General features: G+C 55.8%; 55 protein-coding genes and 7 pseudogenes (2 of these 62 running past the window's edge). 44 read left to right on the top strand and 18 right to left on the bottom strand.

Annotation, left to right across the window (positions count from 1 at the left end; all coding sequences use genetic code 11):
- From JCM17844_RS07810 to JCM17844_RS07800, 3 genes are all read right to left on the bottom strand, one after another.
- On the bottom strand, positions 1-156 hold the beginning of the coding sequence (locus tag JCM17844_RS07810) for a DedA family protein (RefSeq protein ID WP_210431615.1). It extends 381 nt beyond the left edge of the window; the window shows 156 of its 537 coding nt (coding positions 1-156); it begins with the start codon at positions 154-156; the stop codon falls past the left edge of the window.
- 170 nt (positions 157-326) lie between these two features.
- Entirely contained in the window at positions 327-1,472 is a 1,146-nt protein-coding gene (locus JCM17844_RS07805) for a M14 family metallopeptidase (RefSeq protein ID WP_210431614.1), read from the bottom strand.
- Positions 1,473-1,523: 51 nt separating this feature from the next.
- Positions 1,524-2,108, bottom strand: coding sequence for a DUF4136 domain-containing protein (locus tag JCM17844_RS07800; protein WP_210431613.1), 585 nt, complete (start codon positions 2,106-2,108; stop codon positions 1,524-1,526).
- Between the two features lie 385 nt (positions 2,109-2,493).
- On the opposite strand from JCM17844_RS07800, the gene JCM17844_RS16570 reads away from it, so the two are divergent.
- The 4 genes from JCM17844_RS16570 to JCM17844_RS07785 all read left to right on the top strand — a co-directional run bounded on the left by JCM17844_RS16570 (position 2,494) and on the right by JCM17844_RS07785 (position 4,961).
- Positions 2,494-2,622 carry a hypothetical protein gene (locus JCM17844_RS16570; protein ID WP_268885098.1) on the top strand — a complete coding sequence of 43 codons (129 nt, stop codon included), beginning with the start codon at positions 2,494-2,496 and terminating at the stop codon, positions 2,620-2,622.
- Complete coding sequence (ykgO, locus tag JCM17844_RS07795; protein WP_150000420.1) at positions 2,576-2,701, top strand: type B 50S ribosomal protein L36; 126 nt, start codon at positions 2,576-2,578, stop codon at positions 2,699-2,701. Before JCM17844_RS16570 ends, ykgO begins: the two co-directional genes overlap by 47 nt.
- Positions 2,702-2,865: 164 nt before the next feature.
- A complete protein-coding gene (locus JCM17844_RS07790; RefSeq protein WP_150000419.1) occupies positions 2,866-3,504 on the top strand; it encodes an HAD family hydrolase in 639 nt (212 codons plus the stop codon).
- A gap of 2 nt (positions 3,505-3,506) precedes the next feature.
- The gene (locus JCM17844_RS07785; protein ID WP_150000418.1) at positions 3,507-4,961 is read left to right on the top strand and encodes a TrkH family potassium uptake protein; all 1,455 of its coding nucleotides are present in this window, start codon (positions 3,507-3,509) and stop codon (positions 4,959-4,961) included.
- Between the two features lie 15 nt (positions 4,962-4,976).
- Here JCM17844_RS07785 and JCM17844_RS07780 read toward each other — a convergent pair whose 3' ends face one another.
- The 3 genes from JCM17844_RS07780 to JCM17844_RS07775 are packed head-to-tail and all read right to left on the bottom strand — an operon-like array spanning position 4,977 to position 7,353.
- Complete coding sequence (locus JCM17844_RS07780) at positions 4,977-5,726, bottom strand: 2OG-Fe(II) oxygenase (RefSeq protein WP_210431612.1); 750 nt, start codon at positions 5,724-5,726, stop codon at positions 4,977-4,979.
- 8 nt (positions 5,727-5,734) lie between these two features.
- Positions 5,735-6,376 carry a hypothetical protein gene (locus JCM17844_RS14825; RefSeq protein WP_210431611.1) on the bottom strand — a complete coding sequence of 214 codons (642 nt, stop codon included), beginning with the start codon at positions 6,374-6,376 and terminating at the stop codon, positions 5,735-5,737.
- On the bottom strand, positions 6,373-7,353 hold the full coding sequence (locus tag JCM17844_RS07775) for an L-threonylcarbamoyladenylate synthase (RefSeq protein WP_210431610.1): 981 nt from the start codon (positions 7,351-7,353) through the stop codon (positions 6,373-6,375). Before JCM17844_RS07775 ends, JCM17844_RS14825 begins: the two co-directional genes overlap by 4 nt.
- 165 nt (positions 7,354-7,518) lie before the next feature.
- On the opposite strand from JCM17844_RS07775, the pseudogene JCM17844_RS07770 reads away from it, so the two are divergent.
- The 12 genes and pseudogenes from JCM17844_RS07770 (at position 7,519) to JCM17844_RS07715 (ending at position 21,031) form a co-directional block, all read left to right on the top strand.
- Positions 7,519-9,317: pseudogene (locus JCM17844_RS07770) on the top strand (acyl-CoA dehydrogenase).
- A 124-nt stretch (positions 9,318-9,441) separates the two neighbouring features.
- Positions 9,442-10,644 (top strand): MBL fold metallo-hydrolase, encoded by a 1,203-nt coding sequence (locus tag JCM17844_RS07765; RefSeq protein WP_150000415.1) that lies wholly within the window; start codon positions 9,442-9,444, stop codon positions 10,642-10,644.
- Positions 10,632-11,452 (top strand): annotated as a pseudogene (locus JCM17844_RS07760) (SDR family oxidoreductase). Before JCM17844_RS07765 ends, JCM17844_RS07760 begins: the two are co-directional and overlap by 13 nt.
- A gap of 109 nt (positions 11,453-11,561) precedes the next feature.
- Complete coding sequence (locus tag JCM17844_RS07755) at positions 11,562-13,241, top strand: long-chain-fatty-acid--CoA ligase (protein WP_210431607.1); 1,680 nt, start codon at positions 11,562-11,564, stop codon at positions 13,239-13,241.
- 42 nt (positions 13,242-13,283) lie between these two features.
- Positions 13,284-13,541, top strand: coding sequence for an exodeoxyribonuclease VII small subunit (locus tag JCM17844_RS07750; protein WP_150000414.1), 258 nt, complete (start codon positions 13,284-13,286; stop codon positions 13,539-13,541).
- Positions 13,541-14,447: pseudogene (locus JCM17844_RS17235) on the top strand (polyprenyl synthetase family protein). The gene JCM17844_RS07750 and the pseudogene JCM17844_RS17235 overlap by 1 nt, the downstream one beginning before the upstream one ends.
- 123 nt (positions 14,448-14,570) lie before the next feature.
- Positions 14,571-16,497 (top strand): annotated as a pseudogene (dxs, locus tag JCM17844_RS07740) (1-deoxy-D-xylulose-5-phosphate synthase).
- 38 nt (positions 16,498-16,535) lie between these two features.
- On the top strand, positions 16,536-17,255 hold the full coding sequence (locus JCM17844_RS07735) for a TlyA family RNA methyltransferase (protein ID WP_150000413.1): 720 nt from the start codon (positions 16,536-16,538) through the stop codon (positions 17,253-17,255).
- Positions 17,233-18,528: a class I SAM-dependent RNA methyltransferase gene (locus JCM17844_RS07730; RefSeq protein WP_150000412.1), complete on the top strand. Its 1,296-nt coding sequence runs from the start codon at positions 17,233-17,235 to the stop codon at positions 18,526-18,528. The genes JCM17844_RS07735 and JCM17844_RS07730 overlap by 23 nt, the downstream gene beginning before the upstream one ends.
- Before the next feature lie 32 nt (positions 18,529-18,560).
- A complete protein-coding gene (locus tag JCM17844_RS07725; protein WP_210431603.1) occupies positions 18,561-19,058 on the top strand; it encodes an NUDIX domain-containing protein in 498 nt (165 codons plus the stop codon).
- A gap of 15 nt (positions 19,059-19,073) precedes the next feature.
- Entirely contained in the window at positions 19,074-19,526 is a 453-nt protein-coding gene (locus JCM17844_RS07720; protein ID WP_150000410.1) for a protein tyrosine phosphatase family protein, read from the top strand.
- Between the two features lie 68 nt (positions 19,527-19,594).
- Complete coding sequence (locus JCM17844_RS07715) at positions 19,595-21,031, top strand: phospholipase D-like domain-containing protein (RefSeq protein ID WP_150000409.1); 1,437 nt, start codon at positions 19,595-19,597, stop codon at positions 21,029-21,031.
- On the opposite strand, the gene JCM17844_RS07710 is transcribed toward JCM17844_RS07715, so the two are convergent.
- Positions 21,028-22,305, bottom strand: coding sequence for a kynureninase (locus JCM17844_RS07710; protein ID WP_210431602.1), 1,278 nt, complete (start codon positions 22,303-22,305; stop codon positions 21,028-21,030). The two genes, JCM17844_RS07715 and JCM17844_RS07710, sit on opposite strands and share 4 nt — an antisense overlap.
- Positions 22,306-22,612: 307 nt before the next feature.
- Between JCM17844_RS07710 and pgi the strand changes: the two genes are divergently transcribed.
- The 6 genes from pgi to JCM17844_RS07680 all read left to right on the top strand — a co-directional run bounded on the left by pgi (position 22,613) and on the right by JCM17844_RS07680 (position 27,776).
- Entirely contained in the window at positions 22,613-24,280 is a 1,668-nt protein-coding gene (gene pgi / locus JCM17844_RS07705) for a glucose-6-phosphate isomerase (RefSeq protein WP_150000408.1), read from the top strand.
- An 81-nt stretch (positions 24,281-24,361) separates the two neighbouring features.
- Positions 24,362-24,673 carry a hypothetical protein gene (locus JCM17844_RS07700; RefSeq protein WP_150000407.1) on the top strand — a complete coding sequence of 104 codons (312 nt, stop codon included), beginning with the start codon at positions 24,362-24,364 and terminating at the stop codon, positions 24,671-24,673.
- Positions 24,649-25,818, top strand: coding sequence for a DNA recombination protein RmuC (locus tag JCM17844_RS07695; protein ID WP_150000406.1), 1,170 nt, complete (start codon positions 24,649-24,651; stop codon positions 25,816-25,818). Before JCM17844_RS07700 ends, JCM17844_RS07695 begins: the two co-directional genes overlap by 25 nt.
- A gap of 330 nt (positions 25,819-26,148) precedes the next feature.
- On the top strand, positions 26,149-26,613 hold the full coding sequence (locus tag JCM17844_RS07690) for a YceI family protein (protein ID WP_210431601.1): 465 nt from the start codon (positions 26,149-26,151) through the stop codon (positions 26,611-26,613).
- Positions 26,614-26,643: 30 nt separating this feature from the next.
- Positions 26,644-27,225, top strand: a complete 582-nt coding sequence (locus JCM17844_RS07685; RefSeq protein ID WP_150000405.1) for a cytochrome b — start codon at positions 26,644-26,646, stop codon at positions 27,223-27,225.
- A complete protein-coding gene (locus JCM17844_RS07680; protein WP_150000404.1) occupies positions 27,222-27,776 on the top strand; it encodes a YceI family protein in 555 nt (184 codons plus the stop codon). The genes JCM17844_RS07685 and JCM17844_RS07680 overlap by 4 nt, the downstream gene beginning before the upstream one ends.
- Positions 27,777-27,877: 101 nt before the next feature.
- Here JCM17844_RS07680 and JCM17844_RS16565 read toward each other — a convergent pair.
- The 3 genes and pseudogenes from JCM17844_RS16565 to JCM17844_RS16550 form a co-directional block, all read right to left on the bottom strand.
- A pseudogene (locus tag JCM17844_RS16565) lies at positions 27,878-29,501 on the bottom strand (SulP family inorganic anion transporter).
- 36 nt (positions 29,502-29,537) lie between these two features.
- Complete coding sequence (locus tag JCM17844_RS16555; RefSeq protein WP_210431597.1) at positions 29,538-29,747, bottom strand: carbonic anhydrase; 210 nt, start codon at positions 29,745-29,747, stop codon at positions 29,538-29,540.
- Positions 29,748-29,764: 17 nt separating this feature from the next.
- Complete coding sequence (locus tag JCM17844_RS16550; RefSeq protein ID WP_210431596.1) at positions 29,765-30,211, bottom strand: carbonic anhydrase; 447 nt, start codon at positions 30,209-30,211, stop codon at positions 29,765-29,767.
- A 112-nt stretch (positions 30,212-30,323) separates the two neighbouring features.
- Between JCM17844_RS16550 and JCM17844_RS07665 the strand changes: the two genes are divergently transcribed.
- Both JCM17844_RS07665 and JCM17844_RS16545 read left to right on the top strand, forming a co-directional pair.
- The gene (locus JCM17844_RS07665) at positions 30,324-31,055 is read left to right on the top strand and encodes a LysR family transcriptional regulator (RefSeq protein WP_150000403.1); all 732 of its coding nucleotides are present in this window, start codon (positions 30,324-30,326) and stop codon (positions 31,053-31,055) included.
- A gap of 2 nt (positions 31,056-31,057) precedes the next feature.
- Positions 31,058-31,294: a type 2 periplasmic-binding domain-containing protein gene (locus tag JCM17844_RS16545; RefSeq protein WP_210431595.1), complete on the top strand. Its 237-nt coding sequence runs from the start codon at positions 31,058-31,060 to the stop codon at positions 31,292-31,294.
- Between the two features lie 14 nt (positions 31,295-31,308).
- Here the strand turns inward: JCM17844_RS16545 and aroC are convergent, their stop codons facing one another.
- From aroC to JCM17844_RS07640, 4 genes and pseudogenes are all read right to left on the bottom strand, one after another.
- Positions 31,309-32,382, bottom strand: a complete 1,074-nt coding sequence (gene aroC / locus JCM17844_RS07655) for a chorismate synthase (protein ID WP_150000401.1) — start codon at positions 32,380-32,382, stop codon at positions 31,309-31,311.
- 71 nt (positions 32,383-32,453) lie between these two features.
- Positions 32,454-33,265: pseudogene (fabI, locus tag JCM17844_RS07650) on the bottom strand (enoyl-ACP reductase FabI).
- Between the two features lie 48 nt (positions 33,266-33,313).
- Positions 33,314-34,195, bottom strand: coding sequence for a YihY/virulence factor BrkB family protein (locus JCM17844_RS07645; RefSeq protein ID WP_210431594.1), 882 nt, complete (start codon positions 34,193-34,195; stop codon positions 33,314-33,316).
- Between the two features lie 8 nt (positions 34,196-34,203).
- Positions 34,204-35,151, bottom strand: a complete 948-nt coding sequence (locus tag JCM17844_RS07640; protein ID WP_210431593.1) for a DnaJ C-terminal domain-containing protein — start codon at positions 35,149-35,151, stop codon at positions 34,204-34,206.
- An 84-nt stretch (positions 35,152-35,235) separates the two neighbouring features.
- On the opposite strand from JCM17844_RS07640, the gene pdxH reads away from it, so the two are divergent.
- The 6 genes and pseudogenes from pdxH to JCM17844_RS07610 form a co-directional block, all read left to right on the top strand.
- A complete protein-coding gene (gene pdxH, locus JCM17844_RS07635; RefSeq protein WP_150000399.1) occupies positions 35,236-35,823 on the top strand; it encodes a pyridoxamine 5'-phosphate oxidase in 588 nt (195 codons plus the stop codon).
- Between the two features lie 51 nt (positions 35,824-35,874).
- Positions 35,875-36,792 carry a cation diffusion facilitator family transporter gene (locus JCM17844_RS07630; protein ID WP_150000398.1) on the top strand — a complete coding sequence of 306 codons (918 nt, stop codon included), beginning with the start codon at positions 35,875-35,877 and terminating at the stop codon, positions 36,790-36,792.
- Between the two features lie 84 nt (positions 36,793-36,876).
- Positions 36,877-37,236, top strand: a complete 360-nt coding sequence (locus tag JCM17844_RS07625) for an ArsC family reductase (protein ID WP_150000397.1) — start codon at positions 36,877-36,879, stop codon at positions 37,234-37,236.
- Positions 37,233-38,051, top strand: a complete 819-nt coding sequence (locus JCM17844_RS07620) for a PhzF family phenazine biosynthesis protein (RefSeq protein ID WP_150000396.1) — start codon at positions 37,233-37,235, stop codon at positions 38,049-38,051. Before JCM17844_RS07625 ends, JCM17844_RS07620 begins: the two co-directional genes overlap by 4 nt.
- 6 nt (positions 38,052-38,057) lie before the next feature.
- Positions 38,058-39,032, top strand: coding sequence for an ABC transporter ATP-binding protein (locus JCM17844_RS07615; protein WP_150000395.1), 975 nt, complete (start codon positions 38,058-38,060; stop codon positions 39,030-39,032).
- A pseudogene (locus JCM17844_RS07610) lies at positions 39,029-39,709 on the top strand (ABC transporter permease); the annotation flags it as partial. The gene JCM17844_RS07615 and the pseudogene JCM17844_RS07610, both read left to right, overlap by 4 nt.
- Before the next feature lie 93 nt (positions 39,710-39,802).
- On the opposite strand, the gene JCM17844_RS17230 reads toward JCM17844_RS07610, so the two are convergent.
- Complete coding sequence (locus tag JCM17844_RS17230; protein WP_371864752.1) at positions 39,803-40,144, bottom strand: DUF423 domain-containing protein; 342 nt, start codon at positions 40,142-40,144, stop codon at positions 39,803-39,805.
- A 38-nt stretch (positions 40,145-40,182) separates the two neighbouring features.
- A complete protein-coding gene (nadC, locus tag JCM17844_RS07600) occupies positions 40,183-41,034 on the bottom strand; it encodes a carboxylating nicotinate-nucleotide diphosphorylase (RefSeq protein ID WP_150000392.1) in 852 nt (283 codons plus the stop codon).
- Positions 41,035-41,111: 77 nt separating this feature from the next.
- On the opposite strand from nadC, the gene JCM17844_RS07595 reads away from it, so the two are divergent.
- The 4 genes from JCM17844_RS07595 to JCM17844_RS07585 all read left to right on the top strand — a co-directional run bounded on the left by JCM17844_RS07595 (position 41,112) and on the right by JCM17844_RS07585 (position 44,582).
- Entirely contained in the window at positions 41,112-41,882 is a 771-nt protein-coding gene (locus JCM17844_RS07595) for a cyclic nucleotide-binding domain-containing protein (RefSeq protein WP_210431592.1), read from the top strand.
- A 77-nt stretch (positions 41,883-41,959) separates the two neighbouring features.
- On the top strand, positions 41,960-42,838 hold the full coding sequence (locus tag JCM17844_RS07590; RefSeq protein ID WP_150000390.1) for a bile acid:sodium symporter family protein: 879 nt from the start codon (positions 41,960-41,962) through the stop codon (positions 42,836-42,838).
- Between the two features lie 8 nt (positions 42,839-42,846).
- A complete protein-coding gene (locus tag JCM17844_RS16540) occupies positions 42,847-43,314 on the top strand; it encodes an amidohydrolase family protein (protein WP_210431591.1) in 468 nt (155 codons plus the stop codon).
- On the top strand, positions 43,299-44,582 hold the full coding sequence (locus JCM17844_RS07585) for an amidohydrolase family protein (RefSeq protein ID WP_210431590.1): 1,284 nt from the start codon (positions 43,299-43,301) through the stop codon (positions 44,580-44,582). Before JCM17844_RS16540 ends, JCM17844_RS07585 begins: the two co-directional genes overlap by 16 nt.
- A gap of 25 nt (positions 44,583-44,607) precedes the next feature.
- On the opposite strand, the gene JCM17844_RS07580 is transcribed toward JCM17844_RS07585, so the two are convergent.
- Together JCM17844_RS07580 and JCM17844_RS07575 are read right to left on the bottom strand one after the other, a co-directional pair.
- On the bottom strand, positions 44,608-45,606 hold the full coding sequence (locus tag JCM17844_RS07580) for a TIGR00341 family protein (protein ID WP_150000389.1): 999 nt from the start codon (positions 45,604-45,606) through the stop codon (positions 44,608-44,610).
- Positions 45,607-45,708: 102 nt separating this feature from the next.
- Positions 45,709-46,347, bottom strand: a complete 639-nt coding sequence (locus JCM17844_RS07575; RefSeq protein ID WP_150000388.1) for a response regulator transcription factor — start codon at positions 46,345-46,347, stop codon at positions 45,709-45,711.
- Between the two features lie 220 nt (positions 46,348-46,567).
- On the opposite strand from JCM17844_RS07575, the gene JCM17844_RS07570 reads away from it, so the two are divergent.
- The 10 genes from JCM17844_RS07570 to JCM17844_RS15950 all read left to right on the top strand — a co-directional run.
- Complete coding sequence (locus tag JCM17844_RS07570; RefSeq protein WP_150000387.1) at positions 46,568-47,824, top strand: hydrolase; 1,257 nt, start codon at positions 46,568-46,570, stop codon at positions 47,822-47,824.
- A gap of 3 nt (positions 47,825-47,827) precedes the next feature.
- Positions 47,828-48,637 (top strand): arginine N-succinyltransferase, encoded by an 810-nt coding sequence (locus tag JCM17844_RS07565; protein ID WP_150000386.1) that lies wholly within the window; start codon positions 47,828-47,830, stop codon positions 48,635-48,637.
- Positions 48,638-48,720: 83 nt separating this feature from the next.
- The gene (locus tag JCM17844_RS17515; RefSeq protein WP_503826460.1) at positions 48,721-48,900 is read left to right on the top strand and encodes a hypothetical protein; all 180 of its coding nucleotides are present in this window, start codon (positions 48,721-48,723) and stop codon (positions 48,898-48,900) included.
- A gap of 16 nt (positions 48,901-48,916) precedes the next feature.
- Complete coding sequence (gene astD / locus JCM17844_RS07555) at positions 48,917-50,398, top strand: succinylglutamate-semialdehyde dehydrogenase (RefSeq protein ID WP_150000384.1); 1,482 nt, start codon at positions 48,917-48,919, stop codon at positions 50,396-50,398.
- 2 nt (positions 50,399-50,400) lie between these two features.
- Complete coding sequence (astB, locus tag JCM17844_RS07550) at positions 50,401-51,732, top strand: N-succinylarginine dihydrolase (protein WP_210431588.1); 1,332 nt, start codon at positions 50,401-50,403, stop codon at positions 51,730-51,732.
- 429 nt (positions 51,733-52,161) lie between these two features.
- Positions 52,162-52,740, top strand: a complete 579-nt coding sequence (locus tag JCM17844_RS07545; RefSeq protein ID WP_150000382.1) for a hypothetical protein — start codon at positions 52,162-52,164, stop codon at positions 52,738-52,740.
- A 32-nt stretch (positions 52,741-52,772) separates the two neighbouring features.
- A complete protein-coding gene (locus tag JCM17844_RS07540; RefSeq protein WP_150000381.1) occupies positions 52,773-54,635 on the top strand; it encodes a TonB-dependent receptor plug domain-containing protein in 1,863 nt (620 codons plus the stop codon).
- Between the two features lie 11 nt (positions 54,636-54,646).
- Positions 54,647-54,808 (top strand): hypothetical protein, encoded by a 162-nt coding sequence (locus JCM17844_RS14780; RefSeq protein WP_210431587.1) that lies wholly within the window; start codon positions 54,647-54,649, stop codon positions 54,806-54,808.
- Positions 54,809-54,841: 33 nt separating this feature from the next.
- Positions 54,842-55,453, top strand: coding sequence for a hypothetical protein (locus JCM17844_RS07535; protein WP_150000380.1), 612 nt, complete (start codon positions 54,842-54,844; stop codon positions 55,451-55,453).
- A protein-coding gene (locus JCM17844_RS15950; protein WP_150000379.1) for a methyl-accepting chemotaxis protein crosses the window boundary here: on the top strand, positions 55,336-56,041 show its 5' portion. Its footprint extends 593 nt past the window's final position; only the first 706 of its 1,299 coding nucleotides appear in the window; its start codon is at positions 55,336-55,338; its stop codon lies off the right edge, out of view. Before JCM17844_RS07535 ends, JCM17844_RS15950 begins: the two co-directional genes overlap by 118 nt.

The raw sequence follows: 56,041 nt of genomic DNA, 5'->3' as shown, positions 1-56,041 counted from the left end.
GTTCCGCGCGGCCAATGCGCCGGCCCCATAAAGTGCGCCATCCCCCACGATAATGGCGATATTCACGGCAAGGAATGCCAAGGGCAGGCCAAGCAAATTCTGGGAAACCAGCAGTGCAGAGCCCACCGTTACGGCATCTTCGGAAAGAAAGCTCAAAACAATGGCCGCACCAATCAAAAAGAGAGGCTGAGACGCAGCATTTGCAGGGTTTCAAGAACCCATGTTACGTCCATTTTTTCGCAAACTTTCGATCATTGGCAAAGGCCGCGTCATCTCTTGCTGCATGGGATGCCATGCTTTGAGAGCGGCGAACGCGGCCCAGACTTTTATAGCAGACAGGCCTTCTTACAGGTCGTCGATAATTGCTGACAAGGCATCAAGCAATGGCGGGCCAGATGTTTGCAGCGGTCGGGCGACCAGCCAAAGGTTGGCTCCGGTGCATTGGCATTGTCTTTGAACGGCATTTCAAGGGTCAGTGCCGGGCATCCAAAGCGTTCGGCCACCCAATCCGTACATTTTTTCAAATCGGCGGTGCCCGGTGCATCCTTGGGATAACCATGTTCGGTCTGGAAATCGGGACTTAAGGCAGCCAATGTGATTTTGAACCGCTTGAAAAGCTGTGTTTGCTTTTCGTTGATGGAGGGGATGCCTTCAAAGCCCGCGACGAAATTATAGGGCAGGGCTTCATCGCCATGCACATCCATGTGAAAATCCACGCCCAGCCGTTCCATATTGCGGCGCGCCCAATAGACTTCGGGGCTGGTTTCTTCGCTGGGATTATCCCACACGCGGTTGAGATTGACACCCGCTGCATTGGTGCGCAAATGCCCGCGCCGCGATCCATCGGGGTTCATATTGGGAATGATATAGAACCGGGCTTTGGCCAGCAGCTTGCGGGCCACGGGATCGTCGAAATCCAGCAATCTGTCCAAAAGGCCTTCCATCCACCATTCGGCCATGGTTTCGCCGGGATGCTGACGGCCAATAAACCAGATTTTCTTGCCGTTGGGGCCACCACCGCTGCCCAGTTCGATCATGTCGATATCCTGACCGTCAATGGTTTGGCCCAAAGACCGAAGGCGGACCAGCGGATTGGTGGCTGCCGTGGCGATCAGATCTCCGTGGCGCTCCATGGAATAGGGCGCGAAATAAGCATACCAAACCACATCGGTTTCCGGCCGATGATTGATGGTCAGTTTTTTGCCATCATAGTCTGTGGGAATGCGGAACCAGTTTTGACGATCATAAGAGGCGACAACGGAATAATTATGCCAGCCTTCCGGATAGGCGCTTTCCGATGCATTTTCTATGATGATGCGACAATTGACATTTTGTCCGCCCGTGGCGCGGAAATAGAACCACTGGAAAAAATCGGAGTTATTGTCTTTGCGGATGGCAAGCCGCACCGTGTGGGGGCCAGCAGGGCCCAGAACTTCGATATTGCCGCCGTCAAAGCTGCTGGTGATATCCATAAGGGTCGTCTTTCGTATTGTCTGGAAAAAGGCGAAGGGAAAGAAAAAGGGTTATTGATCGGGGGAGAGTGTCACCTCGATCGTGCGGCCGGAAACGCCGGGGAAGTCTTGCAAAAGCGCTTCGGCAAGAAGGGGCAGGATGATGGCCGGATCTCCCACTTTTCCGGTGGAAATAGCGCGGCCTTCCCATAAATGCTTTCCGGTTTCAGCGTTGATTAAAACAAGGTCGATGCGGCGGCGGAAAACCGTGTCGCGCGATGTCTCCCCCACGGGGAAGCTGACGCCGCTGCTAATGCCCCCATGCCGTCCAAAGCTGCCACCGCCAATGCTCAGGCGCCCGCTTTCCTTTTCGGCGCTGGCAATGGGGGTGATCAGATAGTCCAGCTGGGCGATCAAATCCGGTGTCGCCTCTCCGGCTGCCGTGAAGCCGACAGCTCCCAGCTTTTCCCCCACAAGAGCGGCATATTGCGCAAATTCCAACCCATCAAGGGCTTCTCGCGCCGGGCGAATGGTGACGCTTTGTCCCGATTGGCCGTCAAAGGCATTGTCATGAAAGCGGGTAACATCCGCTTCAAAGCCGCGTGACGCGCAGGCTGTTGTCAGCGCGACAAGAAAGAGTAGAGGAAACATTCTCATTTTACGTGTATTCATGACCATGCCTACAAATTAATAGGGAATTGTTTTCGATTGCAAGCATGCCGGTTGGGCGGCCATCCATTTGCCTGCTGTTTTATCCTATCATGGGATGCGTCTGGCTTTCCAACAGACTGTTTCTTGAAATGCACCGTGCATCTCGCAGTGTTTTGGTGTAGAATAGGGTTGCTGGCAATACAGGCTGAACCGGTCAGTTTGAATTGCCAGATTATCACCGCACTTTACAAAGCGCGGGAAAGGGAAGGCGACCCGGTTTGGCCAAAAATCCAAGCCAAGGCCGCCTTCTCTGTTTGTGGCTTCTTTTTTACCTTCCGGTGTTTGGGCCATAGAGCCCACAGCCCACTTGACAGCACAAAGCCTCCCCCATATGGTCGCGCGCTCGAAACAGATTTTTCAATCAGGCGGCGGCACGATCATGCTTGTCCCTGTGGCGGTGACGGATAAACGTTATGAAAGTCAGAAATTCGCTCAAGTCCTTGAAAACGCGGCATCGTGATTGCCGGGTGATTCGCCGTAAAGGCCGCACCTATGTAATCAATAAAACGAACCGTCGTTTTAAGGCACGTCAGGGCTGACGCTCGACCGAGCTTTAAAATGTACCAATAGATGCCGTGCCGGGCTTTGCCCGGCGCGGTTTCTTTCATGGAAAACGCTGATGGGAACGACTCTGGCCTGAAAAGGCTGGACCGATGAGGGGCATCCATGAAGACGGTTTCCTGTCATGGAAAGGCGTGAGTCGATGTCTGGCATTTCTGCGGTTATTTTCGATATCGGAAATGTGCTGGTGCGCTGGGACCCGCGCACTTTATATCAGGAACTGATTGCCGATCCCGAGGAACTGGACTGGTTTTTGGACACGGTTGTGCCTTTATCGTGGCACACAGAGCATGATCGCGGGCGTCCCTTTGCCGAAAGCATTGCCAAACGCCAGCGCGCCTTTCCCAAATATGCGGATCTGATCGCACAATTCTTTCTCCGCTGGGAAGATACCATCGGCCCGCCGATTGCCGGATCGGTGGCCATTCTAGAAGCGTTGGATGATGCAGGCGTGCCGGTTTTTGCCCTGACCAATTATTCTCAGGAAACCTTTCCCGCCTTTCAAAAACGCTTTTCCTTTTCCAAACGCTTCCGCAATGTGGTGGTGTCTGGTGCGGAAAAGATGGTCAAGCCCGATCCCCGCATATACGATCTGGCAATCGACCGATTTGGCATTGTGCCCGAACAAACGGCATTTATCGATGACAGGCAGGACAATGTTGAGGCCGCGATCGACCGGGGATTGCATGGGATTTTGTTTGAAAACCCCGTCAAACTTGCACAGGACTTGCGCAGCCTTGGTTTGCCGCTTGCCCTTCAGGATTCGCAGTTGCGCGTTTGATCATGATTGATTTTCGCCCCATCCTGAATATCTGCGGCTTGCTTATGGTGATCATGGCTGTGGCGATGATCTTTCCGGCGCTGGCCGATATTGCGAGCGACAATCCCGATTTCAATGTGTTCATCACCACGGCGGCGCTTACGGCCTTTATCGGCGGGGCGCTCTATCTGGCGACGCGTACCGATAAACCCACCGAATTGTCCCGCCGTCAGGCTTTTGCGCTCACCACCGGCGCTTGGGTTTCGGTGTCTTTTGTGGGGGCATTGCCCTTCGTGTTCTATGGCGGCTCTATGTCCTGGGCCGATGCGATCTTTGAATCGGTGTCGGGTATCACCACAACCGGGGCCACAGTGATTTCCGGGCTGGAAGCGCAACCACCGGGGATTTTGCTATGGCGGCATGTGCTGCAATGGATCGGCGGGGTGGGCGTTATCTTGATGGCCATCATCATGCTGCCCTTCCTTGGCGTGGGGGGGATGCAGCTTTTTGAAACAGAAAATTCCGAGCGATCGGGCCGGATTGTTCCGCGCGCCCGGCAGTTCGTGGTTTATATCAGTGCTATTTATTCGGCCCTGACCATTGTGTGCATGGCTGTTTATATGGTGTTGGGCATGGGGGCTTTTGATGCTTTGTGCCATGCCATGTCCACCATCGCCACCGGCGGCTTTTCCACCCATGATGCGTCTTTCGGTTATTTTGAAAGCGCCCCTTTGCAGTGGGCCGGGACATTTTTCATGGTAGCGGGGGGGATCCCCTTTGTTGCTTATATCCGCTTTGTGCGCGGCCGCGGCGATGCGCTGTTTGGCGATGTGCAGATTCGCGCCTTTCTGATCTTTTTGGCCGTTGTCTCGATTTTGCTGGGGCTTTGGTTGTCTACCACCATGCACGCCAATTCCATCGAGGAAGGGCTGCGCATGGCCGCGTTCAATGTGGTGTCGATCGTCACCACCACGGGCTTTGCCACATCGGATTATTCCATGTGGGGGACCACCTCTGCCGGACTATTCTTTGCTCTGTTGTTTGTGGGCGGCTGTACCGGTTCCACATCGGGCGGTATCAAAATCTATCGCCATCAGATTTTGTGGACGGCGGTACGTTCCTATGTGCGGCAATTGACCAGTCCGCACCGGGTGGATGTGCTGAGCTATGGCGACCTGCATGTGACCCGCGAGGTTCAGGCCTCGGTTCTGGCTTTTCTGGCGGTGTTTGTTGGCGCTTTTTCGGTGACAGCCGTGTTGTTGGCGGCGATGGGGCTGGATCTGGTGACAGCCATATCGGCATCAGCCACAGCCTTTTCCAATGTTGGCCCCGGCATTGGTGACATCATCGGCCCATCGGGAAATTTCGGGCCTTTGGTGGATGAAGCGAAATGGGTGCTGTCCGGCGCTATGCTTTTGGGACGGCTGGAATTGTTCACCGTTTTGGTGCTGCTCGACCCCGATTATTGGCGCGGCTAAGGCTTTCGGGACAATTTATTGGCCTCGATACCAGCCCGATATGGCATAGCGATAGGCCCCTGCAAAGGGGGTGACGAAGCTTACCGCATGGGCTTGTGGCACGGTGAACAGATTAAGCGTGTTGAAATCCGGAGCAAAGGCTTCGGTTCCATTTTTGTTATCGTCGAAAAACTGTAGATAACCGCCCCAATCGGGAAGCCATTGGCGGGTATAATTGAACACATAGGCACAGCGGCGATTGCTGCCGGGCACATGATCATTGTGATAGGTAAGAAATTGCGATGGGCCAAAACGGGTGGCTTGGGCATCGGCTTCGGCCACGTGCGGATCGTTTAGAATATCACGGATCAGGCCCAGCATTTCCGGGCCATTCAGAAATGCGAAGAAATCAAGGAGGAACAAGCCTTTGTCGCGGTGTAGCCGGACCGATTCCTGCACCGGATAAAAGCCATAGGCATAGCTGAAGCCGGTGCGCGCATCGGCAAACAGCTTGCGCTGCAGGGCGGTCCAGCGCTCGCGCGATATAGTGGCCAGATCCTGATGATCCACAATACAGGCCGCCTCGCCGTCAAAATAGGTGAAAGACCACGGCGTTTCCTGTTCCAAACAATGGGCCAGTCGTTCGGCGCTTTTTGGAGCCAGAATATTGTGGATTTGCACGCGGCCCCGTTCAGCCAGTCGAGCTGCGATGGCGGTCCGGTCAAGCGCCGGATTAAGAGCGATTGAAGGGGGCGTGCGGGCATCATCCGGACGGGTTTCTGGCATAGGCGGGATTATCCTTCTTCGCGGCGTTGAGGCGATGTTTTCATAAAAACCGTCCAAAGACGATGCGACAAATACTGCATGGCAATGGCCAGCAGGAAGAAAAACATGCCGCGCAAAAATACAAAGATATGGATAGGGGACAATATCGCCAAATCCAGATCGCCGCCCAAAATGGGAATGCCGGCAAAGCGCGGCATCAGCGCGTGTAAAAGCGCCGCAAGGCTGACAAATCCCGTAAAGACCATCAGCATTGACCCTTTCAAGCGAAGGCCAAGGGCAAAGCCGAATGCCGGGATCAGCACAGACAAGGCGCGCATGCTGCCTTGCATCATGGCCGGGTCGCGCCATCCCAGTTCCGCCAGATAATAAGGGTCAAGCCCATAGCCCAGCGCCAGCCCGAATATGATGGCAAGGGGGTGTATCCTGTTTTTGTCGGCAAGGCGTAAAAGGCATCCAACACCGCCGCCAATGGCCAGCGCGCCGCCCACGCCCACAAAGAGAAGCAGCAGCCAGGCATTGGTGCCAACCAGCCATTGGGGCTGGACCAGATATCGCAGGCTGTTAAAGCCGATTTGCAGGCCAGCGGCGACGGTACTTCCCAAAAGAAGGCCAAGAAGGCCAAAGCCAACCAGTTTATAAGGGCGGATCATGTGCTGGTTTCCATATTGTTTTTTGGTGCGGCGGCGCGACGAAGGCGGTCATTGATGGCCAGTCCCAAACCATGTGGAGGAACAGGGGCAACGGCAATCTTCTTTTTCCCCATGGTATCGGCAGACCGCAGGCAGGAAAACAGCCGGGCGGCCGCCTCGATCAGGTCACCGTCTTCGCTCAAGCTCAGATCCCCCTTGATGGGGCCAAAGCCGATCAGCACTTCATCATGCTTGGCTGTTTTGGCCTCTAGGCGCACAGCGGCATCGGGGGCATAATGGCTGAGCATTTGTCCCGGCGCCGTGATCGTTCCGCTTTGGTCGCCCACGGGGCGTACGCCGCACGCATCGGTGATTTGATCGGCCGTGATGGCCCCGGGGCGCAACAGCACAAGCGCCTCCCCTTTTACGGCGACAATGGTGCTTTCAAGGCCCACATTGCACGGCCCGCCATCTAAAATCAGTCCCACATCCTTCCCCAGTTCATCGGCCAGATCTTGCGCCACATGGCTGGCCTCGGTGGGGCTGATGCGGCCGGATCTGTTGGCGCTGGGGGCCGCAAGGGGGCAGCCCACGGCTTTCAATAAGGCGCGGGCCAGATCATGGGAGGGCATGCGAATGGCAAGGCTGGGCAAGCCGGCGCTCACCAGATCGCACACCGGCGCATCAGGCCGCTTTTCCAAAACCAATGTCAAAGGACCGGGCCAGAAGGCTGCCATAAGCTTTTGGGCAAGGGGCGTGACATTCACCAGTGCCTCGGCGTCTTTCGGGCTTGCCACATGGCAGATCAGCGGATTGAAAGAGGGCCGCCCCTTCACTTTGAAAATGCGGGCCACCGCTTGGGCATTGCCCGCATCGGCGGCGAGGCCATAAACGGTTTCCGTGGGCATCACCACAAGGCGGCCTTGTTTGAGGATGCGGGCCGCCTTTTCAATGGCGTCCGGGTGCGCTTTTTGAGGATTGGGGGCGGATGCGATCACAAAAGGATGCCTTATTGTTTCAAGGCCAGTCATTTGGCCAGATGTTGGCTTGCTCTTCACAGTCGGACTTGCTTATGCTGTCGCCGATTTAACAGACAGGCAGCCCGTTCCTGTTCCCGTGTCTTAATCCAAACGCCGTGGGCTGTCTATTTCATGGAGTTTTCGATGACCAGCTATACCGCACCGGCAAAAGACATTCAGTTCACCTTGGAAACCGTGTGCGATTGGTCCTCGATCAATGCGTTGCCCGCCTTTGAAGAAGCAACCCACGATCTGATGACGGCGGTGATCGAAGAAGCGGCAAAATTGTCGGCCAATGTGATCGCGCCCCTTAATCGTATCGGTGATCTGGAAGGCTCGAAACTGGTGGACGGCACGGTGAAAACCCCTGCCGGTTTCAAGGAAGCCTATCGCCAATATGTGGATGGCGGCTGGAACGGCTTGTCGTTCAATCCCGAATGGGGCGGGCAGGGCTTGCCCTTTTCCTTGGCTTTGGCGGTTCAGGAAACATGGACAGCGGCCAATATGGCCTTTTCCCTGTGCCCGATGCTTACGCAAGGTGCCATCGAGGCGCTGGACCATCATGGCTCCGACGATCTGAAGGCGATCTATCTGGAAAAACTGGTGAGCGGCGAATGGACCGGCACCATGAACCTGACCGAGCCGCAGGCGGGCTCTGATGTGGGGGCGCTCAAGACCCGCGCCGAACCCAATGGGGATGGAAGCTGGAAAATTTCCGGGCAGAAGATTTTCATCACCTGGGGCGATCACGAAATGACCGAGAATATCGTGCATCTGGTTCTGGCCCGTACTCCCGGCGCCCCATCTGGCTCGAAAGGCATTTCCATGTTCGTGGTGCCGAAATTTCTGGTCAATGAAGATGGTAGTTTGGGGAAACGCAATGATGTGAAATGCGTCAGCCTTGAACATAAACTGGGTATTCATGCCAGCCCCACCTGTGTGTTGCAATTTGGCGATGAAGGCGGGGCCATTGGCTGGATGGTGGGCGATGAAAATCGCGGCATGCGCAATATGTTCACCATGATGAATCACGCCCGCGTCAATGTGGGCTTGCAAGGGGTGGCTATTGCCGAGAGAGCCTATCAACAGGCGCTTTCTTATGCTCGCGAACGGGTGCAATCGGCGGATCTGATGCAGCCTAATAAGGGCGGTGTTCCGATCATTCGCCATGCGGATGTACGGCGCATGTTGATGACCATGAAAGCCTCCACCGAAGCGGTACGCGCTCTTGCCTATTATAATGCGGCGGCGGTGGATCGCGCCCATGGCTGTGAAAGCGATGAAGACCGGGCCGCCGCGCAGGGCTTGGCCGATTTGCTTACCCCCGTCACCAAAGCCTATGCCACCGATCTGGGGGTAGAGGTGACGTCTTTGGCCATTCAGGTCCATGGCGGCATGGGATATATCGAAGAAACCGGCGTTGCCCAGCATTTCCGCGCGATGCCCGCATCGCTCCCATTTATGAAGGCACCAACGGTATTCAGGCGATGGATCTGGTGGGCCGCAAGCTGTCTATGGCCGGTGGTGCCCATTGGCGCAATTTGTTCCAGAATATCCGTGATTTTGTTGCCGATTTGCCCGGTTCGGGCGATTTGGGGGCGATCGCACCTTATCTGGAAGATGGCATTGAAGCCTTGCAAAATGCCGCTGTGTGGCTTTCGGGCAATGATGCATCCGAAGCGCGCGATACCGCCGGTGGGGCGGCTCCGTTCCTGCGTATGTTCGGTGCTGTGACAGGGGCGTGGCTGTTGGCTGTGGAAGCGGTGGCGGCCAGCAAACGGCTAGAGGACGACGCAGAAGATGCAGCCTTTTTGACTGCGAAAATCAAAACGGCACGGTTCTTTGCGGAACAGATTTTGCCGCCTGCAACGGCACTTCTTGGTCCCATCACCCGCGGGTCTGAGATGCTATATGCGCTGGATGAAGAGGATTTCTCTGCGTGACACAGACGCCAACAACGCCTCTTGGCGCCTGACATTTTTCTGGCGCTCATGCCTTATGATCCTGCCGGATATGTGAGTGCGCCCCTCTTGCCATGTTGTTGTGCAACACGTAGCGTCTCCAGCCATGAGTGATCCTGAAATTTTGACAGAGAATGACACGGCTTCAGAACGGCCGCCTGATCCCGATCACCGGCTTGGCGTTCCCGATGACGGAGACGGATTGCGTTATCCCATGGAGGCGGTGCCGGAGCCCGGCACCATGCTGGAAGTGGCGGACGGCCTTTATTGGGTGCGTATGCCGTTGCCTTGGTCATTGGATCATATCAATCTTTATCTGATCGATGATGGCGTAGCGGATCAAGGGGGCTGGGCGCTGGTGGACAGTGGCGTGCGCTCCGATGAAGCGATGGATCACTGGCGCACGATTTTTACTGAACGTCTTGGGGGGCGCCCCATCAGCCATATGATCGTGACCCACCATCATCCTGACCATCTGGGGCTGGCCGGATGGATTGCCGACGAATTTTCTGCGCCCATCCATGCCACCCGCAGCGCTTATTTTCTGGCACGCAGCCTTTTGCTCGATGTGCGTGAAGAAGCCCCTCAAGAAGCATTGGACTTTTCACGCCGAGCGGGTTTTACGCCCGAGATGGTGGAAAAAGTGCGTGTCGGTGGTTGGGGCAATTTTTCGCGTATCGTGTGGCCATTGCCGGTTGGCTATCGCAGCATGGCGGGTGGCGATGTGATCCGGCTTGGCGACACCGATTGGCACATCATTGAAACGGCGGGCCATGCGCCGGGCCATGCCTGTCTCTATTCACCAGAACGGGGCATTTTGCTGTCCGGCGATCAGGTTTTGCCGCGTATCAGTTCCAATGTGTCGGTTTATCCTACCGAACCTTATGGCAATCCTTTGGAGGAATGGCTGGTGGGATTGGCGCGTTTGCGGGCCTTGCCGAAGGACATATTGGTGCTGCCTTCGCATAATGAACCGTTTTACGGGCTGGTGGCGCGGCTTGATGCCTTGATTGGCAAGCATGTGTCGCGGCTTAATGGCGTTGTGGATTTATGCGCCACGCCCCGTTCGGCGGTGGAGGTGTTCCCGGCCTTGTTCCGGCGGCGGGTGCGCGGGATGGAATTTGCCATGGCCACCGGCGAAGCCATTGCCCATTTGCATTTCCTTGAAGCGCTGGGCGTGGTTGCACGTCGGGAGCGCGATGGCGTTACACGTTTTGAGAGAATCGCTGATTATGATGAAGCCGGGCTGCGCGCACGGCTTGCAGCAATAACCGAAGAAGAAAGGGAGCGGGCACCATGGAAAGCCTGAAAGGAAAAACTCTGTTTATTACGGGCGCCAGTCGCGGCATCGGGCTTGCCATAGCCAAACGCGCCGCAAAAGATGGGGCCAATGTGGTGATTGCGGCAAAATCCAAAGAACCGCATCCCAAACTTGAAGGAACCATTTTCACAGCCGCCGCAGAAATCGAAGCCGCAGGCGGGCAGGCCTTGCCGGTGGTTGTGGATGTGCGCGACGAAGAAGCCATTGCCGCAGCCGTGGACACCGCAGTGGAGCGCTTTGGCGGGATCGATATTTTGGTGAACAATGCCAGCGCCATTCAGCTGACGCCCACCTTGCAAACCGATATGAAGCGCTATGATCTGATGCATCAGGTCAATACGCGCGGCACGTTTTTATGTTCGAAATTGTGCTTGCCGCATCTGTTGAAAGCGGACAATCCCCATGTGCTGAATCTCTCGCCGCCGCTTAATATGGAAGAGCGTTGGTTTGCGCCGCATGTGGCCTATACCATGGCAAAATTCGGCATGAGCATGTGTGTTCTGGGGATGGCGGGCGAATTCCGCTCCAAGGGTGTGGCGTTCAATGCCTTGTGGCCGCGCACCGCCATTGCCACGCTGCGGTGGCCAATCTGCTTGGGGGCGATAAAATGGTGCAGGCTTCTCGCAAGCCCGAAATCATGGCCGATGCCGCCCATTGGGTGCTGACACAGCCCGCGCGGGAAGTGACGGGCAATTTCTTCATTGATGATGAGGTTCTGGCCAAGATGGGTATAACGGATCTTGATCATTATGCCGTAGACCCCACACAGAAACTGGTGCCCGATTTCTTTATTTGACTGTGATCCGGCTTTCGTGGAGACCTTTGTTTGCTTGGTTTCCGGTCAGGACGTGCTTAGATTTTTCGGAGCCAGATTTTTCGGAGTAAGTGATGGCGGACAAGCTTGGTTGAAAAACTATCCGCAGCAGCTCGATTGGGCGCGTGAATTCAAGGCACGCCCGCTGTTTGAATTGCTGGAGGATTCGGCAAAACGCTGGCCGGATAATTCCCATATGGCCTTTATGGGGCGCGAGATCTGCTATCGGGAAAGTGCCGATCTGGTGCGCCGCGCCGCCAAAGGGTTTCAGGCGCTGGGCGTGAAGAAAGGCGTGCGCGTGGGGCTGTTCTTGCCCAATTGCCCGCAATTCATCATCGCCTATTACGGCATTTTGCGTGCTGGCGGGACGGTGGTGAATTTTTCGCCGCTTTATTCCGTGCCAGAGCTTTTGGCGCAGGTGGAAGATAGTGAAACCGATATCATGGTGACGCTGGATCTGGCGGCGCTTTACCCCCAGATTTCCGAAGTCTTCACCCAAAGCCGTCTGAAAAAGCTGGTGGTGGCCGGATTTGGCGACATGTTGCCTTTCTGGAAAGGGCTGGCCTTCAAGCTTTTGAAGAAAGATTTGCGCGCCGATATCCCCAAGGATGGCGATCATGTTTCGTTTGAATGGTTGGTGGGACAGGGCAGCGATCCCGCGCCGGTAGAGATTGATCCTTATAATGATGTGGCGGTTTTGCAATATACCGGCGGGACCACCGGCGTGCCGAAAGGCGCGATGCTGACCCATGCCAATCTGTCCATAAATTGCGCGCAAACACTTTATTGGGACCCTTCTTTGAATCAGGGCGAAGGTGTGATGCTTGGGGCTTTGCCCTTGTTCCACGTCTTTGCCATGACATTGGTGATGAACGCATCCACCTTGAACGGGGCAAAAATCGTTTTGATGCCGAAGTTCGAGCTGGAAGATGCCTTGCGCCTGGCGGCGGAGCATAAAGTCACCATGATGCCCGGCGTGCCCACCATGTTCACCGCCATTCTCAATCATGACGATCTGGCGAAATACGACCTTTCGGCGCTTCGGAGCTGTTTTTCCGGCGGGGCGCCTTTGCCTGCCGAAGTGAAAAAACGGTTCGAGGCCGCCATTCCTGGTGTGGTTGTCAATGAAGGCTATGGGCTGACGGAAAGCTCCCCCACGGTGAGCGCCAATCCGATCATAGGGAAACAAAAAGCAGGCTCCATCGGTTTGCCTGTTCCGGGCACCGAGATCGTTATCCTTGATCGGGATGATCCTGAAAAAGTGCTGGGCCTTGGTGACGTGGGCGAGATTTGCGTGCGCGGCCCACAGGTGATGAAAGGCTATTGGAACAAGCCCGAAGCCACGGCGGAGGTGATGCAGGGCGATTTGCTCCGCACCGGTGATATTGGCTATATGGATGAAGAAGGCTATACCTTCATCATCGATCGCTCAAAGGATCTGATTTTGGTGGGGGGCTTTAATGTTTTCCCCCGCAATGTGGAAGAAGCCATCTACAAGCACCCTTCCGTGGCGGAAACCACTGTGATCGGTGTGCCCGATGCCTATCGCGGGGAAGCGCCCAAGGCTTTTGTCGTTCTGAAAAAGGATCATGAGCTTTCCGCGGAAAAACTGAAAACCTTCTTGCGTGAGCATTTGGGGAAGCATGAATTGCCCCGCGAAATCGAGTTTCGGGATGCATTGCCCAAAACGATGGTGGGGAAATTGTCCAAGAAAGAGCTTGTCGCCGAAGAGCGGGCAAAGTACGAGGCTGAAATGCGCGCTGGCGAATAAGACTGGTGCTTGATTTCAATTCGATGACCCGGGCAGTGGATAATGGCGGAAAATAACGATCAAATTCCTGATGATATCAAGGCTTTGACCTTTGAAGATGCTTTGAAGGCGTTAGAAGACATTGTCGGCCAACTGGAATCAGGCGCGGTCAGTCTTGAAGACTCCATCAATATTTATACCCGTGGAACCTGGCTGAAGCGGCATTGCGAAGCGAAATTGAAGCGTGCGGAAGCGCGGATTGAAAAAATAACGTTAGATGTGTCCGGCGATGCTGGGCTGGAGGCTTTCGACGTAAAATGATGCTGAAAAAAGTATATGATTTCTCGGCGCTGGAAACAGCGCTGACCGATATTTCCGGTGAGTTGGAAGAAACTTTCGATGCCTTGTTGCCGGTGCCCGATGGTGGCGACGCCAAGGTGGTGGAGGCCATGCGCTATGCCCTGTTCGCAGGTGGCAAGCGCTTGCGGCCTTTTCTTGTGCGGGCCACGGCAGATCTGTTCGGGGTCAGCCGCACTTCCAGTTTGCGGGCCGGGGCGGCCTTGGAATGTATCCACACCTATTCTTTGGTGCATGATGACCTGCCTGCCATGGATGATGACGATCTGCGGCGCGGCAAGCCCACGGTGCATAAAGCCTTTGATGAGGCCACAGCCATTCTGGCTGGCGACGCTCTTTTGACCTTTGCCTTTGAAATTCTGGCAGATGAAAGCACCCATGCAGATCCGCGCGTGCGTGCGGCGCTGGTGTCACTGATCGCGCGGGCCTCCGGCCATCATGCATGGTCGGTGGGCAGATGCTGGATCTGGATGCGGAAGACAAAACCCTTGGCGAGCAAGAAATCATCCGTCTTCAGCAGATGAAAACCGGGGCTTTGATCGTGTCTTCGGTGGAAGCCGGTGCGGTTCTTGGAAAAGCCTCTCCCCATGCGCGACATGCTTGGTGGCCTATGCCCGCGCTGTGGGACTGGCCTTTCAAATCGCCGATGATCTTCTGGATCATACGGCCTCGGAAGCCGAAATGGGCAAAGCTACTGGCAAGGATGCCGATGCGGGCAAAGAAACGCTGTTGTCCCTTTGGGGGGAAGACCGTGCCCGTGAACAGGCCCGGATTCTCACGGAACAGGCGCTTGGCTATCTGGAAGAATTTGGGGATAAAGCGGAACTTTTGCGTGATGTGGCGCAGTTTGCTATTCATCGTCGGCGGTAAGTTCTTTAGTCTCTCTTTGTAAAATCTGCGATATGCCATCGCTTTAACATTTTCTTGTTTCAGGACTATGCCTGAACAATGGGGCGCCATGATCGCGCCGAATAAGCTAACAGGTGAAGTGAAGTGTCCAAAAAGCCCGAAACGCCGCTGCTCGATCAGGTCACCTTTCCTGCAGATATGCGGGATATGAAGCCGACACAATTGAAACAATTGGCGGATGAATTGCGCGCCGAAATGATTTCTGCCGTGTCGTCAACGGGTGGCCATTTTGGTTCTGGATTGGGCGTGGTAGAATTGACCGTGGCCATCCATTATGTGTTCAACACGCCCGATGACAAGCTGATCTGGGATGTGGGGCATCAGTGCTATCCTCATAAAATTCTGACCGGTCGGCGCGATCGCATCCGTACCTTGCGGCAGGGTGGCGGGCTTTCAGGCTTCACCAAGCGCACGGAAAGTGAATATGATCCCTTCGGCGCGGCCCATAGTTCCACCTCTATTTCGGCAGCCATTGGCATGGCGATGGCCAATAAATTCGCCGGCAAGCCCGATAAAGCCATTGCCGTGATCGGCGATGGCGCCATGAGCGCAGGCATGGCCTATGAAGCATGAACAATGCGGTACAGGCGGGCAATCAGCTTGTGGTGATCTTGAACGACAATGATATGTCCATCGCCCCGCCGGTGGGCGCCATGAGCGCCTATCTCAGCCGTGTTCTGTCATCGCGGGAATATTTGTCGATTCGCGATATCGGCCGCTCTCTTATGAAGCGCCTGCCCAAGCAGCTTGTGACCACCGCCCGTCGGGCCGAAGAATATGCCCGCGGTCTGGCCACCGGCGGGACGCTGTTTGAAGAATTGGGCTTTTATTATGTGGGCCCCATCGACGGGCATAATTTCGACCATCTTTTGCCGGTTCTGGAAAATGTGCGCGATGCAAAAGAAGGCCCGATCCTTGTGCATGTGGTAACGGAAAAAGGCCGCGGCCATCCCTTTGGCAAGGCGGCAGCCGATAAATACCATGCGGTGCCGAAATTTGATGTGGTGACGGGCGAATTGAAAAAGTCCACGCCCAAAGCCCCGCAATATACGAAAGTATTCGCCAATTCCTTGGTTCAGGAAGCGGAAAAAGACGACAAGATCGTTGCCATTTCCGCGGCCATGCCATCAGGCACCGGGCTGGATGTTTTCGGCAAGCGCTTTCCTGATCGCACCTTTGATGTGGGCATTGCCGAACAGCATGGGGTGACCTTTGCCGCTGGCATGGCCACGCAGGGCATGAAGCCATTTGCGGCCATTTATTCCACATTCTTGCAACGCGCCTATGATCAGGTGGTGCATGATGTGGCCATCCAGAAATTGCCTGTGCGCTTTGCCATCGATCGTGCCGGACTTGTTGGCGCCGATGGGCAAACCCATGCCGGCTCGTTCGACATTACCTATTTGGCCAGCTTGCCCAATATGATCGTGATGGCCGCGGGCGATGAAGCGGAATTGAAGCATATGGTGGCCACCGCGGTGGCTGTGGATGATCGCCCCACGGCCTTCCGCTATCCGCGCGGTGAAGGCTTGGGCGTGGAACTGCCCGCCCTTGGCTCGCCTTTGGAAATTGGCCGGGGTCGTATTGTGCGTGAAGGCTCGAAAGTGGCGATCCTGTCCTTGGGTGGTCGCTTGGTGAAGCGTTGAAGGCTGCCGATATTCTGGATAGCCGTGGTCTTTCCACCACTGTGGCCGATGCGCGTTTTGCCAAACCGCTGGATCAGGCAATGATCCGCGATCTGGCTGCCAACCATGAAGTGGTGATCACCATCGAAGAAGGCGCCATTGGCGGCTTTGGGTCGCATGTTCTGGAATTCATGTCCGGCGAAGGGCTTTTGGACAGTGCCAGCTTCAAGCTGCGCACCATGAAATTACCGGATATTTTCCAGGATCAGGATTCTCCTGAAAAACAATATGAACAAGCGCATCTAACGGCCCCTTATATCGTTGAGACGGCTTTGCGTGCCCTTGGCCATAATGATTTTGAAGCCAGCCGCGGCGCTCTTGCCTGACGGAGAGCATCTATGAAGCCAAAGCGCTACGCGCTGATCTGGCCCTTGTGGAACGTGGTTTGGTGGAAAGCCGTGCCAAGGCGCAGGCGCTGCTTTTGGCAGGAAAGGTATTTTCTGGCGAAACCCGCATCAACAAGGCTGGTCAGCCCATCAAGGCGGACCAACCTTTGGAGGTGCGGGGCCAGGATCATCCCTGGGTGTCGCGCGGGGGGCAAAAACTGGCCCACGCCATTGAGCGGTTCGATATCGATGTGACGGGCAAAACCGCCATCGATGTGGGGGCGTCCACCGGCGGCTTCACGGATGTGTTGCTGCAAAAAGGGGCCGCACATGTCTATGCGGTGGATGTGGGCCATGGCCAATTGGCGTGGAAACTGCGCAATGATTCCCGTGTGCGTGTGCTGGAGCGCACCAATGCCCGCCATCTCAGTGCCGAGCATATCCCCGAACCGGTGGATATGGTGGTGTGCGATGCCAGCTTTATCGGCCTTGAAACCGTTTTACCGGCCAGTCTTGCGCTGGTGCGGCCCGGTGCATGGCTGGTGGCCTTGATCAAACCGCAATTCGAGGTGGGAAAAGGCCGCGTAGGTGCAAAGGGTGTGGTGCGTGATCCGGCCCTGCATACCGAGGTTTGCGAACGCATTGAAGCGTGGCTCTCCCAATGTGCCGGTTGGCAGGTTTTGGGGATCAGCGAAAGTCCGATCACCGGCCCCGAAGGAAATAAGGAATTTTTGATTGCCGCGCAGTACCACGCCTAAGAAAAAAGGTGCGCCAAAGCGCCTTGAGATTAGCCGCATCGGCGCCCAGGGCGATGGAATATCGCACGGGGCGGATGGGGATATCTATGTGCCCTTCACCGCAGCGGGCGATGTGGTGGATGTGTGGCTGGAACCGGGGCTGCGGGGAACCATGCGGGCCAGTCTGGAAGCCATTGTCGCCCCCGGTGCAGATCGGGCGGAGCCGTCATGCCGTCATTTTGGCTCGTGCGGCGGGTGTAGTTTGCAACATCTGACGGCGGACGCTTATGCCGGTTTTGTGCGGGACCGCGTGAAAACGGCATTGTCACAGCACGGTTTGGGGGATGTGCCTATCGAGGCCCCGCATATCAGCCCGCCCGGCAGCAGACGGCGTTTGGCTTTGAAGGCCCTGCGCACCAGCCGGGGGGTGCTGTTGGGCTTCAACCAACGCCAATCCCATCATTTGGTGGATGTGAAAGAATGTCCCATTGCCCGTCCGGCACTGGTGGCTTTGCTGAAGCCCTTGCGGGCTGTGCTTGGCGATCTTTTGACGTTACGTGCGGGGCTGGACATAACGCTTACGGACAGTGACAGCGGCATTGATTTGCTGATCTCCGGGCGCGTGTCATTGGATTTGGCAAGGCGCGAGGCGTTGGCGACATTCGCCGAATCCCATGATCTGGCCAGCGTGCATGTGTTGGACGATGGGTTTCTCGACCCTGTTTCGGTGCGTCGCGCCCCCAAAATGCGCTTTGGCGAGGTGGAGGCGCCTTTGCCGCCCGGCGGTTTTGTTCAGGCCACCAAAGAAGGCGAGATGGCCTTGCTTGAAGCGATTTTGGAATGGACGGCGGGTGTGACGCACTGTGCCGACCTGTTTGCGGGCATCGGAACCTTCAGTCTTCCCTTGGCCCGACACAGCACCGTCCATGCGGTGGAAGGAGCGCGTTCGGCGGTGGAGGCCCTGCGCAAGGCGGTTCATGGCACGCAGAGCTTGAAACAGGTAACACTGGATCACCGTGATCTGTTTCGCAGGCCACTGGCCGCGCATGAGCTTAATCGTTTCGGTTCCGTTATTATTGATCCACCACGTGCCGGTGCCGCCGCGCAGATGACAGAACTGGCGCGCAGTGCGGTGCCAGCTGTGATTGCGGTCTCGTGCAATCCCAACACCTTTGCCCGCGATGCCCGGCTTTTGGTGGATGGCGGTTATGATCTTGTTTGCGTTCGCCCTGTTGATCAATTCCTTTGGTCGCCTCATGTGGAATTGGTGGCCCGCTTTTTGAAAACGGCCTAGCGTAGGGCGGCGTGGGAATGGAGAAAACGTACATGACACAGGCACCGTTCGACGATCTGTCCGAGGCGCGGATAAACGGCTTGTTGGAACAGGCGCAAGGCTTGCCGGTTTCCGTGAAGGCGGTGCTGTTATGTGGTGAAAAAGCGCTGGTCTTGCGCCAGCCCAATGGCATTTGGGAATTGCCCGGTGGGCGGCTGGACCCGGGAGAGCCGCCGCTTGATTGCCTGACCCGTGAAATATGGGAAGAAACCGGGCTGGAAAGCCGTGTGGCGGGATTTTTGCACTATTGGGAACGGCTCAAGGCGGATGGCACCCGCCGCTTTGTGCTGATTTTTCTGTCTTATGCCGATTGTCCGCCCGAAATGGAGCATGTGACCTTGTCTTCAGAGCATGTCGATGCCTGTTTTGTGGCCTGTGATGCGCTGCCTCCGGCTCCGATTTTCGATGATTATATGGTGGCCATGCGCATGGCAGGAAACGTTCTGGAAAAACGCTCGGCAACGCTTCTTCCCCAGGATATGACCCCTTAAAAGGACGGCAAGCATATGACACCGCTAAAACCCGTTTCCGATCGCCTTTATGTGGCCGGACAAATCGCGCCGGAAAATTTCTCCGTGGCCGTGGAAAAGGGTGTGCATATGGTGATCTGCAACCGGCCCGACGGGGAAAGCCCCGGCCAGCCCACGGCCCAGCAGATGGCCCATTTGGCGAAAGAGCATGGCCTTTCTTTTGCGCATATTCCGGTCGCGGGCGGTCAGATTACCCCCGATGCCATTGCACGAATGGAACGGGCTTTGGAGGAGGGCTGGCGCGACAACGGACGGGTATTGGCCTATTGCTTGTCGGGGATGCGCTCTACGGCTTTATGGGCGGCGGCCATGGTGGCGTCAAAGCGTCAGGGCGTGGCGGATGTCGTGTCGGCGGCGCAGATGGCGGGCTATGATCTGACGCCCCTTGCGCCGATGTTGCACATGCTGGAAGCGCAAAGGCCGTCCTAGTGCTGTGAGATTTATGGGCATGTCATTTGACAGTTGCCCCTAAGCCAGCTTGTGGGCAGTGTTCTTTCATGGAACCCATCAGTTCGTTTTTGCTCGGTTTGGCGTTGTTTGCGGCTTCGATGCTGGCAAGCATGCATATCTTGCTGACAAAGCGTGATGTGCGTGCTGCTATTGGATGGGTGGCGATCATCTGGCTGCTGCCCGGTGCCGGTGCGATGGGGTATCTGGTTCTGGGGGTGAATCGGGTACAGCGTCGGGCCGAACGGCAATTACGGGAAAAGCTGGGGGCGTTGAGACATGCCAAAGGCCAGCCGGAACATCATGGTCTGCTGACCCTTGATCCCACAGCCGCCCCGCGCTTTCTGGCCCATTCCCGGCTGGGCCATGGCCTTACGGGATTGCCCTTATGCGGCGGCAATCATTTAAAGATGCTGATCAATGGCGATGAGGCTTATCCCGCCATGCTGGAGGCCATCAATACGGCCCAACGGTCGGTGGCCTTTTGCACCTATATCTATGATTGGGACAGTGTGGGGCAGGAGTTTGCACGGGCCCTGAAAGCCGCTGTGGGTCGCGGCGTCAAGGTTTGTGTGTTGGTGGATGCTATGGGCAGCCCGCTGATTGCAGGCCGCTTGCGGAAAATGGGGATCGATGCACGGGCCTTCAACCGCCCCAGCCTTTCGCATCTGACATTTCTCAATCTGCGGACGCACCGGAAATTATTGCTTGTGGATGGACGCACAGGCTTCACCGGCGGCATGAATATCCGCGATATTCATCGGGCTTTTGGTGAACGGGGCTTACAGTCGCAAGATGTGATGTTTCGGGTAAAAGGCCCGGTTTTGAGCCAGCTTTTTACGGTGTTTGACGAAGATTGGCGGTTCGCCGGGGGCGAGGCGCTTCACGGCCCTTCATGGCAGGTTTTGAAGCATCCTGATGAAGATAATCCGGTTGGACCAGCAGTGACCCGCGCGGTTCCCGATGGCCCGGAGGAGGAATTTTCCAATGCCGGATGGATCATCGAGAGCGCCTTGTCCATCGCCCGGCGCAGGGTGCGGATCAGCACCCCTTATTTTCTGCCGGATATCCATCTTCTAAGCGCCTTGTCGCAAGCGGCTCTTCGCGGGGTGGAGGTGGATATTCTGGTGCCGGAACGCAATAATTACCGGGTGATGGGATGGGCGTCCGAGGCGTTGTTTGAAGGCTTGTTGAAGCGCGGGGTTCGGCTGCATCTGACGCCGCCGCCGCTGGACCATATGAAAATGATGGTGGTGGATGATTATTGGGCGATGATCGGCTCTACAAATTGGGACGCGCGCAGTTTTCGCCTGAATTTTGAGTTGAATCTGGAGATTTTCGACGCCGCCACGGCCCGCAGTTTGGATGGATTTCTGGAAGAGCGTCAGAAAAAAACCCGCACAATCACATGGTCCGAAGTGCGTAAACGGCCATTGCCCATCCATCTGCGCAATCGGGCCGCATGGCTGATGAGCCCCTATCTTTAAGGAGCCGGATGCGGAGGGGATGGATGGGCTTGATTATCGCTTAAGCCATCTTCGCTTTTTCCAATTTCCAGAGCCAAAGCATGGGCCGCATCCCATACATCCACATAACGGCAATAAAGCGCCGAAAAACCAAAGCGCATCACATCGGGCGGGCGAAAATCCCCCACCACGCCGCGGCTTGCCAACTGTGCCATGATGGTTTTCGCTTGGCGGTGTGACAGGGCCACATGGCAACCGCGTGGGATATCTTTGGTGGGGGAAAGGGCGCAGATGCCGGGCAGGTCTTTGGTGAGCGCCAGAAACAGGGCGCACAAAGCCTGCCCCTTTGCATAAAGGGCGGGAAGATCCACATCCGCAAACACCTCAAGCGCCCGATCAAGCGCGGCAAGGCCCAAAACAGGCGGGGTGCCACAGGCAAAGCGGTCAATGCCCTCGGCGGGCTGATAGCGGGGGGCAAAATCGAACGGCGCTTGATGGCCCATCCAGCCCGATAAGGGATTGACGAGTGTGTTGCAAAGATCGGGCGCAACATAAAGATAAGCGGGGGCGCCGGGGCCGCCATTGAGAAATTTATAGCCGCACCCCACGGCCATATCGGCTTGCGCCCCGGCCAGATCCACCGCCACGGCCCCTGCCGAATGGGATAAATCCCACAGGCTGAGCGCACCCACCTTGTGGGCGGCGTGCGTGAGCGCGGCCATATCCCATTGTTCGGCGGTGCGGTAATCTACATGGGACAGGCTTAAAAGCGCCACGTCTGTTGTCAGGTGATCCATGATGGCCGCACGGGGAACGGTGCGTAATTCCACCGCTTTGCCCATCAGGGTACTCAGGCCTTCAAACATATAAAGATCGGTGGGAAAATTGTCCGCGTCGCTCAGGATTACAGAACGGTCGGGACGGGCCAGCAAGGCCGCCGCCGCCAGTTTATAAAGATTAAGAGAGGTACTGTCGCAGGCGACCACATGATCGGGGTCCGCACCGATCAAGGGGGCAATGCGCGCCCCGGTTTGGCGTGGCAAGTCCATCCATCCTTGCCACCAGCCAGCGATCAGCTTGTCGCCCCATTCATGGCGGGTGACTTCCCCCAGCCGCGCCGCGACGCCGCGCGGCAAAGCGCCCAGTGAATTGCCGTCCAGATAGATCAGCCCGCCCGGCAGGTCGAAGCGACGCCGCATCAGTGCCAAGGGGTCGTCGCGGTCATGCTGTTCAGCACGGGCGCGTGACAGGGGGTGGGGGCTGTTCGCGGGCTCGCCCGTTATCGTCTCGGTCACGGCCTGCCTCGCTCCCTTTATTTGCTGCATCGGCCTTATGGGGCAAGGCCTGCCATGATGTGCGATGATGTTTCTGCCGCAAGTTTAAGGGCATATGGCTGATCGTGCCAGCATGGCAAAGCAAAAAAATCCTTTTATAATTCAGGATAGGCGGAGCTGAGCTGCCAAGGCTCCGGCTGGTATGTGAACGCGATCAAATAAGATAAAAAACAAAGCCCTATGCTTGAATTCTTCATTGGCTCGGCTTGCAGCCTGTTATACCCAAAGCAATCAACGCCTCCTTTCATGACCATCTGAAGGAAAACCCATGTCTGATCTCACGTCATCCGCCGCATGGCAGGCCTTGGATGCCCATCACAAGGCCATGGTCCGGAGCTGCCAAACCATCAAGGATCTGTTCAAAGCCGAGCCAGAGCGGGCCGATCAAATGTGGATCGAAACCCATGGCCTGCGGTTGGACTATTCCAAAAACCGGGTGAGCGCCGAAACCATGCGTTTGTTGCTGGGATTGGCCAAGGCGCGGCGCTTGGAGGAATGGCGCGCCCGCATGGCGGAAGGCGAAGCGGTGAATAACACCGAGCATCGTGCCGTTCTGCATATGGCGCTGCGCAACCGGACGAAGGCGGGCATCCCCGTGGATGGGGTGAATGTGATGACCGAGGTCACGGCCGTTCTTGCCCAGATGAAGGCATTTGTGGCTTCGGTGCATGATGGCACATGGCGCGGTTTTGGCGGCGAACAGATTACGGATGTGGTGAATATCGGTATTGGAGGCTCGCATTTGGGGCCGCAAGCGGCGATGGAATCGTTGAGAAACCATGCCCATGCGGGGATTTCCGTTCATTATGTATCCAATGTGGATGCCCATGATATCGACGGCGTTCTGGCCACTCTGAATCCGGAAACAACCTTGTTCATCGTGGCGTCGAAAACCTTCACCACACAGGAAACCATGACCAATGCCCAAACGGCGCGGCGTTGGGTTCTGGATCATTTCGGTGATGAAAAGGCGGTGGCCCGGCATTTTGTGGCGCTGTCCACCAATGTGGATGCGGTGACGGATTTCGGCATCGAAACCAGCAATATGTTCCGCTTTTGGGATTGGGTGGGCGGTCGTTATTCTTTGTGGTCGGCCATTGGGTTGTCTTTGGCTTTGGGCATTGGTTGGGCGAATTTCGAACAGGTTCTGGAGGGCGGCCATGCCATGGACCAGCATTTCCTGAACAGCCCGCTGGATCGGAATATGCCGGTGATTCTGGGCTTGTTGGGGGTATGGAACAGCAATTTCCTGGGGGCGGCCAGCCATGCGGTTTTGCCCTATGATCAACGGCTTGACCGTTTTGTGGACCATCTTCAGCAGCTTGATATGGAAAGCAATGGCAAGCGGGTGAACCGCGAAGGGGCCGTGGTGAATTATCAAACCGGGCCGGTGATCTGGGGGCGTCCGGGAACCAATGGGCAACATGCGTTTTATCAGTTGATCCATCAAGGCACCCGCCTTGTGCCTGCGGATTTCATCGCCGTCTTGCATCCCGATCACCACCATCTGGAGCATCATAAAATTCTGTTGGCCAATTTATGCGCCCAAACCGAAGCCCTGATGCTGGGCAAAAGCGAAGAACAGGTGCGTGCTCAAATGCTGGCCAGCGGCATGGCGGCAGAAGACGCGGCGCGGCTTGCCCCCCATCGCACATTCCCCGGCAATATCCCCACCAATACGCTTTTGCTTGATCGGCTCGACCCGTTCCACTTTGGTCAGCTTCTGGCGCTTTACGAACATAAAGTGTTCACCCAAGGGATCATCTGGGGGGTGAATTCCTTCGACCAATGGGGGGTGGAGCTTGGCAAGGAACTGGCGCAGTCCATCTTGTCGGATCTGGAAGCGGTGGGGGATATTACCCGCCATGATGCCTCGACCAATCGCTTGGCCACCCTTGTCAAAACAACCCTGATGGAAGAACAGGCCACAAATTGAGGATTTTTCCTCTTATGGCCTTTGCAATCTCTGGGCTGCCGCTTTAAAATGTTCCCTCTATGTTCTTGAAAAGGAATCGCAATGCCGGAAAACGGGATGGTCATTTTGATTGCGGGGGTGCTTGGTGCGGCGATCACGGCGCTGTTTATGGGCTTTGCGCTTTTGCGGGAAAAAAAGCGTGGCCAACAAAGCGATGGGCTTTTGAAAGAGGCTGAGGCGCGTTTGCATGAGGCGCAGATGCAGCAGCGGCAGGCCGAACACAAGGCGCAGCATTGGGGCGAGACGGTTGAAAAGCTGGAGCGTGATGTGCGCGAGGCCCGCGAAAAATTGCAAGAGGCCAGCAGCCAATTGGCGGCCCGTGAAGCCTTATGCTCGAACGCGAACAAGCGGTGAAGCAAGAACGCGAAACCCTGACCAGCTTGCGCGGCGAGATGGAGGAAAAGTTCAAGGGGCTGGCCCATGAAACATTCAAAGCCAGCCAGAAATCCTTCCTTGAACTGGCGGAAGAAACCTTCAAACGCCACAAATCTTCGGCGGAGGGGGATCTGCGTGAGCGCCATCAGGCCATCCAGAATCTTTTGAAACCCATGCAGGACAGCTTGAAGCGCTATGAGGAAAATCTTGGCCATATCGAAAAAGCCCGCCATGAAGCCTATGGCCATTTAACCAGCGAACTGAAAAATGTGCTGCAAGCTCAGGATGGTGTGCGCAGTGAAACCGCAAAACTGGTGATGGCCTTGCGCGCTCAGCCCAAAACCCGGGGCCGCTGGGGGGAGCATCAATTGCAAACGGTGATGGAACTGGCGGGCATGAGCGAGCATGTGGATTTCCACACGCAGGCCAGCTTTTCCGATGAAAATGACAAATTGTTGATGCCCGATGCGGTGCTGAGATTGCCGGGCGGTCGCACCATCGTTGTGGATGCAAAAACCTCGCTGTCCGCTTATTTCAATGCCATCGAGGCGGTGGAAGAAACGGTGCGGGATGGCTTTTTGGTCAAACATGCGCAGGAAATTCGCACCCATATGAAGCAATTGGGGGCCAAAGCCTATTGGAATGCCTTGGAAGACACGCCGGATTTTGTCGCCATGTTCATTCCCGGTGAAAATTTCTATGCGGCGGCCATCGAACGGGACCCTGATCTGTTCGAGGATGCCATCAATAACCGGGTTCTGATCGTGACGCCCACCACCTTGATCGCTTTGGCAAAGGCGGTGGCTTATGGCTGGCGTCAGGAAGCCATGGCGGAAAACGCCCGCCAAGTGGCGGATTTGGGCCGAGAGCTTTATAGTCGTCTTTCCACCATGGGCAATCATGTGGTGAAGACGGGGCAAAATCTCGACAGAGCGGTGAAATCCTATAATTCCATGGTGGGGAGCCTTGAACGGTCGGTGATGCCGCAAGCCCGGAAGTTCGAGGATTTGAAAGTGGATGATCGCGCCAAGGACTTGGAAGAGCTATCCCCCATCGCTTCGGATGTGCGGGAATTATCGTCGCCGGATATCATATCTTCCGTGGATGCCTTGCGGTCTGAATGACGCGGTTCCACGGACTGTTTCTGTTTGGGAGACAATAAATTTCAATCTTGGGACTATCGGCGGCGATGGAATTGATTAGTCTATAGGAACCACGGAAGAGAGGCTTTTGCCGTAAGCCTTTTTTCGAAACAGACTTGTGATGACGGTGATCAATTTGGACGTGCGATTAACCTGCACGTGAAACAAAATGGGGTTTGACATGATACGAGTGAAGACATTCTTTCTGAGCGCCGCCGCGAGCCTTACTCTGAGCCTTGCTCTGGCACCGGCGCTTGAAGCCGCACCGGAAGCTTTTGTGTTCGATAAGGCGCATACCCATATCGGCCTCACATGGAACCATGTGGCTTCTCCGAAACCCGCGCCCGCTTTGGCGATTTTGAGGGTGAACTGGTGCTGGATGAGGAAAATCCCGAAGCCTCGACGCTGACGGTCACCATTCCCATCAACAGCCTCGATACCGGTATTGAAAAGCTGGATGGGCATCTTTTGAGCGCCGATTTCTTCGATGCCGCCACCTATCCGGAAGCCACCTTCACCAGCACCAGGATCGACCGCACCGGGGACAGCACCGCCAAGGTTTATGGTGATCTGACGATTCATGGTGTGACAAAACCGGTGGTGCTGGATGTGACGCTGAACAAGCTGGACACCCATCCCATGAGCGGGAAAAAAGCTGCGGGGTTCAATGCCAAAACCACCATCAACCGCAGTGAATTCGGGATCGGCCAATATGTTCCGATGGTAAGCGATGCGGTGGAGATCTTTATCTCAACGGAAACATCCGTCGCAAAATAAGGCGACAGTCGACGAAACAAGGGGGCGATAATGCAGATATCGAACAGCCAGACCCGCTGGGGATTGGTGAGCATCGGCTTTCACTGGATTGTCGCCCTTCTGGTTATCGCCATGTGGGGTCTGGGCTATAGCATGAGCCATCTGGTCTCAGACCTGCAGACAAAGTTCACGCTGTTCCAGCTTCATAAATCCATTGGGTTTACAGTATTTTGGCTGGCCTTGTTGCGGCTTGTCTGGCGGGTGATGACCCCCGGCCCAATGCTGCCCGATACCCTTACGCCTGTGGAACGGGGCTTGGCACATCTTACCCATTGGGGGCTTTACGGCCTCTTGTTGTTGATGCCCCTTGCCGGATGGGTAAGCACCGATACGTCGGAGCTTGGTATTCCCACGAGAATCTTCAAACTGTTCACTTTACCGACGATTTTTGGCCCCAATGACGCGCTACATGAACTCTCGGAAGAAATGCATGAAGTGATGGCCTGGGCCTTGGTTGCATTGTTGGTTTTGCATATAGGGGCGGCTTTGAAGCATCATTTCATTTTGAAAGACGATATTCTGCGCCGCATGCTGCCCTTCGGCACAAAGCAGAGCTATGGAGAACAAAAATGACGCGCCTGCTTATCGGTTTTTTTCTTGCTTTGGCGATCCCGGTGGGCGTGCTGGCCAACACATGGCAGGTGATTCCTGCGGAAAGCCAGATCCTGTGGACCGCCAAATGGAATACCTCGCCGGTGCATGGCGGGTTCAACGATTTCGATGCCACGATTTCCTTTGATATGGATCATCCGGAATTGGCGGATCTGTCGGTGGCGGTGGATATTGGCAGCATCTATATGGATGGACAGGATGCGCGGACGACCCTTATGGGGGACAACTGGTTCTTTGCGGAGAGTTTCCCCAAAGCACAGTTTTCGTCTCAGGATGTGCGGCATTTGGGGAATGGGCGCTATGAAGCCCATGGCACATTGGAAATTCGGGGTATCAGCCAGGAACTTATCCTGCCCTTCAAATTGACCATTGAAGATGATATCGCGCGGGTTGAGGGTGGTGTTACGCTGGACCGCACAGTCTTTGGCCTTGGCAAAAAAGGCGATGTGGCGAAGGCCGTTGCTGATGGTGTCAATGTTTCGGTCTTGGTGACTGCGAAAAAAGCCCCTTGATCCCAAGTGCAAGAGGGTACTTTTTACGAGAAAATATAAAGCCGACATGAGGAAGATCTCATGTCGGCTTTATCATTTATTGGCAATTATGAAAAAGTCGGTCAGGCTGGCTCCATTGCGCCTTTCTGCGTAGACAATGCAGACAAGGCGTCGGTCAGAGCGTCCATGCGTTGCGCTTTTTGCTGGTCTTGTGGGACCATATCAAGGACGCCAAGGCCCTTTAAAACCGCATGAACATCATCGCGCAGGCCGGTGAGATAAATCCGTTTGCCGCTGTTCTTGCCATCTTGAATGATGGTTTCCACCGCATTGGCCGCCGACATATCCAGAAAAGGAACCCGCGAGAAATCAAGAATCAGCGACGAGACCTTTCCGTCGGTACGCTCCCGCGCCCGGTGGCCCATGTCCGCAGCCGCCCCAAAACTCAAAGGGCCGCCAAAATCGAAAATGGCGATGCGCCCATCGGCATGTTTGAGCATCTCGGCCTCATTGGTGCTCAGATCGAGTCCGGGAATGGTACCAATGTTTGCAAGCTGCGTTTTGGCCAATTGATGGATGAAAGCAAGGGCTGCCAGCACCATACCGATGGCAACGGCGGTGATTAGATCAACAAACACCGTCAATCCCAGCACCAAAATCATCAAGATCAGATCCCAGCGCGGTCCGCGATGGGCGCGCTTGAGATAGGACCAATCGATAATATCATAGCCAACCTTCACCAAAATTCCCGCAAGGACAGCATGGGGAACCATCGACGCAAGCGGACCAAGCCCGAGCACCACCGCCAATAAAATCAGCGAATGCAAGGCACCCGACAGCCGACTATTGCCGCCGGATCGGATATTGATGACGGTGCGCATGGTGGCTCCGGCACCGGGGATGGCGCCAAACAGACCGGCCAGGCTGTTGCCGATACCTTGTCCCACCAGTTCGCGGTTTGATGAATGTCGGGTGCGGGTCATATTGTCGGCGACAAGGGATGTGAGCAGGCTGTCGATTGCGCCAAGCGCCGCCAAAATCAGTGCCGTTTCAATGACCAGAAATGTCGTATCTGGAGTCAGCATAGGCATCTGCATTTCAGGCAATCCACTGGGAATGTCACCCAAAATGGGAATACCGGTAAACAACATCGATATAGGCGTGGCAATGAAGAGCGCTGCCAGTGGGCCGGGGACATAACGATTGAACCGGGCCGGCCAGAAAAAGACGACTGCCAAGGTGAGGGCGCCAATGGCCAGCGCCGAAAAATTGGGATCGACAACAGCCGATGGGATGGAGCCAAAGCCATAAGCGGGCCGCTTGGCGGTTCATGGCCCATCAAGCGTCCGAATTGCAAAATGATGATGATGCAGCCAATGCCACTCATGAACCCGGAAATCACCGGATAAGGGACCAGACGGATATAGTCGCCAAGCGTAAAAGGCCAAACAGGATCATGAAAAGGCCAGCCAGCATCACCGAGGTGAAGACCAATTCCGGTTGATCGGTATAGGCTGAGAAAACCCCGGCGAAAACCACCACCATCGGTCCTGTGGGGCCAGAAATTTGTGTCGCTGTCCCGCCAAACACGGCAGCGAAAAAGCCTACGATAATGGCGCCGTAAAGACCGGCAATGGGGCCGGCACCGGATGCCACGCCAAAGGCCAAAGCCAAAGGCAGGGCGACAATGGCGGCGGTGGTGCCCCCGAAAATGTCGCCGCGCAGATTGCTAAATTTAAAGGTCATGTGCGAACTGTCCTGAAATCTGAATGTGCCAAGCAATTAATCGGCGTGATCGTGTATCGGGCAGTTTCCCTTGGGAAATTCCGCATTGCCTTTGGCGCGGGTAATCTCGCGGAAGTATCCGCTTTCGGAGTCATAGGCTTTGATTGTGCCGCTTTTTATGTCGTAAACCCAAGCGTGCAGTTCCAAAAGCCCGGCCGCCAGGCGAGATGCCACAAAGGGATGGGTACGCACATGCGTCAATTGCAATAGGACATTTTCTTCGATCAGGCGTTCAAGCGCTCTTCTTCCGAGGCGTTTGTGTCCCGTTCATTGACAATCTTCACGGCAGCTTCTGAAAAGCCAAGCCAAGCACGGACATGGGGAAAATCCGCCAGACTGTCTCTATCCATCGCGCCTTTCATGGCTCCACAGTCGGTATGCCCACAGACCACAATATGCTCGATATTCAGGGCGCCGATGGCATATTCGATGGTGGCCGTAACGCCGCCTGCATCGGGCACATGGGGTGGGATGATATTGCCTGCATTGCGACAGATAAACAGATCCCCAGGTTCGGTTTGGGTGATCATCATGGGATCAACGCGACTATCGGCGCAGGTGATGAACAGGGCTTCGGGCGATTGCCCGCCAGCCAGTTTGTGAAACAGTTCTTCATTCTTCGGATAGACCGATTTTTGGAATTTAGAGATGCCAGAAAAAATTTTGTCCATCGGCGATTCCTTGTAACAGCCTACAAATATGTATTTAGAAACATTCCCTAGCTGCACAATGAGCATTTCATGTGATAAAGGAATATAACATTTTACGACAAGGTGATCGAGATTGACTATCACGTGGCATGGCCGCACGCGAGAACCGTCCCTTCGGCAGATTCGCTATTTCCTTGAAGTGGCCAAAGCGGGCAGCTATCGCCGGGCTGCCGCCCGCATCGGTGTTTCCCAACCAACACTGACCGCACAGATTGCCGCTTTGGAAGATATTCTGGGCTGTGTGTTGCTGGAAAGAATGAAAACGGGGGCGGTTCCCACGCCCTTGGGGCGTGATTTGATCGGTCTTGCCCAAACCCTTGTCCATGAAATGGACCTGTTTACGCAAAAAGCCCGGTCGGGTAGTTTGGGAGTGGTTGGTACGCACCGTTTGGGGGTTCCGCCAACCCTTGGGCCTTATCTTTTGCCCGAAGTGATCGGAGCGGTGCATGAAGCCTATCCCGATTTGCAGCTTTATGTGCGCGAAGACGGACCGCGCGATCTGGAGGCGCAATTGCTGGAAGGTCATTATGACCTGATCTTGACCCAGTTTCCTTTGACGGCATCGGATATCACCACAGACATTTTGTTCGATGAACCGCTGATCCTCACCGCATCCGGCGATCATCCCTTGTCTTTACTGGACCAAGTAACGCCCGAACATTTGCATGGCCAAAAACTCTTGGCTCTGGAAGACCGCTATCGCTTTTTTGATCAGGTGCAGGAATTGGCACACCGCTTTCATGCCCGGTTGTTGCGAGAATATGAAGCACGAGCCTTGATACTTTGCGCCATATGGTGGGGATGAATATGGGATTGGGCTTTTTGCCAGCGCTTTATGTGCGGTCGGAAATCACACCGCGAAAAGATGTGCAGATCTTGCCTTTGAGCGAGGTGCCAGCCTATCGCACCATTGCGCTTGCCTGGCGCCCCAGCGCACCTTATCGCGTGCTGTATCGTGCGCTTGCGTCCCTGATCCGAAGCATCTGCCGCGAAAAGCTGCACGCCGATGTGCACGCTTATGAGCCGTCGTCACCATCCATATGAGCGGCGGCACGGTTTTATCCGCATTGGGCGCGGTGCAGCATCATATGGTCGGCCAAAACCAATGCCAGCATGGCTTCGGCCACCGGCACGCCGCGTATGCCAACGCAAGGATCATGGCGACCTTTTGTGACCACCTCCACATTTTCGCCGGTGCTTGAGATGCTTTGGCGAGGGATCAGAATTGAACTGGTGGGCTTGATGGCGACACGGCACATAACAGGCTGGCCAGATGAAATTCCGCCCAAAATACCGCCGGCATGATTGGACAGGAAATGGGGCTGGCCGGTTTTTCCGATACGGATTTGATCGGCATTTTGCGCCCCCGTTAGCCGGGCTGCTTCAAATCCCGCGCCAATTTCCACCCCCTTGGCGGCATTGATCGACATCATGGCCGCGGCCAGATCCGCATCCAGCTTGCCATAAATGGGCGCCCCCCAGCCCGCAGGAACGCCGCGCGCCCCGACCTCGATTACCGCTCCCAGCGAATCGCCGGACTTGCGGGTTTCGTCCAATAGTTCAGCCCAACGCTTTGCGGCTTCGGGATCGGGAGAGAAAAACGGATTGTCCCCCACGCGGGACCAATCACACAGATCGCGGTCAATGGCATCCCCGCCCATTTCCACCAGCCCGCCATAGATTTCTATGCCGTCGCCCAGAATTTTGCGGGCGATGGCTCCGGCGGCGACCCGCATGGCGGTTTCCCGCGCCGATGAACGCCCGCCCCCACGGGGATCGCGGTGGCCATATTTGGCATCATAGGTGAAATCCGCATGGCCGGGCCGATAGCGTTTGGCGATATCTGAATAATCTTTCGATCGCTGATCGGTATTTTCAATCAACAGGGAAATGGGCGTTCCGGTGGTTTTTCCTTCATAGACACCGGAAAGAATGCGTACCTGATCGGCTTCGCGGCGTTGGGTGGTAAAGCGCGATTGGCCGGGCCGCCTTTGGTCCAGAAAGGGCTGGATGTCGCCTTCTGAAAGGGGGATGCCCGGTGGTACCCCATCCAATACCGCGCCGATAGAGGGACCGTGGGATTCCCCCCAGCTTGTGAAGCGTAAGACATGGCCAAAACTGTTCAACGACATGTTGGGCTTCCTCAGGCTAAGGGGCATCAATCAAGAAAAGGGATGTTGGGCAAAAGAGAAATCAGGAGGAATTAACTCAAGGCAATATCGGGTGCATCGGCCTGTTTCATGCCGATGATATTATATCCTGCATCCACATGATGGATTTCACCGGTAACGCCGGAGGCAGATCGGACAGCAGATAAAGCCCGGCCTTGCCCACATCGTCGATGGTGATATTGCGCCGCAGGGGGGCGTTCAATTCATTCCATTTGAGGATATAGCGGAAATCGCCAATGCCAGACGCTGCCAGGGTTTTGACTGGCCCTGCGGAAATGCCGTTGACCCGAATGCCGCGTGGCCCAAGATCATTGGCCAGATATTTGACACTGGTTTCCAAAGCAGCTTTGGCCAAGCCCATCACATTATAATGGGGCATCACTTTTTCTGCGCCATAATAAGATAAAGTCAGCATCGACCCGCCTTCGCTCATCAGTTTTTCAGCACGATTGGCAACAGCGGTGAAGGAATAACAGCTGACATCCATGGTGTGGAGGAAGTTTTCCCGGCTGGTATCCACATAGCGGCCGCGCAGTTCGTTCTTATCGGAAAAGCCGATGGCATGGATCAGGAAATCAAGCTGTCCCCATTCTTTTTCGATGATGGCAAATGCCGCGTCGATAGAGGCCATATCCGATACATCACAAGGAGCCAGAAGATTGGACTCAAGGCTTTGGGCCAAAGGACGCACCCGCCGTTCCAAAGCCTCGCCCTGATAGGTGAAGGCAAGCTCGGCCCCTTGTGCGCGGGCTGCTTTTGCGATGCCCCATGCCAAAGACCTGTCATTGGCAACGCCCATGATGAGCCCGCGCTTGCCTGAAAGAAGACCTGTCTGTGCGGTCATGTTGTTTCCTTTTTGATCGTTTTCGGTGCCATTTATTCTCGGTGCCAGTCATAGGACCAAATTCTGGTCGATGCCCAAAGGCCCATGATGACGGGTATAGCTTGCGTTCAAATGTGCGCCCAGAATAAAGGCGCTGGCGATGATATAGACGAAAAGTTGGAAGATCACCACGCCCGCGAGGCTGCCATAGATCACGTCATAGCGATCCGCATTCTTGAGGTAAATGGCCATGCCTTTCCCCAGGAACAGCCAAACCACAACGGTAAGGATTGCCCCCGGCGTGTAATACCGGCGCATGGTGGGAAGGCGCGGCACAAAGGCTTTATAGGCCGTAAGGGTTGCCAAAAACAAAAGCAAAGGCGCGATCAGATAACGTGACCATATGCCAAAATCGAAAAGACCGGCAGGGGCCCGAACGCTATCCTGGCTTAGCGAAAGGGTCACAGGGGCCAGAACCAACAAGGACATGGCAAGCAAGATCATCAGGGCCGTGCCCACCACTAGCCCCAGATCCGCTAAAAGCCGACGCCAGAACGCGGCCGCATGTTCCCAGCTGTCATAGGCGTGGATAACCGTCTGGCGCGCTGCTTCCACCCCTTGGATTGCGGTCCAAAGGGCAAAGACCATAGAGCCGGTGAGCACACCCCCATGGGAGTTCTGGACGATATTGTTCACCGGCCCGCGCAGGGTTTTGGTGATATTTTGCGGCAGGTTGGACAATAAGAATGCGATGGCACTCTGCCCGGTATCGGTCTGCCCCAAAAGGCCAGAGAGCGAAATCAGGAAGATCAGAAACGGAAAGATCGCCATGACACCCAAAAAGGTCATGTTTCCCGCATGTTCCGGGCCGTGATCCGTATAAAAACGTACCAGTGCCGACCACCAGATTTGGCCGTGTTTCTTGCACTGTGTTTGCCAGAATCCTGCCATATGTGCTCTTAGGTTTTTAAATAATCCCGCACCGTATAAGGATGGGATTTGGCCCATTTCCCGATGGCCTTTTCCAGATCGCTATCCACCGTTTTGGGCAGAATGATCTTTAGCGTTACATATTGATCCCCCACTTTGCCTCCGGCCGAAATGCCTTTTCCTTTCAATCGCAAGCGCTTGCCCGAAGACGCGCCCTTGGGGATAGAAAGTGTTACAGTTCCGGTTGTTGTGGGAACGGAAATACGCGCGCCCAATACCGCTTCATCAAGGGTGATGGGCAGATCCAGCAAGATATCATGGTCGTCGCGGGTGAAATAGGGATGGTCTTCCACTTCTACTTTTACCAGCGCATCGCCAGCCGGGCCGCCATTGAAACCGGGCTCTCCCTGACCGGATAGCCTTATCTGTTGCCCATCGCGCACGCCTGCGGGGATTTTCACATTCAGGGTTTTGCCATTGGACAAGGTAACCCGCCGCGTTGCCCCCAAAACAGCATCGAGAAAGCCTACTTTCAGTCGATAGACAACATTTTGTCCCCGCTGTGTGCGCGGTTTTCGGCTGCGGCCAAAACCGAATAAATCGGCGAACACGTCTTCCGCATCGCCAAAATCCGCGCCGCCGGGATGGCCACCGCGTCGGAAGCCGCTAAAACCGCCAGCACCACCGGGGCCACCGGCACCATAAGGGGCGCGTTCGGTGCCGTTTTCATCGATTTCCCCGCGGTCATAGCGGGCACGCTTATCCTTGTCGCCTAAAATGCCATATGCCGAGGACACTTCCTTGAACCGCTCGACAATTTTTTCATTGCCCTTATTGCGGTCGGGGTGCAGTTCCTTGGCCAGCTTGCGATATGCGCGCTTGATTTCTGCGTCATCAGCGCCCTTGGTGACACCAAGTATGGAATACAGATCTTTCATTTTCAGCCTTGATTGTCCGCCTTGTGCGGTGAAAGACATAGGATATGCACAGGCTATGTTAAAGGGCGAGACGTGACTTTCCAAGTGTGGCCATAAAGGCTGCGAAAGAAGGAGGATTCTGTGGTGAGCGATCCCGATCCATTTGAGCAATTTGGCCTATGGTTTGCCAAGGCCCATAAGACAGAGCCGGACAATCCCAATGCGATGACATTGGCAACGGTCGATCAAAAAGGGTGCCCTTCAGCCCGCACCGTTTTGCTGAAAGAGTGGGATGCGGACGGTTTTGTGTTCTATACCAATCTTCATAGTCGAAAAGGGCAGGAACTGGCGCAAAATCCGCATGTGGCCCTGCTGTTTTACTGGAAAAGTCTGGCCCGCCAGATCCGCATTGAAGGGCGCGCCGAACAGGTGCCGGATGCCCGGGCGGACCGGTATTTCAAAAGCCGCCCGCGTGAAAGCCAGATCGGAGCGTGGGCTTCGGCGCAATCGCAGGCCATGCCCGGTGGGCGCGGTGAATTTGAACGGGCCATTGCACAGATCGAAGCGCGCTTTAAAGATATGGAGGTTCCCCGCCCTCCCCATTGGTCGGGTATGCTTGTGCGTCCGAATGCTTTTGAATTTTGGGAAGAAGGCGCATTTCGCTTGCACCACCGCACCGTTTTGACCGCGGATGAGACGGGCGGCTGGACTAGTAAAATATTGTATCCTTGACGTTCCGGCCAGTGCGGCACCTTGGCCATTGGATGAAAAAGACACAGCCTTATGATGCGAGACGATAAAAAACGGGGTCGTTTGATGCGCTTGGCCGCCTTGGCAAGTGTGTCGGTGGGCGCAAGTCTTGCGGCCTTGAAGGCGGTGGTCTGGATCAAAACCGGATCGGTGACCATGCTGGCCTCCTTGGCCGATTCGTCGCTGGATTTATTGGCCTCGATCATCACCTTTGTCGGCATCCGCACAGCTTTGGAGCCGCCGGATCACGATCACCGTTTTGGCCATAGCAAGGCGGAAGGCCTGGCGGCCTTGGCGCAAGGGGCCATCATGATCGCGTCTTCGGCGTTTTTGCTGCAGCAATCGGTGCTGCGGCTTTTTGATCCGCAACCGGTGGCCATGGCGTGGAGCGGACTGGCGGTTTCGGTTCTGGCGATTGTGCTGACCCTTGGTCTGGTTCTGTTCCAACGCTCGGTCATTGCGAAAACCGGGTCTTTGGCTGTGGATGCGGACAGTCTTCATTATACCGGCGATTTGTTGCTGAATCTGGCCGTGATGGCGGGCATTGCACTAAGCGGCTATGCCGGGATTTTGTGGGCCGATGGGGTGTTCGGAGCGTTGATCGGGGTGTTCATTGGCTATAACGCCTTTCTGGTGGCGCGCCGCGCGGTGGATATGTTGATGGATAAGGAAATGGACGATGCCACGCGGGAAATTATCTTCAATATCGTTTTGGGCAATGCCGATGTCTTGGGCATCCATGATTTAAAAACCCGCAAGGCGGGCTTGCGTGAATTCATCCAGTTTCATATTGAAGTAAACCCGATGGCCAGCCTGCGCTCGGCCCATCTGGCTGCAACGGAGGTGGAAGCGGCCTTGAGCGAACACTTCCCCGATGCGGAGTTCATCATCAAAATCGATCCCGCCGGGTCTGGCAGGCCGAACAAAACGGTGCAGGAACTTCCTCAATGAGCGGCCTTTTCGCAAGACTCCCTCTGGCCAGCAAGGACCGTTGCCGCTAAGACGGGGATAGGCATATGCGTAGGGGCGACATCTATGATCATCCTGTTTGGTCTTAAGAATTGCGATCGCTGCCGCAAGGCGCGGAAATGGCTGGATCATACCGGCACTGATTATCAATTTGTGGATGTGCGCGATCAAGGGATTGAAGGCGATCTGATTGACCGTTGGATTGATGCCGTAGGTTGGGAGGCGCTGCTCAATCGTCGCGGCACCACATGGCGCGGCCTTGATGAAGAGGTGCGCCAAGCTGTGGATGCACAAAGCGCCCGTGACTTGATGATGGCCCATCCCGCTTTGGTGAAACGGCCAATATGGGATCTGGGCACCCGCATTGTGGTAGGGTTTGACGACAGCATGAAAGCGTTGATCGGCGCGCAGGAGGTGCAGGCATGACACGCACCATCCGCATCCCGTTCCTGCAAGTTGATGCCTTCACAAAAGAGCCGTTCAAGGGCAATCCCGCTGCTGTTTGCCCTTTGGACGCTTGGTTGCCTGATCCGGTGCTTCAGGCCATCGCGCGGGAAAACAATCTATCGGAAACGGCGTTTTTTGTGCCCACGGATGATGAGGATGCGGATTTTCACTTGCGGTGGTTTACTCCCCTGACCGAAGTGGATCTGTGCGGGCATGCCACTTTGGCATCGGGCCATGCGATTCTGAGCAACCTTCGGGATAAGGGGAAGGCGGTCCGCTTTTCCAGTCAGGCGGGTATTTTGATTGTCACCAAGGACGGTGATCGTTTGTCCATGGATCTGCCCGCGCGCCGACCCCGTGCTTTGGATGCCTTGCCCAATGCCAATGGAGCATTTGGAGCCAAACCATCGGCTTTTTTCTCTGGCGGCCGCGATATTCTGGCCTTGTTTGAAGATGCCCAGCAGGTCCGTGCGTTGAAACCTGATTTTGCGGCCTTGAAATCCTTTGGAAAGCACGGCTTTATCGCCACGGCGCCGGGGGCGGGTGATTGTGATTTTGTGTCGCGCTGCTTTTTTCCTGCTTTTGGCGTAGAAGAAGATCCTGTTACCGGATCGGCGCATTGCGTATCGGCCCCTTTCTGGGCGGATCGACTGGGGAAAAGCGAGCTGTTCGCCCGGCAGATCTCCCAGCGGGGCGGCGAATTATGGCTGTCCGTTGCTGAAGATCGTGTGCATATTTCCGGCCATTGTGTGGAAGTGATCGCTGGTGAGATGTCTGTTCCGGAAAGCCTGTAAACCCGAATGACAATGATTGACGTCAGGGCGCTGGTTAAAACCTATCCCGGCCAAGTCGAGGCTGTGCGTGGTATTGATTTTAACGTGAAAAAAGGCCGGATTTTCGGCCTTCTTGGCCCCAATGGTGCGGGAAAATCCAGCACCATCCGCATGTTGGCAACCCTTTCCCGCCCCACATCGGGCCGCATCCGGATTGATGGCAAGGATGCAGCCCTTGATACGGTGCAGATTCGCCGCACCATCGGATATGTGGCGCAATCCTCGGTGGCGGATGTCCATCTGACGGGCCTTGAAAATTTGATGCTGCAAGGGCGTTTGTTCGGCTTGGGCGGGGAGGCTCTGCGGCAACGGGCGGCACATTTATTGGCGTTGTTCGATCTTGAAGAAGCGGCAAACCGCCGAACGAAGGGATGGTCGGGTGGAATGCGCCGCCGCCTTGATCTGGCGATGGGGCTGGTGCACGGGCCGCATTTGCTGCTTTTGGATGAGCCATCGGCAGGGCTGGACCCGCACAGCCGCGCGGTGATGTGGCGCGAAGTGGAGCGTTTGGCGGAAAAAGACGGCATCACCATTATTTTGAGCACCCATTATCTGGAAGAGGCGGACCGGCTGGCCGATGAGATTGCAATCATTGATAAAGGCAGGATCGTCGCAACAGGCACGCCGCATGCTTTAAAGGATCGCTTGCGCGGCGATCTGGTCAGTATCCGTTTGCAAAGCCCGGATTTTGATGAAGATAGCCTTCACGCGGCTTTGGCCCCTTTGCCTTTTGCCGTGGATGTGAAGTGCAATGGGCCGCAAATCGACCTGCGGGTTGATAATGGAAGCACCGCCATGCCTGCCTTGATGGCGGCGCTGGCGGCTTTTGATCTGCAAGAGGTCAGCATGAGCCGGGCCAGTCTGGATGATGTCTATCTTGCGGTGACGGGAAAGCCTTATGACGCCGTCCATTCCGGCGTGACACAAAAGGTGGCGTCATGACGGCTTTGCGCGATCTTGTGGTTCTGACCCGGCGTTTGCTGATCCACAGCATCAGAATGCCCGCCTTTGTGATTATTTCCATCGTTCAACCGGTGATCTGGCTGGTGCTGTTCGGGCCGCTTTTTGGGCGCATCACCGCTTTGGGGGGCTTTGGAACAGAAGGCTATGCGGACTTTCTGGTGCCGGGCCTTGCGGTGATGGCGGCTTTGTTTGGCTCTGCCTATTCCGGCATGGCGCTGTTGATGGATCATGACCGCGGTATTCTGGATCGCTTTTTGGTGACACCGGCGGCCCGTGGCGCTTTGATCGGGGCTTATGTAGCGCAATCCGGGGTGATTGTGATGCTTCAGGCCACGGTGATCGTGCTGGTGGGCTTGTGCATGGGGGCGCAGATGTCCGGCGGTGTGGCGGGTTATGGGGTGATTCTTGTGGCTGCAGCCTTGCTTGGGGCGGGGTTCGGTGCTTTATCCAATGCTTTGGCGCTGCGTATTCCGCGCCATGATGCCATTATTGCCGTGATGAATTTTGTGATCATGCCCTTGGTGTTTTTGTCCAGCATGATCATTGCGACAAAAGCCATGCCCGATTGGATCGCCGCTGTAGCGCGTTACAATCCGGTGGATTGGGCGGTGCAGATGGCACGCGGTGCGGCATTGGGTGGCGATTGGACCTTGTGGCCCAATATGGGGCACAATTGGCGCTGTTTTCTGCAGTCTGTATTTTGTTGGCCGTTCGGGCTTTTCACCGTTTTATGGACAAGGCATAGGCGGTTATTGGCTTTTCAGGCCAGAGATCAACACAAGGCCCCATCCTGCCATCAAGGAAAGCCCGCCCAAGGGGGTAAGCCAGTGCAGCACGCCAAGGCTGCCCGAACCATAAGCGGCGAGCCAATAAAGACTGCCACAGAATAGCAGGATCCCAGCCATCCAAAGCCAGCCCGCAGCGCTTAACAAGGCGATGTTTTGGGGGCTTTTCATAAGGGCGGCCAGTGCCAGAAGCGCCAAGGCATGAAGAAGCTGGAAATTGGCGGCTTGTGTTAGCCATGAAAGCTGGTCCGGTCCCAATCGGCTTTTCAGCGCATGGGAACCGGCGGCTAATGCAGCCACAGCCATCAGGCCGTTGGCTCCGGCAAGAGTAATAAACCACGTCATCACAAGGCCCCGAAATCAAGGCCGATATCCACTGCGGGCGCACTTTGGGTCAGTCTGCCGATGGAAATGCGGTCCACACCGGTTTCGGCAATGGCCCGCACGGTATCCAGCCGCACCCCGCCAGAGGCTTCGGTGATCGCCCGACCATCGATGATTGCCAAGGCCTCGCGCAATTTTGGGGGCGGCATATTATCCAGCAACAGGCTGGTGGCTCCGGCGTCCAGCGCCTCTTTTACCTGTTTCAGCGTATCACATTCCACTTGGATCTGGCTGTGCCCCGCCTGCTTTGCCGCGGCCACTGCCTTGGTGATTGATCCCGCGACGGCGATATGATTGTCTTTGATCATCACGGCGTCATAAAGCCCCATGCGGTGATTGACACCGCCCCCGCAGGCCACCGCATATTTTTCCATGCTCCGCAGTAAAGGGGTGGTTTTCCGGGTGTCCAGAATGACCGCATCCGTTCCCTTTATGGCCGCCACATATTGGCCGGTCAGGGTGGCAATGCCCGATAAATGCTGCACGATATTAAGGGCGGTCCGTTCTGCCGTCAAAAGTCCGCGTCCATTGCCCTCAATGCGCAGAATCGGCGCGCCTTTGGTTAGCCGGTCGCCTTCATGGGCGTGGGCGGTCAGCACTACATGGGGATCGCATGTCCTGAAAATCGCGCAGGCAACGGGAAGGCCGGATAAAACCATCGGTTCACGGGCGACCATGGTAGCGCAGAGTTGTGCCGTTTCCGGGATCACCGTTTCGCTGGTAATGTCGCCTGTGCCCACATCTTCCGCCAAGGCGGCGATGAGGAATGTTTCCAGTTCTTTTTCATTGAGCGGGAAGGGAATTTTGCGCATGACCTCTCCTTGGTTCAATGTGTGAAGTGCGATGCTTGTGCTATCTTGTCAATGTGTCTTCTTGGCTAGGAGGATCTATGAAAACGCTTACACTGCCCGCCGGAGAAATTATTTATGAAGAAGGAGACGAGGCTCAGGCAGTTTTTCTGATCGAGGATGGGGCGGTGGAAGTGTCGCGCCGAACGGGGGATCGGGCGGTGCGCCTTGCGGTTTTTGGCAAGGGTGAGGTGTTTGGCGAAAGCGGTGTGATCCGCAACAAGGTCCACAGCACCACCATGCGCACCCTGACAGATACCGTGTTATTGTCGGTTACCAAAGAGCAATTTCTTAAACTGTTCAGCGACAATAATCCGTTGGGCCTGCCCATGTTGCGGATGTTGAGCGAACGGTTGGAAAAGGCGGACGAGCGGTTGATTTTTGGCGGCACGCGGGGGGATGATAAAGCCTTTTTGGAAAAAGTGGGGGCCATCCGCATCCTGCCTAATAACGAAGCTATGAGAAAACAGATCGGGGAAGATGGTATTTCCTTATCAATGCTGCCGTTTCGTGTTGGCAGGCGAGGCAATCATAATGATGGAACGGAGATTTCCGAAGGGCGGTTGTCGCTCCATGCCCGCAATGACATCATCTTGTCCCCCGAACATTTCGAGCTGGAAAAGCGTGATGGTTATTTGATCATCCGCGATTTGGGCAGCCATTTGGGCACCATCGCCAATGGGCAGCATTTGTCGCGTTTTGGCCATGAAGCCACGGCTTTTTTGAAAATGGGCGCCAATGATGTAACCGCTGGCCCGAAAGGCTCGCCCTATCAGTTCTATATTGTGGCGGAACCGCGTGGGGAAGGATGAACAGGGATTTTTGGCTGCAGATTTCGGGAGGTGCCAGCGGCGCGACAGGCTTTATCCTATGGGATAAGGGATCATAGATGAATATTTTTACGGCTTATCTGCTGCCAAGCATTGTAGCGCTCATTATGTTTTCCATGGGGCTGGCGCTATCCGTGCGGGATTTTGCGCAAGTGGTGCAAAAACCCCGGGCCTTTGCCGTAGGGCTGATGAGCCAGCTTTTGCTGTTGCCCGCTTTGGGCTTTGCCGTGGCATCCTTGTGGCCCATGCCACCCGTTTTGGCGGCGGGGCTGATGATTATCGCTGCTTGTCCGGGTGGGGCCATGTCGAATTTGCTGACCCATTTGGCCCGTGGCGATACGGCATTATCCATTTCCCTGACAGCGGTTATCAGCGGCTTGAGCGTTGTCACCCTGCCATTGGTCGTCGGGTTTTCGCTGCCCTATTTCATGGGAACCAAAGCCCCGCAACTTTCGCTTCTTGGCACCATATTCGGCCTGAGTTTCATGACCCTTGTGCCGGTGTCTTTGGGGATGGCCGTTCGGGCGTGCGTGCCCGGTTTTGCCTTGAAGGTCGAGCCTTTTGCAAGGCGCACGGCGACTGTGGTTTTCGTGATGTTTATTTTTGCCGCCATCATCATGGAATGGCCCACAGTGAGAGCGGAGCTTCCCGCCATTGCCGCGCCGGTGCTGCTTTTGAATTTGGCGGCGATGACACTGGCATATGGCCTTGCCAAAATGGTGCGCCTTGTGCCGGATCGGGTGATTGCCCTGACCCTTGAATGTGGCATTCAAAATGGATCGCTGGCGATGTTTGTGGCCGCAACCTTGTTGGGGAATGACACCATGATGCTGCCCGGCGCGGCTTATGGGCTGTTCATGTTCCCGACGGCTTTCCTGTTTGTGGTGTTTGTTTTGCGCGGTGAACGCCGCCTTGCTTTGATAAAGGCTGAGTTATGACTTTGGATATGAAAATCGCGGGCGCCACACTTTATGACGGGTCGGGCGCGGCCCCCATCACCGCCGATATCGGCATAGCAGAGGGCAAAATTGCCGAAGTGGGTCGGGTGACCAGCCCGTCGCGGCGCAGTATCGATGCGGATGGGGCCATGGTGACGCCGGGCTTTGTGGATATTCATACCCATTATGATGGGCAGGTGTGCTGGGATGAAACGCTGGCACCAAGCTCGGTACATGGGGTGACCACCGCCATTATGGGCAATTGCGGCGTCGGCTTTGCGCCCTTGAAGCCCGGCGAACAAGACCGGTTGATCGAATTGATGGAAGGGGTGGAAGAAATCCCCGGCGTTGCTTTAAGCGAAGGGGTACGCTGGAATTGGGAGAGTTTTGGCGATTATCTGGATGCGGTGGCAGCCATTCCCCACAGCATCGATATTGGCGCGCAAGTGACCCATGATCCTTGCGGCTTTATGTAATGGGCGATCGCGGCGCTTTGGGCGAGCCTGCAACAGAGCAAGATATTGCCCAAATGCGTGCTTTGGCTTGCGATGCCTTGCGGGCCGGGGCTTTGGGGGTGACCACCGGACGATCCGATGTCCATAAAACCACGAAAGGCACGGATACGCCGGCCCGCGATAGCGGATTGGCAGAGCTTTTAGGGCTGGCCGGTGCCTTGAAGGATGCCGGGCGCGGCGTGCTGCAAGTGGTGTCGGATTTCAAGCTGGATAAAGGGGAAGAGGCATTCGGGCCGGAGTTCGATCTGGTGGATGCCATGGCGGATGCGGCAGGGCGACCAGTGTCTTTATCGCTTAATCAACGGGATATGGCCCCCAAGCAATGGCAGTGGATTCTGGAACGGGTAGAGGCCGCCAATGCCCGCGGTGTCGATATGAAAGTGCAGGTGGCAGCGCGGGGGATCGGTGTGTTTTTCGGGCTGGAAACCACGCTCAATCCGCTGATGTCCTTTGAAAGCTATCGCCGGATCATGGACAAGCCCTTGGCCGAGCGGGTGGCGATTTTGCGCCAGCCGGAAATGAAGGCAAAGCTGCTATCAGAACCGCGTGAGCATTTGTCGGGCGCGGATCGGGCCGTGCCGCCCTTGGCCGATATGGTTCTGGATCGGCTGGATTTCTTTTCTTTGCGTATGTTCCGCCTTGGTGATCCGCCCGATTATGAGCCGCCCATGGAGCGCTCGCTTTATTATGAAGCGCGGGAGCGCGGCGTCGGCGTGATGGAAGCGATCTACGACATCATGTTGGAAGAAGACGGCCAGCAATTGGTGTATTTCCCGATCTACAATTATAGCCGCTTCGATTTTTCGGATCTGCATAGCATGATGACCCACCCCCATGCCCTGTTCGGTCTGTCCGATGGCGGGGCGCACGTGGGAACGGTTTGTGATGCCAGCTTCCCCACCTTTTTGCTGACCCATTGGGGGCGGGACCGCAGCCGGGGACCGGGCTTGGCTTTGGAATGGTTGATCCGCAAACAAACCCATGAGAATGCCCGCCATATGGGCCTGATGGATCGCGGGCTGATCAAACCGGGCCTGCGGGCCGATCTTAATGTGATCGACCATCAGGCTTTGGCGCTTGAAAGACCCCATATGGTGCGTGATCTGCCCATGGGCGGTAAGCGTTTGTATCAGGGCGCACGGGGATATCTGGCCACATTGGTTGCCGGAGAGCCGATCTTGTTGAACGATCAACTGACCGATGCCCGACCGGGGCGGTTGATACGCTAGGGGCCTTGGCGCTTGGTGGGGGGCTTTAAATCTGGGCGCGGAACCATATGGCTGTAGACAATACAGCCAAGGCGACAATCCATGACAGGATGCTGATTTTAAGGGATTGGCTGGCGGATTTTCGTTCATACCATGTGCGCGGCTTCAAACCGCTGATCCAGAACACCAATTGCCCTGCAAGATTGACAGAAACGATATTCACCAACAGCAGCAATCCGGCGCTTAGGGCCAGGCTGGGTTGCCCCGCGCCCAACATGATCCCCGCCGCCATTGCGGGGGGCAATAGGGCCACGGCCACCATCACTCCCACAAGTGCGCTGGCCAGGCCTGTCGAGACACTGAGCGCGGCGGCTGCCCCCGATGCCAGGGCCAAAGCGATGCTATCGGCCCCCACATGGGTGCGGTCGATCAGTTGACGGCTTCCTAGGTCGATCGGAAGAATCAATCCGATGATGACGCCGATGGCGATGGAAAGGCCCGCGCCTATGGCGGCTACCTTTGCTGCTTGTGCCAGCAGGCTGCGGTCCCCCACGGTCGCGGCGAAAATCAGTGCCAGATTGGACCCGAGAAGCGGTGCGATTACCATGGCGCCGATCACCACGGCCACATTGTCTTTCAGCAATCCGATGGCGGCAACGATGGAGGATAAGGCAACCATCAACAAGAAGTTGGTATCAATGGACAGGCCGCTTGTGATGTCGTTATAGATTTCTTCGCGGCTTTGCATGCGCCGCGCTTGCGCCCGTTCTTCTTCGGGGCGTTCTGGCTCTTCCGGCATGGGAATGGCTGCTTCCAAAGGCTGCACCAGAATACGCCAGCCGCTTTTGGCTTCCATCGCCTTTTGCAGTTGATCCAATACATGCTGGCGCTTTTCTTGGCCTACCAGCATGGTAATTTCGCTTTCTCCATCCTGTTCGATACCCACATGCCAATCCAGCACATCGTCGCTTTGTGCAAGATCCGATAGCTTTTCGATGCAGTCCTTAGGGGCGCGCAGGTGGATCAGGCGAAAAGCGTTGGACATAAAGAAGCACCGCCAGTTTGTTGCGATAGACAACGAGACTGACGGTGGTTTCGGTTAGAGCAAGAGAAAAGCCGGGTTTATGATATTTGGTTGGGCCGTTGCTCAATAGCCGGAATGCCGTAAGGCAGAGCCGTAGCGCACCACGGCCTGGGTGCGGTTATTCACCCCCAAAGCCCGGAAGACCGCGTGAATATGCGCCTTTACCGTACCTTCGGCGATGCCGATGCGGTGGGCGATTTCTTTATTGGCCATGCCTTCGGCAACCATCGCCATAATTTCACGCTGACGCTTTGATAAATGTTCGGTGGCGTTTCTTTGATCCCACCCGCCCTTGCTTTTATATTTGGAAAGCGGTGCGGCTGTGTCCATGTGTTTGTCGGGGCGAGAATAAGCACCCAGCGCGGCATCGCGCACATCGTCGCTATTGGCGTCGCGCGGGAGAATTGTGATGTTTTTGTCGGCTGGGGCGGGCGTTTCTGCGGTGTCCTTGTCGCGGAAAACCACGATATGGGCATTGGGCATCACCCGACGAAACAGGCGCAAACACTCACTTTCGTTCAGACCGATAGAGTAGGGGTGGATCACGGCCAATGTAACCGGTGCTTCGCTGGTTACGGCTGAGATGAAATCGCCGCTTGATGCAACTTCATCAATATCATCAAATTGCCCTGTGGCGGACAGAATTTCCCGAAGAGAGATTCGGAATAGCTCATAACCATCAATGATCAATGCTCGTGACATTATTTTCTTCCTCTGGCTGTCGTATCAAAGGCCGCATGTTTTCGCGATCCGTTTTTTTATACCCAAGAGTTTAGCACATTCGGCTTTCATGGGAACCCTATTTATCAAATGATACATATCTAAATATCATATTATCAGTCGATATATTAATCTGTGAAGGCTTGAGCACCGCTCGGTGCCTCTCTATGCTTGGGAAATTGGTCGTAATGGGGAGTGTTTTATGGGGTTGAAATCAGGAATGGATATGGCCCCTTATCAGGTCTCCTTGGATTGGATAGACCGCCAGCAAAAGGCCATGGTCAATCAGGTGGAGGCATGGTCGCGCGTTAATTCCGGGAGCCACAATCTGCCGGGATTGGCGGATATGGGCGCAAAGGTGACAGAGGCGTTTTCCGCCCTTGATGGCGATTTTGAAAGCATCGCGCTTCCCCCTTCAAGCCATGTCACGCCATCAGGCGATCTGGAGCCTTTGCCTTTAGGGCCGGTTTATCGTTTTCAAAAGCGGCCAGATGCAAAACGCCGGGTGCTATTGACCGGCCATCTGGACACGGTTTTTGCCAAAGACAGCCCGTTTCAGGCACCACGCTGGCTGGACGACACGATCCTGAACGGTCCGGGTGTTGCCGATATGAAAGGCGGCCTGATTGTGATGTTGTACGCTTTATTGGCTGTGGAGCGGTCGGGCTTGGCCGATGATCTGGGCTGGGAGGTGCTGATCAGTTCCGATGAAGAAATCGGTTCCATCGGTTCGGCTGCGATCCTGACAGAGCGGGCGCCACACGCCCATATTGGCCTGACCTATGAACCGGCCTTGGCGGATGGCACCTTGGCGGGGCCGCGGAAAGGATCGGGGAATTTCTCCATCGTGGTGCGAGGCCGTGCGGCCCATGCGGGCCGTGCCTTCCATGAAGGCCGGAATGCCGTTGTGGCCTTGGCCGAGGTGATTGCGGCCCTTGATGGCCTGAACGGCCAGCGGGAAGGGGTTACGGTGAACCCGGCAGTGATTTCCGGCGGCGCGGCTCCCAATATCGTGCCAGACACGGCGGTGTTGCGGGTGAATGCGCGGGTGAAAACCCATGAAGATGCCCGCTGGGTCGAGCAGGCATTGGAAGAGATACGCTGGCGCATCTCAAGCCGTGAAGGGTATGACCTTATGGTGCATGGCGGGTTCAATCGACCTCCCAAACCCATCAGCGCGGCCAATCAGGCGCTGTTCGATGTGGTGGCCCGCTGTGGCGATGCTTTGGGGCTTAAGGTGGCCTATCAGGCGACCGGAGGCTGTTGCGAGGGTAATAATCTGGCCGCAGCAGGATTGCCCAATGTGGATACGCTGGGGGTGCGCGGCGGCAAGATCCATTCATCGGATGAATTTGTTCTGGTCGATAGTTTTGCCGAACGGGCAAAGCTTTCCGCTGTGATTATGCTGGGATTTGCGCAGGGCCATTTCGACCAGGCGCTCATGCGGGAAGGGGCCTGATCCATGTTGCTTTTACGGCCTGTCCGGGCAGCCGATCTGTCCGATCTTTATGAATTGTCGCTGTCCACCGGCGGCGGGCTGACCACTTTGCCCGCAGACCGCGATGTGCTGGCGGCGAAAATTGCTTTGTCAGAGGCCAGCTTCCATTCCGGAAGCGATGCGCTTGAAGATGCCTATTATCTGTTCGCACTGGAAGATCTGGCGCGTGGCAAGGTGGTGGGAACATCGGGGATTTTTGCCTCTGTCGGTCAATCGAAACCATTTTACAGCTACCGCATCCTGAAGCTGACGCAGGTGAGCCACCAGCCTGACATGAAGGTGGACACGCAGCTTTTGCAGCTTGTGAACGATTATGCCGGCGCCACGGAATTGGGGACGCTGTTTTTGCATCCGGATTACCGCAAGGGCCATGCCGGGGCCTTGTTATCGAAAGCGCGTTATCTGATGTTGGCGGCCTATCCCGGGCGCTTTTCCGAGAAAATAATGGCGGAAATTCGCGGTTGGACCGATGAAAACGGGCAATCCCCGTTTTGGGATGCCATCGGGCGGCACTTTTTCGGGATGGATTTTCAGGAGGCGGACCATATCAACGGCATGGGGAACAATCAGTTCATCGCCGATTTGATGCCAAAATTCCCTATATATACCAATTTGTTGCCCCAAGAGGCGCAGGATGTGATCGGCAAGCCCCATGATGGGGCGCGCGGGGCTGTGCGGTTGCTTATGGATGAAGGATTCCGCAATGCGGGGGCAGTGGATATTTTCGATGGCGGCCCCTGTTTCGAAGTGCCACGCATGATATCCGCACATTGAGAAAAGCTCGCTCTGTTCGTATCGGGGCGATCGGAACTCTGGATGTTTCGCCGGGTTCGGTGTCGCTTGTCGCCGTAGCGGACATGCCGGATTTTCGTATCATAGCCACGCATATGGCGGAAATGAACGAAGAGCAGGTGGCCATCAGTCAAGAAGCTGCCAACGCTTTGTCGGTGAAAGAGGGCGATGCTGTATTGGTTTCCCCTTTGGTCAACCGAAGAAAAGAAGAGCCGGTCTCGCAAACAACCACATCTTTAGAATAGAGTGAAAAAGGGCACCATGACACAGGGACGCATTTATATTGACGGTGTTTGGCGGGACGGGTCTGGTCCCTTGCTGGAAAGCCATGATCCGGCCCATGGGGCGCCGGTGTGGCGCGGCCATCAGGCTTTGGAGCAGGATGTGGCGGATGCGGTTCGTGCTGCGCGCGGTGCCTTTTCCTGCTGGTCGGCATATTCTTTGGATGAGCGTCTGGCGGTGATCCGGCGCTATGGAGATCTGTTGACCGAGCGCAAGGCGGTTCTGGCGCAGATGATCGCGTTGGAGACGGGCAAGCCCTTATGGGATGCTTTGGGTGAAGCGGCGGCGATGGCGGGCAAGATTGCTATTTCCATCAAGGCCTATGAAGAGCGTACCGGTTACCGGCAAACGGAAGCGGGCGGGATGCGGCAAGTGCTGACACATCGGCCTCATGGGGTGATGGCGGTGTTTGGCCCTTATAATTTCCCCGGCCATCTGCCCAATGGCCATATCGTCCCCGCCCTGATGGCGGGCAATACTGTGGTTTTCAAGCCCAGCGAGCTAACGCCGGCCACGGCAGAGCTGATGGTGGGGCTGTGGCACGAAGCGGGCCTGCCAAAAGGCGTTCTGAATTTGGTGCAAGGTGGCAAGGACACCGGCGTGGCCTTGTCCTCGCATGAGGATGTGGACGGTATTTTGTTCACCGGCAGTGTACCCACCGGCAAAGCATTGCACCGGCAGACGGCGGGGCAGCCGGGGAAAATTCTGGCCCTTGAAATGGGCGGAAACAACCCGTTGATCGTCTGGGATGCTGCGGATCTGGAGGCGGCGGCCTCATTGATCGTGCAATCGGCCTTCATGACATCGGGGCAGCGCTGTACCTGTGCGCGCCGCTTGATTGTGCCGCAAGGAGCCGCAGGCGATAGCGTTGTTGCGGCCTTGACGGATCTGATGGACCGTATCCGCATCGGCGCGTGGGATGATGCGGAAGAGCCGTTTATGGGGCCGGTGATCAACGAAGCGGCGGCTACAAAGATTCTGGATCAAACAGCACAGTTGTTGGAAGCGGGGGCCGTTGCCATTCGCCCACCGATCCGGCTTGAGCGCGGTCCGGCGTTCCTTAGCCCCGGTTTGGTGGATGTATCGGCGGTGGCTGATCGCGCCGATGATGAAATTTTCGGTCCGGTGCTACAAGTCATTCGGGTGGCGGATTTTGATGCCGCCCTGAAAGAGGCCAATAATACGCGCTTTGGCTTGGCATCGGGGCTGTTGTCAGACAATCGCCGACGTTATGAGCAGTTCTATGCGCAGGCAAGGGCCGGGATCGTCAATTGGAACCGGCCGCTTACCGGTGCTTCGTCGGCGGCCCCTTTTGGCGGGATCGGGGAAAGCGGAAATCATCGGGCCAGCGCTTATTATGCCGCCGATTATTGCGCCTATCCGGTAGCCAGTATTGAAGATGCACAGGATAAGGTAGCGGCGGCGGATTTACCGCGCGGTGTGATGGAAAAGGATGCATAGCCATGGGCGCGTGTGAGTTTAATTTCGATGGGCTTGTTGGTCCCACGCATAATTATGCCGGGTTGTCTTATGGCAATATGGCCGCCACCAGCCATGCCATGCAGATCGCCAATCCCCGCGAAGGGGCCTTGCAGGGTCTGGAGAAAATGCGTCGGCTGATGTCCATGGGGGTGGCGCAGGGGATTTTGCCACCGCAGGAACGGCCCCATATTCCCACTTTGCGGCGCTTGGGCTTTGAAGGCCCTGAAAAAACCATTCTGGAAGAGGCTTATAAAATATCGCCGGAATTGGTGCGCAATGTCAGTTCTGCTTCCGCCATGTGGACAGCCAATGCGGCCACCATTACGCCGGCGGCCGATAGCCGTGATGGCCGGATGCACATCACGCCCGCCAATCTGGTGGCGATGTTTCACCGCTCCATCGAGCATCCGGTTACAGGAAGGGTCTTGAAGGCGATCTTCCCGGAAGGGGCGCATTTTGCCCATCATCCGGCCATGCCGGGCGCACCGCAAATGGGCGATGAAGGGGCTGCCAATCATAACCGCTTTTGCGATGACTATGGGGCCGAAGGACTGCATATGTTTGTGTATGGAGCGCGGGCATTTTCACGGGAGAATGCCCCCAAACGGTTCCCCGCCCGCCAGACCCTTGAAGCCTCGCAGGCCATTGCACGTCAGCATGGCGTGAAGAACGCAGTGTTCATCCAGCAAAATCCTGAAGCGATTGATGCGGGTGCGTTCCATAATGATGTGGTGGCCGTGTCGAACAAGCAGGTGTTTTTTTATCACGAACAGGCCTTTGCCGATCCCGATGCCATGGAAGCGCATGTGCGCGCTGCGGCCCCTTATATCCCGTTCCGGTTCATTCGGGTGCCCGCTCGCGATGTCAGCCTTGAAGACGCGGTGAAATCCTATCTGTTCAATTCGCAGCTTCTGTCCATTCCGGGCCGGGAAAAGATGACGCTGATCTTACCGATGGAAGTGGCGGAAACGGCCTCCACCAAGCGCTATGTGGAGCAGCTTCTTGAAACGGATGGTCCCATTGGCCATGCCGAGACACTGGATGTCCGCCAAAGCATGCGCAATGGAGGCGGTCCGGCGTGTTTGCGGTTGCGGGTGGTGTTGAATCAGGCGGCACAGCAGGCTTTGGGTACCCGGGTGATTCTGGACGATGAATTGATTGATGAATTGCGACTATGGGTGGAAAAACATTATCGTGACAGACTTTCCCCGAATGATTTGCAGGACCCGGACTTGTTGGTGGAATGTCGCACAGCCTTGGATGCCCTGACAAATATGCTCAATTTAGGGTCTGTTTACGATTTTCAACGGTAAGATATAACCTCTGTCGCTTCTTTATTGAAATTTTTGCGAAATATTTACTATTCAGTGGGATATATTTGCAATCCCGCTGCGATGGCGTATTTTCGCTATCCGGCTTTGTTTGAGAAGAATTTTCAATACGATCTCACGTAATTGTGAACATCGTATATAGTCCTGTGGAAAATATTCCCGGTTCATCGTTGTTAAAAGGACGCATGCCATCCGTCCGGTTTATATAACGGATTGTTCGTGGGATATTGAATTTTTCTATTGAATTTATTGAATTTTTTAAATCTTCTTGTCTGGACGATATGCACGACCCTGCGCGGGGCAAAATATATATTTTAGAAAAATATAGCGCGTTAATCAGTTGTTTATGGATTTTTCCGATAGTCCTCTCACGTACTTGTGAACGCTCATATGTTTTTTGGAGGGGCGAGGATGGTGGAAATCACCAATTTTAAAAATTCCGGTGAAATCCGGCGCACTATGCGCGGGGGCTTACTACGCGGAACGGTAGCGGCACTGCTTTTCATTGCAACGCCTCTCACGGCATCGGCGACCAGCGAAAAAGATCTTCAGGTCGCGGCGCGTGCTTTATCATTTGTATCGAATATGCCGGCAGGAGCTGTCGATACGGCGGTTCTTTATGATCCGGCCAATGCGGCATCGAAAAGTGATGCCGAGGCTATCCATGCCTATTTGGCCGCGCATCCTGCGGCAGGTAAGGCAAAATTGGCTCCGCGTTTGGTGGCCGCCGATGATTTATCATCGCTATCGTCGGCGAAAGTTGCCTTCATTGCCGAAGGGGCCTCTGCTTATACCGCAGCCATTGCACAAACCGCGCAATCTTCCGGCATTGTAACCCTGTCATCAGATCTGGCCTGTGTGCAAGGCGGACATTGTGTCGTCGGTATTGCCTCTGCCCCCCGTGTGGAGATTTTCGTCAGTCGCGCGGCGAAGGACGCCGTGGGCGCAAGTTTTGCCTCAGCCTTTTTGATGCTCGTGAGTGAAATCTGAGCCGGCTCACACATGTTCTCGGGAAAATTATTATGCCTAGTTTGATGAAGAAAAACCTCCTCGCTTGTGTGTCGATTGTTGCTTTGGCTGGAAGCCAGGCCGCGCTCGCCCAGTCGGTGGATTATGGCTCGTTGGAAATGTTGTTTGGCGAACCTGTCACCACATCGGCCACCGGAAAGCCGCAACGTAGTTCCGAAGTGCCGGTTCCCATGGAAATCGTGACAGCTGAACAGATCAGCCAGACCGGAGCCACGAATATCCCTGATGCCCTGCGCCATGTGATGGGCGTGGATGTGATCCGTTGGTCCACCGAAGGGGCGGATGTTTCGGTGCGCGGCTATAATTCGCCCTACAATCCGCGCCTGTTGGTTCTGGTGAATGGCCGTCAGGTTTATGCTGACCATTTCGGTATGGTTTTCTGGAATGCCATTCCCGTTCAAATGGGGGAAATTCGCCAGATCGAGGTGGTGAAAGGCCCGAATACGGCCCTTTTCGGCTTCAATGCCGCCATCGGGGTGATCAATATCGTCACCTATAATCCGATGCATGACGATGTGAACGATGTGCGTTTCACCTATGGCACCCAGGATACCAAAGAGGTGAGTGGTCTTTTGACCAAGCGGTTCGAGAATGGCGGGATTTCTCTGTCGGGCAGCTATCTGGATGCCAATGCGTTCAATGCAGGCGATGACCCGCGCGTCATTCCGGACCGCGATCCTTCCACCGGCACGTTCAATTTGCGCGGTCAGTTCAAGCTGGATTCCAAATCGGAAATCGGTTTTGAAGGGTCTTGGTCTTCCACCAAGCGCGCCGCTTTCGTCCCGACCTTTCAGGCGTCGCACCCCGATGTGGAGACATTTTCGGCACGCGGGTCTTATTTGCGGGATTCCAGCATCGGCTTGATCAAGGCGAATGTCTATTTCAACTCGCTTGACCATGATACCACGGTGTTTGGCTTTGGTGATCTGGCCTATCAGAACGATGTTCTGGTGGCGCAGGTGGAAGACCTGTTCAAAATCGGCACCAACCATTCCTTCCGCCTGTTTGGCGAATATCGCCACAATACATATAAAGGCGAATTTGGTTCCAATCCCTTTGATGAAGGGGTGAAGGCCAATTTCGATTCCTTTGCCGCCAGCGGTATGTGGGATTGGACCATCACAGACCGGCTGAATTTTGTTGGCAGCGCCCGTCTCGATGTTGTCGATTTCTCGCGCTCCGGCTTTGAAGTTCCGGGCTTTCCTCTGACCAATGAGGATTTCGACCGTAGCCTGACGGAATATACCTATAATGCCGGGCTGGTATGGCGGGCCGACGAACAGACCAGTGTGCGCTTCTCAGCGGCACGCGGCGCGAAAATGATGAGCCTCATCGAATTTGCCGCCGCAGGTATGGGGCCGGGTCCATTCCCGGGCACCACGTTCATCGAAATTGGCAATCCGGATCTGGGGGCCAGCATCACCGAGAGCTATGACATCGGTGTCGAACGTCAGATCCCTGCGCTGTTTTCCAGCCTTCAGGCGAATGTGTTCTACACATCCCTGTCGAAAAATGTGACGGTTGCGAATTTCCAGCCGAATTTCGTCGCGCCGCCGCTCTTTGTGTCGCAGCCGATCGATGTGGGGGCGTCCGAGCAAATCGGCGTCGAAGTGGAATTGGAAGGGGCAAAAGACAATCTGCGCTGGAGCGCCAATTACAGCTATATCGATGTGGATGATAAGTTCGACTTGTTCACGAACGGGATCAGCCCGGTCGGGGTCGATTTCGAACGGTCAACGCCCAAACATAGGGCCAATGCTCATCTGGCTATACCCTTGGGGCCTTCGACATCGATCTCTATGCCCAATATTTCTCGAAATCGGATCGGATCGAGCAAAACCCCGCCGGTGGGTTGAGTCTGGCGCCGGTGAATGACGTGTTCACCCTTTCAGGGCGTGCCACTTACGACATCACGGACTGGTGGAATGTGACCATTTCCGCCGTGGCATTCAACCACAAAACCTACAACCCAAGCCAGGCGGATGCGGCAGAACGTCAAGCCTATCTGACCACATCTTTCCGCTGGTGATTTGAAGAAATGCATAAGATGGTGAGGGAAAGTATGTCTAAAAAAACATCCGTCTCGATTGGAAAAGGCGTTAAAAACTGGCCATTTGCAGCGAAATTTGCACTGGCTCCCATACTTGCCCTCATCGGTATCGTTGTGATGGTCAGCTTTGCGGTGAATGCTCTGAGCGGTAGCAATGCAGCGATGATCCGCATCGTTGATGATGGCCTTGCCACCAGTATCGAGGTGGGGACGCTGGGCCAGGAATTCAAATCGGCGGAAGGGCGGCTCTATCGGTTTATGACAGCAACGGCTGCGGGCGACAGCACGGCTGATGTTTCGGAAATGGATATAGCGGCAAATGAAATCGGCATGGTGCAAGACCGCCTTGCTGCTTTGGCGGAAACCTCTGTGGGGCAAAGCATGGCCGAACAATTGGCCGCGGTGTCTGGCGATCTGCAATCCTATCGGGATGCCATCGGCGTGGTGGCAACCATGCTGGAGATTGATTTCGCCAGTTCCGCTTCCTTGTTGGCACCTTCGGGGAATTGGGAGAGCGTGTTTCGCAAACCATTGTGGATCTGGTGGCAACGGCAGAAAAAGCCGCTGTCGAAGATGCCAGCGCCGCTCAGGAAAATGCCAGCGCCACTTTGCGCAATATCGTGATTATTGCGGTGGTTGGCACCCTTTTGCTGACGGTGGCGTCAGGAATTGTGGGATTTGATACGGTGCGGGGCACGCGCACCATTGCCGATGCCACCAGCCGCGTGGCGGCAGGCGATACCAGTCTGGATATTGCCAGCCTGGAACGTGGGGATGAATTGGGGGCCATCGCGCAGGCTTTGGCCACCTTCCGGGCCGCACAAGAAGAAACCGCGCGTTTGCGGGCCGAACAAGATGCCGCCCGTGTGCGCGAGGCGGAACAGGCGCAAGAGCGTCAGGCTTTGGAAGCCCGGCGCGAAGCCGAAGAACGCGCCCGCGATCAAGAGCGCCAGGAAAAAGCGGCAGAAGAACGCCGGGCGTTGGCCGCGCATTTCGATCAAACCGTTTCGAACCTGATGCGGGGTCTGGAAGCGTCGGCGCAGCAAGTGGCGGAAAGCGCACAGGGCATGAAAACGCGGGCCGGTGAAAACGCCACCTGGAGTCAGGAATTGACGGAAGCCTCCCGCTCGGTTCTGGACAATATTCAGGTGATCTCTTCGGCTACAGAGCAGATGCTGGCCTCTATTGATGAAATTTCCGGGCAGGTGCAAC

This window comes from Iodidimonas gelatinilytica (assembly GCF_008579125.1).
In the GTDB taxonomy this organism is placed as follows: domain Bacteria; phylum Pseudomonadota; class Alphaproteobacteria; order Sphingomonadales; family Rhodothalassiaceae; genus Iodidimonas; species Iodidimonas muriae.
The sequence above is the reverse complement of the archived record's forward strand: the minus strand, read 5'-3'. Positions and strand labels throughout refer to the sequence as shown.

What these genes read in the sequence shown, in the direction of transcription:
- astD (WP_150000384.1), top strand. Translation starts at nt 48,917, where the DNA reads ATGACACAGGGACGCATTTATATTGACGGTGTTTGGCGGGACGGGTCT.
- JCM17844_RS07630 (WP_150000398.1), top strand. Translation starts at nt 35,875, where the DNA reads ATGATGCGAGACGATAAAAAACGGGGTCGTTTGATGCGCTTGGCCGCC.
- JCM17844_RS07750 (WP_150000414.1), top strand. Translation starts at nt 13,284, where the DNA reads ATGGCGGAAAATAACGATCAAATTCCTGATGATATCAAGGCTTTGACC.
- JCM17844_RS07590 (WP_150000390.1), top strand. Translation starts at nt 41,960, where the DNA reads ATGAATATTTTTACGGCTTATCTGCTGCCAAGCATTGTAGCGCTCATT.
- pgi (WP_150000408.1), top strand. Translation starts at nt 22,613, where the DNA reads ATGTCTGATCTCACGTCATCCGCCGCATGGCAGGCCTTGGATGCCCAT.
- JCM17844_RS07800 (WP_210431613.1), bottom strand. Translation starts at nt 2,108, where the DNA reads ATGAGAATGTTTCCTCTACTCTTTCTTGTCGCGCTGACAACAGCCTGC.
- JCM17844_RS07580 (WP_150000389.1), bottom strand. Translation starts at nt 45,606, where the DNA reads ATGTCCAACGCTTTTCGCCTGATCCACCTGCGCGCCCCTAAGGACTGC.
- JCM17844_RS14825 (WP_210431611.1), bottom strand. Translation starts at nt 6,376, where the DNA reads ATGATCCGCCCTTATAAACTGGTTGGCTTTGGCCTTCTTGGCCTTCTT.
- JCM17844_RS07720 (WP_150000410.1), top strand. Translation starts at nt 19,074, where the DNA reads ATGACACCGCTAAAACCCGTTTCCGATCGCCTTTATGTGGCCGGACAA.
- JCM17844_RS07765 (WP_150000415.1), top strand. Translation starts at nt 9,442, where the DNA reads ATGAGTGATCCTGAAATTTTGACAGAGAATGACACGGCTTCAGAACGG.
- JCM17844_RS07645 (WP_210431594.1), bottom strand. Translation starts at nt 34,195, where the DNA reads ATGGCAGGATTCTGGCAAACACAGTGCAAGAAACACGGCCAAATCTGG.
- JCM17844_RS07535 (WP_150000380.1), top strand. Translation starts at nt 54,842, where the DNA reads ATGTCTAAAAAAACATCCGTCTCGATTGGAAAAGGCGTTAAAAACTGG.
- JCM17844_RS16545 (WP_210431595.1), top strand. Translation starts at nt 31,058, where the DNA reads ATGGGATTGGGCTTTTTGCCAGCGCTTTATGTGCGGTCGGAAATCACA.
- JCM17844_RS16550 (WP_210431596.1), bottom strand. Translation starts at nt 30,211, where the DNA reads ATGGACAAAATTTTTTCTGGCATCTCTAAATTCCAAAAATCGGTCTAT.
- JCM17844_RS07570 (WP_150000387.1), top strand. Translation starts at nt 46,568, where the DNA reads ATGGGGTTGAAATCAGGAATGGATATGGCCCCTTATCAGGTCTCCTTG.
- JCM17844_RS07695 (WP_150000406.1), top strand. Translation starts at nt 24,649, where the DNA reads ATGCTCGAACGCGAACAAGCGGTGAAGCAAGAACGCGAAACCCTGACC.
- JCM17844_RS07690 (WP_210431601.1), top strand. Translation starts at nt 26,149, where the DNA reads ATGGAACCATGTGGCTTCTCCGAAACCCGCGCCCGCTTTGGCGATTTT.
- ykgO (WP_150000420.1), top strand. Translation starts at nt 2,576, where the DNA reads ATGAAAGTCAGAAATTCGCTCAAGTCCTTGAAAACGCGGCATCGTGAT.
- JCM17844_RS17515 (WP_503826460.1), top strand. Translation starts at nt 48,721, where the DNA reads ATGCCGGATTTTCGTATCATAGCCACGCATATGGCGGAAATGAACGAA.
- JCM17844_RS07620 (WP_150000396.1), top strand. Translation starts at nt 37,233, where the DNA reads ATGACACGCACCATCCGCATCCCGTTCCTGCAAGTTGATGCCTTCACA.
- JCM17844_RS07680 (WP_150000404.1), top strand. Translation starts at nt 27,222, where the DNA reads ATGACGCGCCTGCTTATCGGTTTTTTTCTTGCTTTGGCGATCCCGGTG.
- JCM17844_RS07595 (WP_210431592.1), top strand. Translation starts at nt 41,112, where the DNA reads ATGAAAACGCTTACACTGCCCGCCGGAGAAATTATTTATGAAGAAGGA.
- JCM17844_RS16570 (WP_268885098.1), top strand. Translation starts at nt 2,494, where the DNA reads ATGGTCGCGCGCTCGAAACAGATTTTTCAATCAGGCGGCGGCACGATC.
- JCM17844_RS07615 (WP_150000395.1), top strand. Translation starts at nt 38,058, where the DNA reads ATGACAATGATTGACGTCAGGGCGCTGGTTAAAACCTATCCCGGCCAA.
- JCM17844_RS07805 (WP_210431614.1), bottom strand. Translation starts at nt 1,472, where the DNA reads ATGGATATCACCAGCAGCTTTGACGGCGGCAATATCGAAGTTCTGGGC.
- JCM17844_RS07575 (WP_150000388.1), bottom strand. Translation starts at nt 46,347, where the DNA reads ATGTCACGAGCATTGATCATTGATGGTTATGAGCTATTCCGAATCTCT.
- JCM17844_RS07780 (WP_210431612.1), bottom strand. Translation starts at nt 5,726, where the DNA reads ATGCCAGAAACCCGTCCGGATGATGCCCGCACGCCCCCTTCAATCGCT.
- JCM17844_RS07700 (WP_150000407.1), top strand. Translation starts at nt 24,362, where the DNA reads ATGCCGGAAAACGGGATGGTCATTTTGATTGCGGGGGTGCTTGGTGCG.
- JCM17844_RS07565 (WP_150000386.1), top strand. Translation starts at nt 47,828, where the DNA reads ATGTTGCTTTTACGGCCTGTCCGGGCAGCCGATCTGTCCGATCTTTAT.
- JCM17844_RS07715 (WP_150000409.1), top strand. Translation starts at nt 19,595, where the DNA reads ATGGAACCCATCAGTTCGTTTTTGCTCGGTTTGGCGTTGTTTGCGGCT.
- JCM17844_RS07685 (WP_150000405.1), top strand. Translation starts at nt 26,644, where the DNA reads ATGCAGATATCGAACAGCCAGACCCGCTGGGGATTGGTGAGCATCGGC.
- nadC (WP_150000392.1), bottom strand. Translation starts at nt 41,034, where the DNA reads ATGCGCAAAATTCCCTTCCCGCTCAATGAAAAAGAACTGGAAACATTC.
- JCM17844_RS17230 (WP_371864752.1), bottom strand. Translation starts at nt 40,144, where the DNA reads ATGGCTGTGGCTGCATTAGCCGCCGGTTCCCATGCGCTGAAAAGCCGA.
- JCM17844_RS07540 (WP_150000381.1), top strand. Translation starts at nt 52,773, where the DNA reads ATGCCTAGTTTGATGAAGAAAAACCTCCTCGCTTGTGTGTCGATTGTT.
- JCM17844_RS16540 (WP_210431591.1), top strand. Translation starts at nt 42,847, where the DNA reads ATGAAAATCGCGGGCGCCACACTTTATGACGGGTCGGGCGCGGCCCCC.
- JCM17844_RS07725 (WP_210431603.1), top strand. Translation starts at nt 18,561, where the DNA reads ATGACACAGGCACCGTTCGACGATCTGTCCGAGGCGCGGATAAACGGC.
- JCM17844_RS07790 (WP_150000419.1), top strand. Translation starts at nt 2,866, where the DNA reads ATGTCTGGCATTTCTGCGGTTATTTTCGATATCGGAAATGTGCTGGTG.
- JCM17844_RS07785 (WP_150000418.1), top strand. Translation starts at nt 3,507, where the DNA reads ATGATTGATTTTCGCCCCATCCTGAATATCTGCGGCTTGCTTATGGTG.
- JCM17844_RS07625 (WP_150000397.1), top strand. Translation starts at nt 36,877, where the DNA reads ATGATCATCCTGTTTGGTCTTAAGAATTGCGATCGCTGCCGCAAGGCG.
- JCM17844_RS07640 (WP_210431593.1), bottom strand. Translation starts at nt 35,151, where the DNA reads ATGTCTTTCACCGCACAAGGCGGACAATCAAGGCTGAAAATGAAAGAT.
- astB (WP_210431588.1), top strand. Translation starts at nt 50,401, where the DNA reads ATGGGCGCGTGTGAGTTTAATTTCGATGGGCTTGTTGGTCCCACGCAT.
- aroC (WP_150000401.1), bottom strand. Translation starts at nt 32,382, where the DNA reads ATGTCGTTGAACAGTTTTGGCCATGTCTTACGCTTCACAAGCTGGGGG.
- JCM17844_RS07545 (WP_150000382.1), top strand. Translation starts at nt 52,162, where the DNA reads ATGGTGGAAATCACCAATTTTAAAAATTCCGGTGAAATCCGGCGCACT.